This is a genomic window from Tritonibacter mobilis (assembly GCF_001681715.1).
Lineage (GTDB): Bacteria > Pseudomonadota > Alphaproteobacteria > Rhodobacterales > Rhodobacteraceae > Epibacterium > Epibacterium mobile.
This window is the reverse complement of record NZ_LNWY01000036.1, coordinates 1-48,694: the sequence shown is the minus strand read 5'-3', so window position 1 is coordinate 48,694 and position 48,694 is coordinate 1. Positions and strand designations below refer to the sequence as shown.

Here is a 48,694-nt window from a genome sequence, read left to right as displayed (position 1 = left end):
CATTTGTCAACATGACCTAAGTGGGTCAGTATTGCATGCCGCTTCACAGGCAGGTCAGTAAAGAAGGGGCCGGCGCGGATGAAACAAGTCACTCCGCTGAAAACACTGGGACTTGGGTCTGATTTCAACGATAGACAGCTTTGTCCTGGGGCTCTAATTACAGTGGAAATATCTACCTGAAAGCCCGCCCTCAGTGTCTCACATTGGTCTCCGCAGTTGCTGAAACCGTGCACTGACCACATCGCTCAGCCATCAGGCAGTCCGGACAAAGCATGGAGATGGCTGAATGGGATTGCTGCAGAATTTTGAAGGCAGAACCGAGGGAATAGAAAAAACGGTCCCTCCGCGCTGGCGATGTTGTGCTCGGATGCTTGGAATCCACTGGCGTGCGAAGGGGCAACCCGGTGCGAATGGGTCTTACTGGTCCGATGTTCCTAGGTTGATGGTGTTTCTGGACGATATGTCCTTCGTTCGTATCAGCGAAGGTTATGAGATCTCCGCGCGTCACGGTTTTCCGCTGCCGATGGTACTGTTTGTACCTGCGGGGGTACCCATCAGCAGTTACTTTGATGCGGGCAGTGAGTTTATGCATCTTGATTTGCATTTTGACGCCGCGTGGTTGCGGCAGTTTTTAACGTCCTCACTGGGAGAGCATGCGGTTGACGACATCTTTGGCCGGACCATCGGGACTGAAGGCTCTGCTCAGGTTGAAGCACTGGCGCATCTCCTGATGGAGGAAATCTCCGAACCCGCGCATGATGATTTGTATTTTGAGAGTCTTGCTGGTGCGATGGTGATGGCAGCATTGGCCCCTGCGTTTCCGATGCAAAAGCGCCGAAGCGGACGCCTGACGGGTCATCAAATGCGAAAACTTGAGAGAGGCTTTGACCAACGCGGCGGACAACGCATGTCGATTGCAGAAATGGCGCAGCTTGTTGGACTGTCAGAAAGCTGGTTCTCGCATGTTTTCAAAAGCACCACAGGGATGACACCGGTGCGTTGGCAAAAAGATCGCCGTATCGGCAATGCACAGATGTTGCTTCGAGAGTCCGATCTGAGTGTTGCGGAAGTCGCTGCCCGACTTGGTTTTTCAGATCAGTCCCACTTCACAAAGGTATTTCGCGATGTTGTGGGGCACACCCCGGCGAGTTGGCGACGGTTGGTGCTGTACCGCCTTGAAGAGTGATCCGACCCCACATGCAAGGGGTCGGATCCAAGATCATGACCTTACCAGGTGCGCGTCAGCGTGGCGCTGATTGTGCGGGCAGGGGAATACCAGTTCGCACCGATGCCGCCTGAGATGTGCTTTTCATCAAACAGGTTGGTAACATTGACACGCAGATTGGTGTTCTCGCGAATGTCATAAGAGAATGACGCATCCATCACGGTGAATGACTCACCTTGACGAGTATTGGCATTGTCGAACCACATTGCACCTGTGTAGCGCGCGCCCAGACCAAAGATCATGTCACCGCGGCTGCCCTGTCCCGGGACAGTATAGTTCACCCAGAGGGAGCCAATGCTATCAGGTACAAACTGCAGCGCGTTGCCTTCGTTTCCGCCAGTGCCATTCTCAACAATTTCGGAGTCCATGTGCGAGTAGGCCGCAATGACGGAGAAGTTCCGGTAGAGATCGACCTTTGCTTCGAGATCAATGCCGCGGACATTGGATTCACCAATCGTTTCTTCCAGCATGGTGTTTGGATTGGTGACAGTCATGTTGAACTTGGTCAGGTCATAGATCGACGCGCTTAGCAGCGCTCGCCCACCAGCCGGGCGATATTTGATACCGATCTCGTATTGATCGCCACGCTCTGGCTCCACTGTCAGACTGGCCGGGACAACGGATTCCGAATAGCTGCCGTATACCGAAAGGTCCGGAGTGATTTTATACACCAGCCCCGCGCGCACCGTGGTTTCGCTGTATTCGCCACGGCTCACAGCGCCGGTCTGCATATTGGTTTGGGTGGTCTTGCCCTTGTCATAACGGAGACCAAGATTTGCAATCAACCGATCATCAAAGGTGAGTTCTTCCTGCAAATACAGGCTTCTTGTGCTCTGGTCGGTTCGCTGAGCACGATAGGGTGCCAAGCCATCAAGGCTGTAAGTTCCTGCGCCATAGGTAAAGGTGGCTTCGTTATAGGGATTTACCGGACTCCACCAAGACGTGCTGAAGTCGGTGCTATCTGAATACTCAACTCCGACAAGAGTCCGGCTTTTGACGGTGCCAAAGGTTGCATCATATTGCAGGTTTGCGTTCAGAACGAGATCCTCTCCGGAGGAGTCGTTTGCGAATAGAGCGCGATCAATGTCTGGCCCACCGGGATTCGCACGGTCATCCAGATAAATGTAGCCATAGTCCGAGGCGCTGTCTGTATAACGTGCCGAGACGCCGAGTTGCAGGCCATTGTCGAACTCGTGATCAAACATCAACGATGCGGTGGTGCGATCTACGCCGCGATAGTTGAAGCTGGGCTCGCCAAAATACCTACCGCTGTCATAATCGGTACCTTGAGGGTGTCCGCCGCCACCGGGAACGCCATCACGGTTCAGGTTGTCCAAAGCAAAGACCAAGCTTGTCATTGCGGTCGGACGCCACGCAATGCTCGCAGCGAGGTATGTTTCGTCATCGCGCGAGAAGTCCCACTCTGCATCCGCATCGCGGGCCAGGCCAACCAGACGGTAGGCCAACGTGCCCTCTTCGTTCAGGTCGTCACCAAAATCGAACCCGACCTCTTTTTTGTTGTGGCTACCAACAGAAACATAGGCTTCGCCATGCTGGCCTTGCTTGGGTGTCTTGGTGACAAAATTCACGGATCCACCGGGATCTGAAATGCCGAAGGTGGTCGAGTTTCCACCCTTTACAACTTCGACCCGTTCAAAAGCGTAGGGCTCTTCACGTAGCCCGCCGAAGGGCGCGCCTACCCGTAACCCGTCGCGGTAAGTGTATGAGTCGAAACCACGAATTCGGAAGTAGTCAAATCGGCTGTCCGCACCATAGTAGTCCGTCACCACCGCAGCAGTATAGTTCAGGACTTGCTCAATGTTCTGTGCCCCGCGCTGTTGGATTTCCCGGGACGTGACCACGGATACCGTTGCGGCGGTATCCAGTACGTCTGTGGCTAGACCAGAGCCGGATGTGACTTCATTGGCCACTAAGGTCTGGGCATCATCTTCGGCCTGCACCTTGATTTCGTCCAACACGACTGGAGTTTGCTCTGCCTGAGCAAATGCAAGTGAGGGAACAGCAATCAAAGCGGTGCATCCTGCCATCATGGTCCGCATACGCAGGCGGCTGGTATTGCGCATGTGCTTTGTCATCCTTGGGTACTCATTTGTTGTTGTTCTGTTTGTGGTGCTGCCTGGCCGACATTCGGACATTGACGGCACGAACCAGTGCGCAGGGTTGAAATGGCGGCGTGCACCCAAAGGAAGGCGTTGCGTAGCGTGATCTATGCGCGTGTTCGCGCTGCTCCCTAAACACCGCTGAGGATCGCGTATTGTAGAATTCGACTTTTTTGGTCAGTTTCTCTGGTTAGTTGCGTTGCAACGAAGAAAAAGCACGCCTTTTCTCGTCGGTTTGGTTGACCGGTTTCTGACATCGTGAAAGTCGATGCGACCAACGAGAGTTACCATTTGAGAGGAGAGTGATGATGCCGGCACTGCTGCGCAGTTATAGGGAATATGCCCGTTCTATCTGCTCGCTGGTCTGCTTTGCAGTTGCGGCATTGTGGCTAACAGCTGCGCATGCCAAAGGCGATGAGCAGCCATTTCCTGTTATGATCGAACATGCGTTGGGCACCACGGTGGTTAACCAGAAGCCCACGCGCATCGCAGCAATCGGGTGGAGTAACCACGAAGTTCCGCTGGCGCTTGGTGTCGTTCCTGTCGGCTTTGCAAAGGTAGGTTTTGGCGATGATGACGCCAATGGTGTCTTTCCATGGGTCGAGGCGCGGCTTGCAGAACTGGGGGCAGAAATGCCCGCGCTTTTTGACGAGGGAGATGGGATAGATTTTGAGGCGGTCGCAGCCACAGAACCTGATCTGATCCTTGCCGCGTACTCAGGAATGAGCCAGTCGGATTACGACACCTTGAGTAAGATCGCGCCTGTTGTTGCATATACTGTGGGACCATGGGCGACGAGTTGGCGTGAAGTGATACGGTTGAACTCTACTGCGATGGGACAAGCCCAAGAAGGCGAGGCGCTGATTGCAGAGATCGAACAGAAAATCGCGAGTGTGACAGCCAAACACCCGGAGATTGCTGGCCTGCGAGCGATGTTCATTACCCATCTCAGAGCGCGCGACCTGAGCGTAATTCGATTCTATTCTGCCAATGACCTGCGTGTCCAGTTTTTCGAAGATCTCGGTATGACGTCCCCACAAAGTGTGCGGGATGCGACCGAGGCTGGGCGCTATTCGGGTGAAATCAGTGTGGAGCGCATCGACACCTTTACCGATGTCGACATCGCGGTGACCTATGGCGATCAGGAGCTTTTGGACAGCCTGCGCAGCAACCCTCTAACAGCCCGGATGCCGGTAATCGCAAATGACGCATTGGTGCTGATGGCCAATGACCCGATGGGCACCGGCGCCAACCCGACACCTCTGGCTATTGACTGGGTCCTTGAGACTTATGTCGCGCGTCTTGCGCAGGCGGCCCGGAACGTAAAATGACCTCCGCCCAAGGCGCTCTCAATCAACAGCAGCCATCAGCCAAGCAACGTACGCGACTGAACGGCGGGGTCGCCCTACCTCTCCTGATGGTCCTGCTTGTTCTGGCCGTAATGCTGTCACTTCTGTTTGGTGCGCGAGATGTCAGCTGGGCTGATGTCGTTGGCGGGGTGTCTGGATCAAACGAAACTTTGGGGCAGGCCGTCGTGCAGATGCGCCTGCCACGCACTGTGCTTGCTGCATTGGCGGGCGCAGCGCTTGGATTGTCTGGTGCGGTAATGCAGGGGCTGACGCGCAATCCGCTGGCTGACCCAGGTATCCTTGGAGTGAATGCAGGGGCAGCCATGGCTGTGGTTGTCGCCGTGGCATGGTTCAATCTGCAATCTATGACCGGTTTCCTCTGGGCGGCGAGCGCAGGTGCTGCTCTTGCAGCAACGTTTGTTTATGCGGTTGGCAGTCTTGGGCGAGGGGGTGCCACACCATTGAAACTCGCACTGGCTGGGGCGGCAACCTCCGTCGCGCTGGCTTCGCTGACGTTGGCAATCATTTTGCCACGTGGCGACATCGCGGGTGGTATCCAGCTCTGGCAGATCGGGGGTGTCGGTGGTGCAACATTTGAGGCAATCCGGCCGATGCTGCCATTCCTCTGCGCAGGGCTTTTGCTCGCCCTCGTGAGCGCAAAAGGTCTTAATATGTTGGCGCTTGGGGATGAGGTGGCAACGATGCTTGGGGCCCGAGTGGCGCGCTTGCGCGTTATTGCAGCACTGGGGGCGGTTCTTTTGGCGGCGGCAGCGACCGCGATTTGTGGACCCATTGGATTTGTTGGTCTTGTGGTTCCACATGCGTGCCGCCTCATCGTCGGTGTAGATCATAGGCTGCTTCTCCCGCTCAGCGCCCTAAGTGGGGCGGTGTTATTGTTATGTGCTGATGTGCTGGGACGGCTTCTGGCCCGTCCTGCAGAGTTGGAGGCGGGGGTTGTCACGGCTTTTTTAGGGGCACCGGTATTTATCGCGATTGTTCGGCGAAAAAGGATCCGTGAGTTGTGACTGAAAGCGCATCCCCTCCGGCACTTGTTCAGATCATCCGTGACCAACGCAATCGACAGCGCCGTTCGCTCTACCGGTGTTGCATCGTTTTTATAACGCTCTTGATTGTAGGTGTGATCACTACTCTGCTGGTCGGCCAGTCTATGACTGCGCCAACAGAGGCGTTTCGCGCCATTCTAGGAGAAGAAATCGCAGGCGTGAGCTTTACGGTTCGCGAACTGCGCCTTCCCCGCGCAGTTCTGGCCTGCCTCGCCGGAGCCAGTTTTGGTCTTTCCGGTGCTGCATTTCAGGTTTTGTTACGCAACCCATTGGCCAGCCCGGATATCATCGGCATTTCCGCTGGAGCGGGTGCGGCGGCCGTATTTACAATCGTATTCTGGGGCGCGACTGGCCTATCGGTGTCGATTGCGGCAGTGGTTTCGGCGCTTGTGGTCGCTCTTTTGATCTATCTGCTGGCGTGGCGTGACGGGGTCGCAGGTGGCAGGTTGATACTGATCGGTATTGGTACCGCCGCAATGCTGCAAAGTGTGACCGCCTATTCGCTGTCCAAAGCGCCAGCTTGGCGGTTGGAGGAAGCTTTGCGTTGGCTAACCGGGACGTTGAATGGCGCAACACTTGCACAGGCAGCACCTGTTGCGCTCACGCTGGTGTTTTGTGCCGCCATATTACTCTCTCATAGTCGCGCCCTTAGTGCATTGCAGATGGGCGATGATACCGCGTCCGCGATTGGCGTCCCGGTAGCACGCACGCGTCTTCTGGTGGTGCTATCGGCTGTTGGGGCAATCGCAGTCGCCACTGCTGTGTGTGGGCCTATTGCTTTTGTTGCATTTCTTGCCCGCCCCATCGCGTCGCGTGTCGCAAGAATGGGTGGACCACTACTGCTCATTTCGGCCTTGTCTGGGGCTGTGCTGGTCTTGCTGGCAGATTTTGCTGGTCAGCATTTGCTGCCTGCGCGCTATCCCGTCGGTATTATGACGGGCGTTCTTGGAGCGCCGTATCTGCTTTATCTTCTGGTCCGTATGCATCGCAAAGGGGGCATCGCTTGAACAACAGGTTCTGTCAAAAACCTCTGAAAGCGTCCGGCTTGGACGCTCAGTACGGCGAGCGTTCTGTGTTGCGCGGGGTGGATTTCGATGTGCCGTCGGGCAAGATAACGGCGATCGTCGGTGCCAACGCGTGTGGCAAGTCGACGCTCCTGCGTGCATTGTCTCGCTTGCTGCGCCCCACAACGGGCCAAGTGCTATTGGATGGGGCCTCAATTCATCGCATGCCACCCAAGGAACTGGCCCGCGAGCTCGGACTGCTACCTCAGGCTCCAATCGCTCCCGATGGTATCTCAGTACTGGACTTGGTTGGGCGTGGGAGACATCCTCATCAGGGTCTTTGGGCGCGGTGGTCAGCCGATGATGACTTGGCGGTCGCACATGCGTTGGAGGCAACTGGTGTCGCGGATCTGGCAGATCGTGATGTTGATGAACTCTCAGGTGGCCAGAGGCAGAAGGTCTGGATCGCCATGGCGCTGGCACAGGAGACCGGCATATTACTGCTGGATGAACCCACCACCTACCTAGATATCAATCATCAGATTGAGGTGCTGGACCTCCTTGTCGATCTGAACCGCAAACGCGGGACCACCATTGTGATGGTGTTGCACGATCTGAACCTTGCGGCACGATACAGTGATCAGTTGGCCGCATTGGTTGCTGGAAAAATCGACGTGATGGGGCCGCCTAAAGAGGTACTGACCTCCACCATGGTCCAACGCGTCTTTGGTCTATCTTGCACTATTGTCGAAGATCCGGTGTCGCAACGGCCGATGATGTTGCCGATTGGACGTCATTTCGCGAACGCAATTATAGACCGTGATGAGGTCTTATAGGGTGGGGCTGCTCGCGCCCCAGCACATCTTGCGTTACGCGAATTTGATCTCGAAACATGCGCCGTTTGAGCTGGCGACAACGGCGAGTTCTCCGCCGATAGCCTCGACAGTGGCTTTTACAATATTGAGACCCATTCCCGTTCCTCCGCTGTCGCGCCGAGTGGTAAAGAAGGGTTGCAGAATTTTATCCACATTCCCCGCACTGATACCGAGGCCGTCGTCCGCGATGCGCAGCGACTTTCCGTCTCCAGAGTGCTGCGCCGTGAGAACGACGTTCTTCGCGTCATGTTGTTGAGTGTTTTCCAAAAGATGAGTGAGGATGATCGTGAGTGTATTCGCTTCCGCTGGCAATTGCAGATCGTCATTTTCAACATGTATGGTCAGACGCGGAAAGTTCTGCGTGATCTGCGTATAAATGCTCTTCAGGCAGCAGGTCCCAGAGTTGGCCTGCTGGTCAGCAAGACTAAACGCACGCATGTTTGCCAGCAGATCTTCCATGCGTTTGCCACCTTTGTCGACGGTATCGAGGAGTCGATGCCTCTGCGGCGGGGTCAGATCGTCATCTCTCAGCAGCTCAGCTGCACCTTTCAGTGCGGTAAGCGGTGATTTCAGCTCATGAGTCACATGTGCTGTGTAGGTCTTCAGCGCGTCTTGTTTACTCTGAAGGCGCTGCGTGAGCGACTTGAAGCTGTGACTCAGATCTTCGATTTCGCGCGTCCCCAGTTGCTCCGGCGGCTCCCAGGCTTTGTCGCCATGACCTGCCATGTGACTGCGTTGGATCAGAAGGCGGATGGGACGGGTGATGAAACGCCAGAACACATACCCGATGAGTACCGCGGACAGAGCCACAAAAGCGGCGGCTTTCATGAGGTTGACGCGTTCACTGTAGAGAAAGCGGAAAATATGGCTTGGAGTGCGGCTCACATAGACCGCTCCGATCAGCGTCTCATCCACCATGACAGGCATTGCCACAAAAACGCGCACTCTGGCACCGCGACTGAGTGTGTAAAGTGCGGGTGGGCTGTCGGCGCGGACGCGGGTTCGCGCGACCGAAACTGTTTTGCCCGCAAGGGCTGCGCTGACTTCATTCACATGCCCCAGTGCTTGTCCAATTTCGGCGGTGCCGGCAATCACATTGCCGTCGGGATCAAGAAACCGGTAGCCTGCCAGTGTCCGAGCCTGTGCCGCATTGGCAATGCGCGTCAGCTGTGTTGCGACGCTCTGGTAGACAGCGTCAGTCGACGATTTCATTTGTGTGGCATCCGGGCGCGGAGGCAAAACCGTAGCGCTGTTGATCGACAACGATGGAAAAACCGCATTGTCCAGCGATACAGCCCCCCAATTCGGCGGCTCTAAGCCTGCAGCATCCGCGTAAAGCTCCGCATAGGTGGCAGACATGACAGCGGCCTGCGTCAGCAGACTCTCTTCGGTTTGTTGAACCAGTTGATTGTCGTAAAACCGAAACAGAATGAGCCCGGCAATGGGCAGGCACAGGACAATGCCCAAGACCAGCAGTACGACCGTCCACAACCGGGGCCGCCATTTCCGGTTTAGCTTGGCTTGCATGAGCCCATCCGAAGTCCGACACCATGAACGGTTACAATCCCTTCGACGCATCCCGCCTGAGACAGCTTGGCACGTATGTTGCGGATATGGCTGTCTATGGTTCGGTCAGAGACGTGAATGTTATAGCCATAAAGTGCGTCCACCAATTGCGCTCTGGTCAAGACATGGTCAGGGCGGATCATCAGCGTCGCCAGCAGCCGAAACTCCGATCCCGTCAAAGATACCGAAGTGTCATTGAAAGTGCATTGGTGCCGCTCCGCATCCAGATGTAATGCGCCGTGGATCACTGCGGCGTCTGATGGCTTTGGGGCGGACACGCTGCGTTTTAAGATAGCCTTTATCCGGGCCACCAACTCACGGGGGGAGAAGGGTTTGGTGAGGTAATCATCGGCCCCGAGTTCCAACCCGAGGATTCTGTCGATCTCTTCGTCCCGCGCGGTGAGAAAGAGGATGGGTACTTCGGAGATTTTGCGGATTTCCCGACACACCTCCAATCCATCCATTTCAGGGAGGCCGATATCCAGCACGATGAGGTCTGGATCTTCCTGTTGCTGAGCGTTGATTGCGGCCAGACCATCACTGGCAAAGAGGGTTTCAAAACCAGCCTTTTCAACCGCGAACCCGGTCACCTCGAGGATATCGGGGTCATCGTCTACAACAAGAATGCGTGCGGGCATCAAAACGGGTCCTTCAATTCTGCTGCCGATAATAGGCTTGGATTTGCCACTTTCGATAGCCCCATTCACGCCAATTGCGGATCTCAGTTCGGGTGAGATCAAGTTCTATCATCCGATTGCACAGATCTTGGCCCGTCCGAGCTTCGAACTCGAGAATGGCGCGATAGGCGCCGGTGCCGAGGCTGCAGATATAGTAGCTATCCGGTTCCGCAAGAGCGCTGCCGTGAGTGAGGTTGTATTTGGCGATGATCTCCGCAAAATTCACCAACCCGCAAACATAGAGGGTGGCAACCAATGCCAAAAAACAGCGGCGTAGCAGCCATGCAGTGCTCAGGCCACGATGCACCTGCCAAACCGTCAGCAACAGCCCGGTAAGAACCAACGCCATCCAGATGAACGCTGCAACCCGTAGATAAGTCAGTGCGTAAGCATCGACATAGTGCTGCAACCGGACGGCAGCTGTTGCCACCAGAAACATGTTTTGGCCAAGCCACAGATAGACCAGAAATCGTAGCGTTTTGTCAGAACCGATCATACTGCGGGTGATCAGTGTAAAAAGACCGGCAAGAAGTGCAGTGGCGACCAGCGGGTATGATCCGCGGTGGGCATAGGATGCATAATTCATCCCCTCAGGCAGGGACACGCCACCTGTCAAAATACTGATATCCAGAAAAGTTTGCATTAAAAAGAGTATGTTAAACAGCCACAGAGAATTACGAACCGACACTGGATTAATGAAAAATGCGATCCGGGTCGGGCCTGCTTTTTGAACAAAGAACTGGCGCGCCCTCGTGCCCATCCACCGCTCACTCAGATTGAGGTAGGGCCACAATAACGAGGCAACCACGCCCCAAAACAGGAAGCGGAACCAGAACTGAGCCTCAAAAAGACGGGCCAGATCAATTTCTGCCAGAAACTCCTCCAGCACGGGATTGGCGCTTGCCAACAGGCTCAGAAACACTGCGCCCATGACCAGTGGTAGCAACAGTGCGGCCGCTTGGTGCCGCACCTTTGTTTTGTAGCCGGTTGCGGGCATGTTGTGTATGGCGTCGCGCATCAATAGCGTCGCCCCCACTGTCGGGAGGCGCAGCATCAGCCGCAGCACGAGCGCTTCGTTCAATGTGTTCGCCGCAAAGGCCCAGGCGGCAACGGCGATCACGCCCACAAGACTAAACACTACTGATAGAAACTGCAGCTCGATCGCGGCTGGCAAATTGCTGAAAACGGCAAAGGCCGTCACGATGGCCCATTCTTTGACAGTTGGCTTTTGGGGTTTTGCGGCCAGTATTGCGACCGAGAGAACCAGTGCAAAGACCGCAAATGAGATCCCCACGGGCTGGTTCCAAAACAACCAATCAGCCAGCACCACCAGCGCCGCAAGAAGCGGTACAGTATGGCGCATTCGCAAGGATGCAATCAGCGAGGTGCGTTTTGCAGGTCGAGGCTGAGCAGGCGATGTCGGCTCGGTCGTCATGTCCAGCCACCACCCATCCAGCCGAATGCGGTCGGGCACCCCGTGAATAATCAAATCCTGCCTCATGTCCTGTCTCCGATATGCAGCGTTGTTTGACAGACAGATGACCGACGCACTTGCAGCTTTGTGGTGCGGGGCTCGCAAGTTTCAGGGGGCTTTCGTGCAGAATTTGTGCACAAACACAGCTCAGTTGCAGGGAGGATGCTCAGACCGTGATGCAAGACCTGCGCCCTCGTATCGATGCGGCGTTTTTGTTCTGCAAGAAATGCAGAACAGCCGTTTCTGTCTTGGAACGAACTTTGGAATGAGAGACTTCTATGCGCGCCAACCCATTGCAGTTAGGAAATAATCTGACAGATATGCTGCAGTAATTCCTCAGCAACGGAGTCTCAAATGTCTTTCACTTCTACAGCGTTTCTCCGTTCTTCCCGCATTCTGTTTCGTAGCTTTGGAGCCGCAGCCATCGCGTTTGCCGGCCTCACCAGCCCCGCCCATGCTGAAGAACAAGAGATCCTCAATGTCTCATACGACATTGCCCGCGAGCTTTATGCCGCGCTTAATCCGGTCTTTGCCGAACATTGGCAGGCAGAGGCAGGTGACACCCTGACAATCAAGCAAAGCCATGCTGGCTCTTCCAAACAGGCACGGGCGATCTTGCAAGGTTTGCAAGCCGATCTGGTGACCTTCAATCAGGTGCTGGATGTGCAGATCCTCGCGGACAAGGGATTTGTCGCTGAGGACTGGCAACAGAAACTGCCCAACAACGCCTCTCCATATTATTCACTGCCTGCGTTTCTTGTGCGGGGTGGCAACCCCAAGGGGATTGACGATTGGGGTGATCTGACCCGTGATGACGTGGAGATCGTGTTCCCGAACCCTAAAACAAGCGGCAATGCGCGTTACACCTACCTAGCGGCCTATGCCTACGCGCTGGAAAAGTTCGGTGGCGATGACGCGGCTGCGCAGGAGTTCGTCGGCAAGATCCTCTCGAATGTGGTGGTCTTTGATACCGGCGGACGTGGCGCGACCACCAGCTTCGTTGAGCGCGAACTGGGAGACGTGTTGATCACTTTCGAGGCCGAGGTCGAGAACATCCGCGCGAGCGAAGACGAAGGCGCCTTTGATCGTGTGGTTCCAGCGATTTCTCTGCTGGCGGAATTCCCGGTGGCACTTGTCGATAAAGTGGCAGACGCACGCGGGAGCCGAGCTGTAGGTGAGGCTTATCTTGACTTCCTCTATTCCAAAGAAGCACAGGAAATCATTGCAGGTTTCAACAACCGTGTGCATCACCCCGAGGTGGTCGCCGCAACGGCTGATAAATTCCCCGAGGTGCGTCTGATCACTGTCGAAGAGGTCTTTGGCAGCTGGGCCGAGGCACAGGAAACCCATTTTGGCGATGGTGGAACCCTCGATCAGGTTTTCAGCAACTAAGCCAGAAATCTGGAATCTGCGTCCGGCCCAGAGGGGCCGGGCGGACCTAACACCGGAGTTGAGCTGTGGTTTCTCTAACCCGAACCGCCCCGCGCGTCCTGCCGGGGTTTTCCCTGTCTCTGGGCGTCACTGTGCTGTTCGTTACGCTGATCATCCTGCTGCCCCTGAGTGGTTTGATGTGGCAGCTCGCGCAGTTGAGCCCCGGTGACTATCTGAAGGTGATGACGTCGCGCCGTGTTCTTGTGGCGCTGAAGGTCACATTGTCTGCCGCAGCACTGGCGACACTGGTAAATGCTGTATTTGGCCTGCTGCTGGCGTGGGCGCTGGTGCGCTATCGCTTTGCGGGGCGGGGCCTGTTGGATGCGCTGGTGGATATCCCCTTTGCGCTCCCGACCGCAGTGGCAGGCATCGCGCTGGTGGCGCTTTATGATAAGTCCGGCTGGATCGGCGGGATGCTGGCCGACCTCGACATCAAGATCGCCTACACATGGTGGGGGATTGTGATTGCGATGGTCTTTACATCGGTGCCCTTCGCCGTGCGCGCAATCCAGCCCGCGATAGAAGAGCTTGACCCCGACGAAGAAGCGGCTGCACTGACGCTAGGAGCCAATGGGGTGCAGCGTTTCACCCGTGTGATCTTGCGTCCGCTTTTGCCTTCGATCCTGACCGGTGTTGTGCTGTCCTTTGTGCGGTCGCTTGGGGAGTTTGGGGCGGTGATCTTTATCGCAGGAAATCTTCCATTCAAGACTGAGATTGCCTCACTCCTGATCCTGATCCGGCTGGATGAATTCGACTATCCCGCGGCGGCGGCGATTGCCGGTACGCTGTTGGGGCTTTCGCTTTTGTTGTTGATTGTGGTCAATCTGGTGCAGGCACGGCTCTACCGCTACCTCAGGACCGAGGGTTAAATCATGGCGCGTATCGTTCTCATTTCACTCTCATTTCTCTTTGTCACGCTGGTCATCGCAGTGCCTGTCGCCGCTGTGTTTCATCGCGCATTCAGCGAGGGTGTGGCGACTTATGTGGCGAATATTCTCGACGAAGAGACACTGCTTGCAATCCGTCTCACGGTTCTGACCGCGCTGATTGTACTGCCGTTGAACGTGATCTTTGGCGTTGCGGCGGCATGGCTGATTGCGCGCTATCGCTTCTTTGGACGCCGAGCGCTGTTAATCATCATCGAGGCACCGTTCGCGATTTCTCCGATCGTGGCGGGTCTGTGTTTCTTGCTGGTTTATGGCGCTTATGGCCCCGTTGGCGGCGCATTGGCGCCGTATGGCATGCAGTTGATGTTTAACCTCACCGGGATTGTGCTGGTGTCGCTCTTTGTGACGTGCCCCTTTGTGGTGCGAGAGCTTCTGCCAGTGCTGATGGTCACGGGCGAGGACGAGGAAAAGGCGGCAATCACTCTGGGGGCCAATGGTTGGCACCTGTTCCGATTTGTGATTTTGCCCAATATCTCGTGGGCGCTTGTCTATGGCGTGGTGCTCACGGCGGCGCGCGCCATGGGTGAGTTCGGCGCAGTGAGTGTCGTCGCCGGATCGATCCGGGGCGAGACGATGACCCTGCCGCTCCAAATCGAGCTTCTGTATAACGACTATAATGCGACCGGCGCTTTTGCCGCTGCAACCGTGCTCACGGCATTGGCACTGCTGACGCTGGTGTTGCGCGGCATCCTGAACCGCTTTGGCCCGAAGAAAGGACATGTGTGATGACGTTTGAGGCACGCAATATTTACAAGAGCTTTAACGGAACAGAGGTTCTGAAAGGTGTGTCTCTGGCGATGGAGGCGGGCGAGTTTGTAGCATTGCTCGGCGCATCTGGGTCGGGCAAGACCACGCTCTTGAACATCATTGCCGGTCTGCAGCACGCGGATCAGGGGCAGCTGACACTGGATGGTCAAGATATCACCCGGCTGCCCGCTGGTAAGCGACGCTTTGGAATGGTGTTTCAGAATTATGCGCTGTTTCGCCATATGAGCGTGGCAGACAACATCGCTTTTGGCCTGCGGGTTTTGCCACGTCGTGAACGCCCTGGACGTGTAGAGCGGCGCGAAAAAGTGTCTGAACTTCTTGACATGATCGGTCTTGCGGATCTCGGTGATCGTTTCCCGCAGCAGCTCTCTGGTGGGCAACGCCAGCGGGTGGCGATGGCGCGGGCTCTGGCGATCAATCCGCAGCTTTTGCTGATGGATGAACCCTTTAGTGCGCTTGATGCCCAGGTACGCAGGTCCCTGCGCAGTTCGGTCCGTGCGTTGCAGCAGAAGGTTGGCGTGGGCGCGATCATGGTGACCCATGATCAGGCCGAAGCCTGGGATCTCGCGGATCGGGTGGCGGTGATGGATCAGGGGCAGATCGTGCAGTTCGACACACCGGATGCATTGCGGAACACCCCAGCGACTGGCGCTGTGCGTGATCTCCTACAAGGTGCGGCCTGATCCCCGCACCTGTTCTCACATAGAAGAAGCCACCTGCCGTGACAGCTCGGCAAGCGCGGCGGAGAGTGCGCGCGCCGAAGCGGCGGGGCCGGGCTCAGCGACCGGGGTTTCAATTTTAAACCGTTTGACGAACTCCCGCACGCGCCCCTCGGGTGAGGACACGGCATATTGCCCGGAAAACTCAAACACGCCATCGGCGCGGGCGTAGCTCTGATCGACCCTCACATCCAACCGTACGTCTGCCGGGGTGTTCAGCGGCCAAGGCTCCACAGCAACTGCGGCCCCGGTGCGATCGCTCAGACCGCGAGCGAGTGCGACCGACATGCCCCTTGCAGGATCATCTGCCCATTGCGCCCGATCCTCGTTAAAGAGCGCTCCACCTTCACCCTCTGAGACAATCTCGGAGGCAGATGCATAAGTGGGAAGTGACACCAGACGAACCTCGATCGAGCGGGAGCTGAGGTTTTTGACAGGTTCACCCGGCGTGGCAGCAATCAGGTAACGCGCATCATTGGACTCGGAACAAGCCGTCAATGCCGTTGCAAGACACAGAAATGCAAAAAGTTTTTTCATATTACCTACCAAACACCAGTGAATTCGGATCGCGCTCGATCTTGCGAGCCAGCTGTGAAACCGCGCGCGCCGCAGATTTGATTTCTCGGAGCACATCCAGCGTCTCCGTATTGAAGTTGGAGCGATCTCCATAAGCCGCCACCAACGCTTCTGACCGTGCGACAAGCCGTTCAAGCCGCGCCGACAGCGCAGGCAGCCCTTCGGCAGCGTCCGCAACCGACTGTGCCGCATCGCGCGCCGAGGCCATGGTCGCATTGGCGTTATCCACCAGCCCACCTTCGCGCAATGTCGTGAGCGTGGCGCGTATCTCATCCAAAGCCGCAGAAAGGGATGCGGGCAGCGCACGCGCCTGCTCGGTGCCGATCACCTCATCAGCGCTGATCATCAATTTATTGACTGAGCGGATCAGTTCTTCGGCTTCAAGCGAATTGGCCTTGGCAGCGAGCGTGCGAAGATCGTCGACAAGGGCTGGCAACTCTTCTGATGCGGATGAGATCTCGCTTGCCGCAGCGGCCCCATCTTTGAGGGCTGCCGTGAGATGTTCGACGGCGCGGCCCTGTTGGAGGTCTTGTAGGATGGCCCGCAGATCGGTGATCGTGGCCTGCAATTCGCGGGGCAGGGCGCGTGTGCTTGGATCTGTGACCAAGGCGCGGGTGTCTTCAAGCAGTGCGACTGCCGCAGCAGGGGCCTGACGCGTGCTTTCAGAGGTTGCGAGTGCCTCGATACTTGCAAGTGTGCTGATCGCCTGCGCCATCAGCTCTTCGACGGGCAGTTCGCTGATCCGCTCCATGGCTCCTTCTGCGGTTGCCGCAAAATCGGGCAAATCCGATGGGGCGCTTGGCAATTCTGGATAAGGCTCGGCTGTGCGGTCAAACTGTGCGGGTGCTGCATCTTCAAGACGCACCAATTCGACCATCAACTCGGAGCTGAGCAACCCGGCAGAGGCCAAGCGCGCGCGCAAACCGCCCTCAACCGCGTTTTGCAAGAAATCCAGCACGTCCTCTTCTCCTGCACCGGGGGGCAGACCCAGCAATGCAGGTTGTAACAGGAGTTTGGCGACCAGCCGCACTTCGGCATTTGCGGATTCGTTCTGGATGGATGCCGTAAGGGTGCCGACCTCGCCGACTTTGATCCCGCCGAGTTTCACGGCGGCACCATCACTAAGACCAGCAACAGACTCATCAAAAGCCACCGAAATCGCAACACCCCCCGCCATAGAGCGGGCAAAGGCGGTGCGTCGGGCCGTGGCTTCGTCCGGGTAGATATCAAAAACGGCACCGGAGCTTGCTGGTCGGCCGCCCTCAAAGACAGCATCAAATTCAATCCCACCCGAGACGAGGGAGGCGAGACTGTCCACATCCAGCGACAAACCGTCGGCACCAAATGAGACAGTAAAACCCGAGGTGTCCCAAAACCGTGTGGCAGAGTTGATGCGCCGGTCATGCGGGGCGTCAATGAAAGCGTCCACCACGATGCTATTTCCGCTGACGGTCAAGCGCGGATGCTCAAGGCGTCCCACTTCTATGCCGCGAAACAGCACCGGAGCGCCTTCGGTGATCATCCGACCGTCTTCTGTGCGCAAGGTGATGCGGCGCCCGGCGCGTCCCGGCTGGACGAGGGGTGGGCGATCACGGCCCGCGAACACGGTTTGTGCCACTCCAGCCTGCTCGTCCCATGCCCCTTCGATGTAGACCCCCGACAAAACGGTGCTGAGCCCGGAAATCCCGCGCGAGCTGACCTCGGGGCGCACGACCCAGAATGTAGCGTCTTCATCCAGAAATGGGGCGATGTCTTTGTCGACACGTACTGCAACGGAGACTTTACTGAGGCCTTCGGCGAAACCGACCTCTTCGACACGGCCAATGACCACATCGCGATATCGGAGGGTTGTCTCATTTGCGACAACGCCGGATGCATTTTCAAATGCGATGTAAATCAGCTCACCGCGGTCCGCGTAATTCTTCCACGCGATGCCGAGGGAGACCAACAAAGCAGCCAGCGGCACCAGCCACACCAACGAAAGATTGCGCCACATTGAGGGGCGCTTGGGTGATATGTTCAATTGGGCGGGTTCTTGGGTGCTCATGACTCAACTCGGTTTTCCGCAAGCCACATCAGGCGCGGATCAAAACTCTGGGCTGCCAGCATGGTGAAGGCAACCGACAATGCAAAACTCACTGCCGCAATACCCGGACTGATCGCGGCGGCAAAGTCCAGTTGCACCAGCGCTGTCAGAATTGCCACGACAAAGACGTCGATCATCGACCATCTGCCAATGAATTCTACAACTTCGTAGAGAACCAACCTTCCGTGATTGCCAAGATTGGCCGGTTTGCGGACAGAGATGGCCAGAAATGCGATTGCGATGAATTTTGCGATCGGAATCAGAATACTGGCAAAAAACACGATGAAGGCGACGCCATATGAGCCGTGATGGACCAACTCGATAATGCCGCCCATCAATGTGTTTTCGGAAGTCTGCCCCAAAGTTGATGTGCGAAGCATCGGATAGATGTTGGCCGGGACATATGCGATCAGTCCCGCGACAAGCCACGCCCAGACTTTTTGCAGGGATGCGGTTTCAGAAAACTCCAATCGGCTCTGACAGCATGGGCAGACATGCGTGCCCTGTGGCGCCACCGTTCCACACGCGCGACACCCGACCAGACCGGCTTCGGTTGCTGTCAAATAGTGCTGCGTGTTCTCAGTGTTTTCCAAACGGTTAACCTGCAAATTGAACTGTCGGTAAGGATTGTCACGATCAAGAGCGCTGCAAAAGCCCAAAATGCAGGCCCCAGCTCCACCCGGGCGAGACCTGAGACTTTGACCAGTGCAACCGCCACCCCGATGATAAAGATCTCGGCCATCGCCCAGGGTTTAAGCCGTTCAGCCCATGTATAGACCATTGCCGCATAGGGCGCTGGCCGGTAGCCGATGGCCATGGGGGCAAGCGTGTAGATCAACGCGCAGTACCGTGCAGCGGGCAACAGGACGATCAACAGACCTGTGGCCAGCGAAAGCGGGAGCATTGGGCCACTGGCAAACGCAAGGATCGTATCCAGCACCGAGGCTTGGTGCGAAAGCCCCTGAACCTCCAGCGCGAGAAAGGGAAAGGACGCCGCCGCGATCAGTAGGATCAGCGCCGTGAGGGACAGCATGGCAATGCGCGTCATGGCACCGGATTTCGGAGCCGCGAGTACGGTTCCACATCGCGCACATTTGGCGATTGAGTGTTTCTGGACGTCCTGATCGTGATGCAGAGCGTCGCAGACAGGGCAGGCGATTACTTGATCGAGGATCATGGCAGTCCACATCGAATGAGCGCCCGAGATGACCAAAGCTGAAGGCCCGCTTCCCCTCAATGAGAGTTACGCCGACCCCGCCGCCCGATCACACTGGCGAAAGGCAGATCGAAAGTAACCATGAAAAACACGGAGATTTCAATCGCTGCGTGGTGTTTGGCCCAAATGTGGTGCTCTGCCGCCGATCAATACGAGAAAGCGCTGTGCGAATTAAGGACATTCTCCGAGGGGGGACGTAGCTCTGCGTCATCTGCGCTTAGCAGGGCTGCGCAATCTGCGCGCTGTACCCGCCCCACACAAAGACCCCCATTGAGATGATCAGAACGAGCGCGGACAATAATGCGCAGAGCCGCGCAACGGGTGTGTGCCATTGCGCCCTACCAAGGAAAATCGCGATCACCGCGCATGTGATCATCAGCGCACGCGCGCTCCACTCCCATGAACTTGCAGGCTCCAGTCTCATGTCCAGCAACAGGATCACACCGATAGTGCCACTTGCAAGAGTGAGTACAATGACTGCCCCGAGAAAGGCAGAAGGTAGAAATCGTTTCATAAAAAGACCTAGGTAAACATAGTAAACGATACGTCTGGCACCGGCCATTCAGCTAAAATACGCGGAGTGGCGAGGTTCCACGGAGGGGCGCATCAAATGACGCGCCCCCGATAGAGCTTGGTTTATTGTGGTGAGCGGGACGTGCGCTCTTCGCTCTGACCTTTTGTGGCAAAGAACTCCTTGGTCACCGCGAAAACCACAGGGCTGAGCAGGATCAGCGCGATCAGGTTTGGAATTGCCATCATCGCGTTGAGCGTATCGGCCAAGAGCCAGATAAAGCCAAGATCCGCCGTCGCCCCAAAATAGATCGCAACGATCCACAGGATACGATAGCCGATCAAAACCTTGGCACCGAGCAGGTAGCCAACGCATTTCTCGCCATAATAGGACCAGCCCAAAATGGTGGTGAAGGCAAAGATCGAAAGCGCAATCGCGATGAGATAGCCACCAAAACCGGGCAGCGAAGTCTCAAACGCCAGCGACGTCAGTGCCGCGCCGCTTTCTCCCGAGGTCCAGACACCGGATGCAATGATCGCAAGGCCGGTGATGCTGCAGACGATAATCGTGTCGATGAACGTACCCAGCATGGCGATCAGGCCCTGATTGACTGGCCCTTTGGTTTCTGCGGCGGCATGTGCGATGGGCGCGGAGCCAAGGCCTGCCTCATTCGAGAACACGCCGCGTGCCACGCCAAAGCGGATTGCGGCCCAGACAGCAGCCCCAGCAAACCCACCTTCGGCGGCAGAGGGCGTGAAGGCATGCGTAAACACCAGCCCCAGTGCCGAACCCAGTTGATCCGCGTTGATCAAAAGGACGATCAGACCCGCGGCAATGTAGCTCACGGCCATGAAGGGAACGAGCGCACCCGCGACAGCACCGATGCGGGTGATCCCACCAAGCACGACTGCCCCTGTAAGAACCATCAGCACAACGCCGGTAATAGACGGGTTGAAGCCAAAGTTGGTTTCCAGCACCTGCGCGACACCATTGGCCTGTACGCCATTGCCGATCCCAAAGGCCGCGATTGAGCCAAACAGAGCAAAGGCCACGCCCAGCCATTTCCAGTTCTCGCCAAGGCCGTTCTTGATGTAATACATCGGGCCACCGACGAAATTCCCCTGAGAGTCCTGCTCGCGAAACTTCACGGCGCAAACCGCTTCGGAATATTTGGTTGCCATGCCGACCAGCGCGGTGATCCACATCCAAAACAACGCGCCGGGGCCGCCAAGGAATACGGCGGTTGCGACACCTGCGATGTTCCCGGTGCCGATCGTGGCCGACAGGGCGGTCATCAATGCGTTAAATGGCGTGATCTGGCCTTCGCCGTCTTCGGGGCTACGTCCCTTGAACAGCAATGAAAAGCCGGTGCCGATCCGCAAAATAGGCATCAGTTTCAGCCCGACCTGCAAAAACAGCCCAACACCGAGAATGAGCACCAGCATCAACGGGCCCCAGACGACCGCGTTGACGGCGCCAACGATAGAATTAAGGGTTTCCATGTCACTCCTCCCACAGAGCTTTAGGTATTTTAGCCTACGCTTGCGCCACTTTGGGCGACGCGCAGACAAGCTGCCTTATTGCGAGCGCCGCAACGGAAAGTGCGGTGCGTACCATCTGCTCGGTCTGGTCGAACTCCGCCGGAGTCACGAGAGGATCAATGGGATGGCGCTCTAAGGTAGGCTGCCAATACGCCTCAAATTCACAGGAGTCGACACCTGCTGTGTCCCGCTAGCGGGGCGCGTTTATAAAAGCACTCGACCCGGCTGGGAGGCACCGGGTCGAGGAGGGGGGCAGGACTGATTTTATGCGTCGTCGCGCAGATCCGCTGGCAGCAGGGCCTCGGGGATATTCTGGTAGCAAACCGGGCGCAGGAAACGGCGAATGGACATGGTTCCCACGGAGGTTGCGCCAAAATTGGTTGATGCAGGGTAGGGGCCGCCATGCACCATCGTGTCTGCAACCTCGACCCCAGTTGGGAAGCCATTTGCAAGAACGCGACCCGCCTTGCGCTCGAGGATTGGCAGGAAGGGGGCGGCCGTTTCGCTGTCGCCATCGTCCAGGTGCATGGTGCAGGTCAGTTGCCCCTCAAGGGAATGAGCAACAGCGCGCATTTCGTCCATGTCTGCAACGGTGACAACGAGCCCGAGCGGACCAAAGACCTCGCCCGACAAAGTCTCGTTGCTCAGCCAGTTTTGCGCGTCCGTTGTATATAGAAACGGCGTTGCTGTGCGGGCTTGGCTGTCGGTCGCCAACACTTCGCGCACGCCTTCCACACCGGCCATGCGACGCTGACCATCGCGATAGGCCTGTGCAATCCCATCCGTCAGCATGGTTTGCGCGGGGCTTTCAGCAAGGGCTGCAGCAGCAGTATCAATAAAACGGTCGGCTTCTGGACCTGCGCGCAGAACTGCAATGCCGGGGTTTGTGCAGAATTGACCTGCCCCCATGGTCAGTGAGCCAGCCCAGCCTTTGGCCAGGTCATCGCCGCGCGCATTCAGCGCTTCATCGAAGATAAACATAGGGTTGACCGACCCCAACTCACCAAAGAAGGGAATAGGTTCCGGGCGTTGCGCACATAGATCAAACAGCGCACGCCCCCCTCCGAGTGATCCGGTGAAGCCGACGGCTTTGATCAGCGGGTGCTGGACCAGTGCAGCACCGACCTGACGGTTTCCACCTTGGATCAGGCTAAAGACACCAGCGGGCATCTTGCAGCGTTCAACGGCGGCAAGGATGGCCTCTGCGATGATTTCGCCTGTGCCGGGGTGCGCACTGTGGCCTTTGACGACAACCGGGCAGCCTGCCGCAAGCGCGGCTGCGGTGTCACCGCCTGCTGTGGAGAATGCGAGAGGGAAGTTGGATGCACCAAACACCGCAACCGGACCGATGGGGCGTTGCACCATGCGCAGATCCGGGCGCGGAAGCGGAACCCTGTCGGGAAGGGCTTTATCATGGCGCCGGTCGAGATAGTCTCCTTGCAGAATGTGTTCGGCAAAGAGCCTCAACTGACCAGTTGTGCGGCCACATTCGCCTTGTAGGCGGGCCTCGGGGAGGCCTGTTTCTTGCGAACCAATCGCGGTGATGCCATCAGCGCGCGCCTCAATCTCATCCGCGATCGCATGCAAAAACGCGGCACGCTCCGCGCGAGAGGTGGAGGAATAGGCCGCAAAGGCGGCTTCGGCAGCTTCTACCGCTGCGTTGACGTCTGCGACCCGACCCACAGAGAAGTCGTAGCTTTCACCGCTTGCGGGGCTGGAGGGGAAGTGGTCGCTACCGGCGACCCATTGACCGGCGATCAGGTGTTTTCCGTGAGGGTGGAACATGGTCTGGCCTTTGTCTAAATGGAGGTGAATTTGTGCGGGATAATGTATACAAAAATTAGGCGATGCAACCAGTTTTCCCGCAAGCGGGTGATTGTAACAGGTGTGTTCTTGCAGCTTAGGCGGCGGGATCACCTGCAGCGGACCGGTTCTCTGCGACCAGCCGAAGCAATTCGTCCTTGGTTCGGGTAATGTGCTCGCGCAGCGTTGTGCAGGCCCCTTCGATATCGCGCGCCTCGGCGAAGCGCAGCAAATCCCGGTGCTCTTTCTTGGCAGGCTCTCGCTGCTCCATCACACTGAGGTGCATCCGGACGAACCGATCCGAATGCAGGCTGATCCCTTGCAGCACGTCATTCGTCAGCCTGCGATCCGCTGCTGCATAGAGCGCGGAATGGTACTGATGGTTCAGTGTGCCCCATTTTCCGACGTCATTGGCATCGTAAGAGGCTTCCATCTCTTCAAGGATCTGATTGCACAGCGAGAAATCAGTCGACGTCATGGCAGGGATCGCACGGCAAAACAAATCGACCTCAATCAAAATCCGCAGGTCAAAAATCTCGGCGATCTCGGGCAGGGAATGTTTCGTAACCGAAGCACCGCGATTGTTCGTGAATTGCACCAGCCCTTCCGCATCGAGACGTTTTAGCGCCTCGCGGATCGGCATGCGCGAGACGTCATATTCGTCCGCGAGTGTCTCTTGGCGAATAACCTCGCCTTCTGCCAATTCGCCGCTGAGGATACGCTCGCGCAAATCGTTCGCAATCACATCCGGGAGGGTATTGCGGGAAACCGCACGTTTACCTGCCATGAGAGTTCAATTCGCCTTATTGTCGGTATTTTGGATACGTTACGTAAATTTCCTATTCTTTCAAGACGAAAACCGTGGCCGTGCTTGGTGAAGGGGCTGGTCGTGACCACTCGCATGTTGTATCCGGTATCCATGAATTCAGGGCGAGGGGCAGAGATGAGCCAGACCGAAGAAGCAAAGACTGTGTTGCCATTGGATGAGGTGCGTGCGCTCGCAGAGCGGGTGTTGGAGCATTGCGGTTACGCATCTGCCCATGCGGATGCGATTTCTGACATGCTCTATCGGTGTCAGCTGGATGATTGTCAGTCCCATGGGTTGTTCCGACTGTTCATGTGCGCAACCACGATGAAGGATGGCAAAATCGATGGCGCTGCCACGCCTGTCATTGACTCTTCCGACACCGCAATCATCCGCGCCGACGCTCGCGATGCGATGTCGTTGCTGGCCGTGCGGGACGCGATGCCTGAACTGATTTCCAAAGCCCGGCGCTTTGGTATGGCCGCACTTGCGGTCAATAACTGCTTTCATTTCTCAGCGCTTTGGCCAGAGGTCGAAGAACTTTCTGCCGCGGGGCTCGCCGGGCTATCAATGGTCCCGAGCCACTCATGGGTTGCGCCCGCAGGGGGAACAAAAGGAACGCTGGGAACCAATCCGATTGCGTTCAGTTGGCCACGTCGCGGCAAAGATCCCTTTACCTTTGATTTTGCCACCAGCGGTTTTGCGCGAGGAGAAATCGAGCTTCATAAACGCGCTGGAAAACCGCTCCCTGAAGGCGTAGCGATTGATCGCAATGGTCAGCCAACTTGCGATCCTGAGGCTGCTTTGGACGGGGCGATGCTCACCTTCGGAGGCCATAAAGGATCGGCGCTGTCAATTATGATTGAGCTGATGGCAGGCCCGCTGATCGATGATCTCATCAGTTTGGAAAGTGAAGCCGCCGCAGGGCGTCCGGGCTGCGCGCCCTACCATGGACAAATCATCCTTGCCTTTGACCCTGAAAAATTCTCTGGCGGACGTGTGGCGGTCAATGACGAAAGGGCGGAGCGCCTGTTTGCCGATATTATCGGTCAGGGGGCACGCTTGCCCTCGCAACGTCGCTTTGCAGCGCGCGCCCGCAATCTTGCGCGCGGCTACGTCGAGATTCCGACTGCGTTGCACAGAGATCTATTGGCGCTCATGGATTGAGTGAGAGTATCGCGGTTTGGTCGTGTACTACGACGCGCGCGTCAACAAGCTGTCTGCAAGGGAGGCCACCAGCTCTGCCGCGCAGGCCTCTGCTTCGGGGCGGGATTTTTTGGCGCGCAACAGTTTGGCAAACCGCGATCCTTTCTCCATCGCGCGATCATTCAGTATCAAGAGCGCCATTTCATGCAGACGGTGCAACACGGCAGCTGTTTCATCCGCAGTGAATTGTGCGGCATACGCTGCGGGCAGATCAGCGTGCTTCAGCAAGGTCTTGAGCGTGATCCCGTGTTTGGAGGTTTCGGCCTGATCAAGCACCGCCTCCACAACGCCAGCCATTTCCGTCAGGAAGGTCTTACATGCGATACGCGCAGCTTTTTCACTATAGCCGATCTGGCGCAGTAGATGGATTTCATCGCCTGATGGGGCATAGGTCACTGTCAGGCCATCCAACTCCACCTCAGCCATCTGCGGCTCACCATATATACGCCGCAGGTCGCAGCCTTCGCAAAAGAGCACAAGCTGCAGCAAGTCGGCCGGTGACACGTCACAGGAAATGCGGCTGATACCGCTTGCGCCTTCGGCTTTGTGGGTCAGGGAAATCCGACCGCTGCCATCTTCGCGGGGGCTGATAATGAGGATCTTTGAAGCCATGCCGGGGAGTTACGTCTTAGCAGAGTGTGACGCAAGCGTCGCGCGAATACAGGATCGTTACACTTCGGCACAGTTTTGCTTGTGGCGATTTAATGGCGCCTTTTGCGTTCTGATTTTCAGATGGGTGTTCACAAATTGGCAACGCGGGCGACTGGCTTTCTCGACAAGGCTGGGTGTAGATGAAGCAATGAATTTTATGCGCACTCACCGGGTTATGGGCAGGTTCCGACCGTTCGGCTGAGGCCTGATAAAATGAAGGAAAGAACATGAAAGATTGGCAAGCGGCGGCCTCTGCGCTTTATGATGGCGGATTTCGCCCAATGTTTATCAATGGGCAATGGTGCGAGTCGCAATCTGGCGAGGTGATGGACGCACGTAACCCCGCCACTGGCGCACTGCTTGCCACCGTGCCCAAAGGTGGTGCGGGTGATGTCGATGCGGCTGTTGCAGCTGCCCGTAAGGCCTTTGACGGGCCGTGGTCGAAATGGACCCCTTTTGAGCGTCAGGCGCTGCTCCTTCGGATTGCAGAACGCTTTGAGGCCGAGTGGGAAAACCTCTGCCTCTCCGATACACTCGATATGGGCATGCCGATCCAGCGCACGTTGGCCAATAGCCGCCGGGTTCTGGGTATGCTGCGTTTTTATGCGGGGCAGGCTGTCACCATTCATGGGCACACCATCCCCAATTCGTTCCCGGGTGAAATCCACTCCTCGACCGTGCGTGAGCCGGTCGGTGTCGTTGGGGCCATTATCCCCTGGAACGCACCGATCGCGGGATCTGTGTGGAAAATCGCACCTGCTATCGCCACCGGTTGTACCGTTGTTCTGAAACCCTCCGAGGAAGCGTCTTTGACGGTTCTGATGATCGCGCGGATCATGCAAGAAGCGGGCCTGCCCGATGGGGTTTTGAATATTGTGACAGGTCTCGGTTCCGAGGCCGGCGCTGCCTTGGCGGAGCATCCCGGTGTCGACAAGATCGTCTTTACAGGCTCAACCGCGACGGGCCAGTCCATTGCGCGTGCCGCGACCGGCAACCTCAAGCGCGTCTCGCTCGAACTGGGCGGCAAATCTCCGGTGATTGTGTGCCGTGACGCCGATATCGAGAAGGCCGTGCCGGTGGCAGCCATGGCGGTTTTTGCAAACTCCGGTCAGATCTGCATCGCGGGGTCGCGCCTGTTTGTTGCGCGTGAAATTCATGATGAGTTTGTGCGCCGGGTTGCCGAATTTGCCGCCAATCTGCGCATTGGTCACGGTATTGATGAGAGCACGGATATCGGTCCGATCATCTCCGCGCGTCAGGCCGAGCGCATTGCAGGGTATCTCGCCATCGGCCCAAATGAAGGCGCCGAGGTTATGACAGGCGGCACACGTGTTGAGGGCGCGGATTTTGAAGGAGGACACTTCTTCCATCCGACGGTCTTCGGCGGTGTCACCGACGAGATGACAGTCGCACGCGAAGAGATCTTTGGTCCGGTGATTTCCGCATTGCCCTTCGACAGCCTTGATGAAGTGGTCGAACGGGCCAACGCCACCCCCTATGGTTTGGCTGCGGGCGTCTTCTCCACGCATCTAGGAACCGCGCACAAGCTGGCGCACCGCCTCAAAGCAGGCTCTGTCTGGGTGAATATGTACCATGCGATTGACCCGGCTGTGCCCTTTGGGGGCGTCAAAATGTCAGGCTATGGGCGTGAGGGCGGCACGGAACACATGGAAGAATATCTCGATACCAAGGCGATCTGGATCAACACAGACTAATCGCCAAAGGCATCTGGGAGGATCGCTCCGGGCCGCTGGTCCGGAGCTGGGCCGTGCCTGTGCGGTCATGAGAATGAGGAGAGACAACATGCATGTTGGTATCATTGGCGTCGGGCTCATGGGCCACGGCATCGCCCGTAATGTTCTGTCGCGCGGTGGTTTTGCGCTGAGTTTTCTGGATCATCCCGGCAACCAGCCAGTGGATGAGATCACCGGCATGGGGGCGACGGCCTGCGCCACGCCAGCAGAAATTGCCGCTGTCTCTGATGTGGTGATCCTCTGCGTGACGGGATCGCCTCAGGTGGAGGCAATCGTTGCGGGGGATCAGGGGCTGGCGGCAGCATTGCGGCCCGGCACGGTGATCGTCGACTGTTCAACCGCATTGCCCGAGTCGACCCTGCGTATGGGCGAGGTCGTGCGTGCTGCAGGCGGTGATTATATCGACGCACCCATGACGCGGACCGCAAAACACGCGCATGAGGGCAAGCTGAACCTGCTCGTAGGTGGCACGGTGGAAACGCTGGAACGCGTGCGCCCGGTGCTGGCATCCTTTACCGAAGAAGTGGCGCATGTCGGCCCGCTTAGCCATGGCCACCGTCTGAAACTGCTCCATAACTATGTGTCGGTTGGCTTTATGACGCTCTTGGCCGAAGCCGCCGCGCAGTCCGCAGATGCGGGTGTCGATCCGGCTGTTTTTGTGGACGTTCTGGCCTCCGGCGGTGGAGCAAGTGTCGCCTTGGACCGACTGGCCCCCTTTATCACCGATGGCAACCGCGAAGGGCTGCCGTTCTTCGTATCCAACGCCCAAAAGGACATCGATTACTATCGCGCAATGTCCGAACAAGCAGGCGCGCAACAAACCGTGGCCGACGGGGTCTCCGCTGCATTGGCCGATGCAGTGGCAGATGGTCATGGTCAGGCCTATGTGCCGGAACTCGTTCGCCTGTTTGGACGGGCAAAGACGTAATGCTGCTGAGGAACCCGTCTCAGGGGCATAATCTGTGCTTTCTGGTCGGGTTGCTTCTCGAAAGTTGCATGTATAACAAGACCATGGTTCTAAGGGAGGGATTTTCCATGACCATTTTCACTCGCGGCCTGATGGCTGCAGGCGCTGCCGTTGCCTTTACATTCCCCGCCACAGCGCAAACCGATATCAAAATCGGCTACGCTTTGGCAGAGGACAGCCACTATGGCGTCGCAGCAAAGAAATTCGAAGAAGCCGTCAAAGCCGAAACCGGTGACGACTTCAGCTTCACCCATTTCCCGTCGTCGGGTCTGGGTGGTGAACGCGAGGTGATCGAAGGCCTGCAGCTAGGCACGGTTGAGGTCACGATAGTGTCTTCGGGAACGCTGGCGAACTTTGTGCCTGAGACTGGCGTTTTCGATATCCCGTTCCTGTTTCGCGACCTGAGCCATGCGCGTTCGGTGCTGGATGGCCCCATCGGTGAGGACATCCTCGCGAAGTTTGACAATGTTGGCCTGCATGCGCTGGCATGGGGCGAGCAGGGCTTTCGCCACATCACCAATAACCGCAATGCCATCAACACGCCTGCGGATGTGCAAGGGCTGAAGCTGCGCACCATGGAAAACCCGGTGCATCTGGCAGCGTTTAACGCGATGGGTGCTGCGCCGACTCCGATGGCGTGGCCCGAGGTAATCTCTTCCATGCAGCAGGGTGTGATCGACGGGCAGGAAAACCCGCTCTCGGTGATCGTCTCTGTGAAACTGGATGAAGTGCAGAAATACCTGACCCTTTCGGGCCACGTCTATTCGCCTGCCATGCTGCTGGTCTCCAAACCTTTCTGGGAAGGTTTGAACGATGAGCAGAAAGCGGCCTTTGAAAAAGCGGCCACCGAGGCTGTCGTTGCAATGCGCGGCTATGTGGATAATGTCGAGACCAGCGGTGTCGAGATCCTCAAAGAGCGCGGCATGCAGGTGAACGCATTGACCGCAGAGGAGAAGGCCGAATTTCAGGCTTCGATCCAGTCCGCTTACGAAGGTTACTACAAGACCTACGGCGAAGAGCTGGTCAAATCCATCGTCGCTTCTGAGTGATGATCAAACGTCCGGCGGCGCCCCTAAGCCGCCGGACACCTTGCGGGGGCGCGTTTCTTGAAAAAGCTGGAACACTATTTCGTCACGCTGAATGGCTGGCTTCTGATCGCCATGATGGCGGGCATGACACTGGTGGTCGGGGCCAATATCGCCCTGCGCTATAGCACCGGGCATTCTCTGCCATGGGCGGATGAGACCGCGCGCTACCTGATGATTTGGATGGCTTTTTCCGGCGCGGGCTTGATCCTTCGTTCGGGCGGGCATGTGGCGATCACCAATCTACAAGACGCCTTGCCCTCGGCTGGGCAAAAGCTCTTGCGTGGCGCGATAGTGCTCGGGCTGCTGATGTTCTTTGGCTTTATGGTCTATGTCGGCCTGCAATATGCCCAACGGATGCAATATCAGGTGACACCGGCCCTGCGCCTCCCGTTCCTTTATGTCTATGCTGCGATGCCTATCGGTTTTTTGCTGTTGATGATTCATCTCCTGTTGATTGCACATCCTTTCATTACCGCAGGCCGCTACAAACGCGCCGATGATCCCGATGATGCGGCCGCCACATTGCCCGGAGGCGCAAATGGCTGAGATCCTTTTTCCGGCGCTTTTTATCTTGCTGGCGCTTGGCCTGCCTGTGGCCTTTGCAATGATGATCGCGGTGTTTGTGGCGCTGACGTTCGGCTCTTCCTATCCACATCTGGTGGTGGTCAAGGAGATGTTCTCCGGCCTCGACAGCTTCCCGCTGCTGGCAGTTCCGTTCTTCATCCTTGCTGCAGAGATCATGACCGGAGGGGCTGTTACCATGGCGCTCTTGCGGCTTGCGCAGTCTCTGGTTGGTCACCTTCGCGGCGGTCTGGGCCATGCAAATGTGGTCAGCTCGGCGATGTTTGCAGGTATTTCCGGTAGCGCCCTTGCCGATGCAGCCGGGCCCGGATCAATGATGATCCGGATGATGGAAAAAGGCGGCTATGATCGCCCTTATGCCGGGGCGCTTACCATCGCGAGCGCTGTGGTTGGGCCGATTATTCCGCCCTCAATCACCATGATCATCTACGCCATGCAGGATCAGCAGGTCTCAGTTGGCTCTTTGTTTATGGCCGGTGTTCTACCGGGCGTTTTGATCACCTTTATGGTGCTCTTAGCCAACGCCTATGTCAGCCGCAAGCGTGGCTATGTCAGTGGCGATTCCATGCCGACCCTGCTTGAGATCGGGCGGATCTTTGTGTTTGCACTCCCGGCATTGTCCTTGATCCTGCTGATCGTGGGCGGCATTCGGTTTGGTGTTTTTACCCCCACCGAAGCCTCCGTCATCGCGGTGTTTTACGCCCTGATCGTGGGCATGTTCGTCTACCGCTCGCTCAAACTTCGCGATTTGCCGGGCATTTTGCTGAAGGCAGCGATGACCTCTGGTGCAGTTCTGCTGATCCTTGGTGCCGCGCGGGCCTTTGCTTGGGTGCTGATCATCGAGGGCATTCCGCAGCAACTGGCCGGAACCATCATCAGCTGGGAGTTGTCGCCGATTGTCTTCCTGCTGGCGGTGAACCTGTTGCTATTGGCCTTTGGGTTGTTCATGGACCCACTTCCCGGCGTCATGATCCTCGTGCCGATCCTTGCGCCCATCAGCTTTGCGCTGGGGATCGATCCGAACCACTTTGCCATTATCGTGATCGTGAACCTGACGCTGGGTCTGACCACGCCACCGGTCGGGAGCCTGATCTTTGTGGTCTCTTCGACGGTCCATCTGAAGCCATCAACATTGATCCGCGAATTGCCGCCCTTCTTTTTGGCTCTGGCGGCTGCGCTCTTGCTGATCACCTTTGTGCCGAGCCTGTCGACATGGCTCCCTGCGGTGAGCGGTTTCTAAGAGGCTTCTTTGAAAAGCGCGCCCCGAGAGGCGCGCTTTTTGTTTTAGATAAAGACCAGCCCGGCCGCGATAATGAGGCCGGACAGGAGCAGATGCACCACGCAGAACCCCATGATGTCCTTGGCACGCAGGCCTGCGATCCCAAGGATCGGCAGCGCCCAGAAAGGCTGCACCATATTGGTCCACGCATCACCCCATGCAACCGCCATGGCCGTGCGCGCGATATCCGCACCCAACGCTTCGGCTGCGGGTAGGATCACCGGGGCCTGCACAGCCCATTGTCCGCCGCCTGAAGGGACGAAGAAATTGACGATCCCGGCGGAAATGAACGACCAGAACGGCAGCGATGTTGCGCTTGCAAGACCGACGAGAGCTTCAGAAATGCTTGCCGCCAGTCCCGATTGCACCATGATTGCCATGATCCCGGCATAGAATGGGAACTGGATCACAATGCCCGCTCCGCCTTTTACCGCGTCAGTCAGGGCGTTCAGAAGGTTCCGGGGGCTACCGTGCAGGATGGTGGCCACCGTCAGGAACAAGAAGTTGATTACATTGAGTGACAGGCCATTGCCTGCTGCAAAATACTGGATCAGCCACGCTGCACCCGCCGCACCGATCAACAAAGACAGAACAAAGCTGTTTTCAATGCGGTCTGCCGGTGTCGAGACGCCGCTTTTTTCCGGAGTGCTGTCTTCTAGGAGCGCAGGGTCAATATAGACCGCTTCATCCTCGCGCGGCAGCATGGCCCGGTTGACCAGCGGGATTGCGATAAACAATGCCGCTACGATCACGAGGTTATAGACGGAAAAGATCGTCTGAGAAGTCGGGATGACCCCAGTGATATCGGCAAACGGGTGGCCGTCGGTTGCGATGGACAATGGGATCGAGCCCGCAAGCCCGCCGTGCCATACGATAAACCCGGAATAGGCCGAGGCGACCAGTAGGCGATAATCCACGCGGATCGTACGGGCCAACTCGCGTGCAAACAACGCACCCACAACAAGCCCAAAGCCCCAGTTGATCCATGATGCGGCAAGCGACACAAAGCTCACCAACAGAATGGCACCCCCGGCACTATTGGCAAGGCTCGCGAGTGCGGTCAGGCCACGTCGTACCAGCGGGGTGGAGGCCATCATGTAGCCCGTGACCAGCACCAGCAACATTTGCATGGAAAAGGTCAGCAATGACCAAAACCCATCGCCCCATATCGTCACAACTTCGAGCGGGCCAGTGCCTTGCGTCAAGACGGCGGCAAGGCCCGCGATCAGGGTAAGCACCAGAACAAAAACAAACGGATCAGGCAGATACCGGTCAATGAGACGCACCATTGGCCGGGATAGGAAGTTCAACATGGAGTTCTCCTCTCCCCAGTTTCAATTGGCCGCTTTGTAGCGGTTCCAACTGGAGGGAAAAGAGGAAAGCTACACTATTGTTGTAAAAGAAATATTCCTGCGCCTGCGGGTGGTTGAGTGTGTGTTTTTATCTGGCCCATGGGCGGGTTACCTAACCATAAAACGGCCATGGTCCGGGGTGGCTTCCGATGGGGAGTGTGTCGCTCACAAGTCCGCCATCCGCGCCGCGCCAATTGTATATCGTGACGTTGCCCGGCTCTAATACGAGGCTGTTGGTGGTGTCTTCACGCTGGTCCAGATGCACCGCATGGCAAGGCGCAGGCGCAACCTGATGCAGGATGCCGCCGACCAGTGCCGACATGGCACGATGTAGGTGGCCCGATATTATTTGCGCAGGACCAGAGTGGTTTTGCAGCAGTTCCAGCACCGCCTGCCCATTGCGTAGATTATTGCGATCCATCTCAACCATGCCTGAGCGTATCCATGGGTGATGGGTGGCGACGACAATCGGTTTATCCTCGAGCTCAGACAGGGTGCGCTCTAGAAACAAAAGCCCGTCTTCGCAAACCAGACCGTAGGGCGCGCCTTCGACCAGCGTATCAAGCCCGATCATCGAGAAGGGGCCAAAGTCGTGGTGCCATTGGATCGGACCAGAGCCGGGCATCCAGTCTTCATCGGCAAAGGCTGCACGCATCGCCTCGCGCAGGTCGTGATTGCCGGGGATCGCCCGCAACGGCACCTTAAGCGGCGAGAGCAACTGGCGCAGACGGGTGTATTCATCGGCGCTGCCGTGATCCGTCAGATCTCCGGTCAGAACCACACAGTCAACCGGATCCAGCAGTGGCAGCCGTGCATTTATGGTCTCGACCGCACTGACAAGCGCGGCGGCGGTATTCGAACGGCCATATGCGAGGCTGCCCTCAGAGACGATATGCGTGTCGGTGAGTTGAATGAATGAAGTCATGTTTAAGCTTTACGAATGAGGAAGGCAGATCAGCGCATCGGGCGCGATGGACAGGCGTAAATTATCGCCAATAGCAGGCGAAGAGGCGCCATGATGCAGTGCAAACATGCGCTGCCCCGTGAGGCCGGTGAGGCCCAGTCGGTAGTGTGTGCCAAGGAAGGTGACGGTCTCTACCTTCGCTTGTAACGGTCCTGTCGGGTCGGCACGCAAGTCTTCTGCGCGCACATAAACCGAGCCACCGCCTGCATGATCCGGGAGCGGCAGCTCACCACCTTCCAGACACAGGGTTTGCTGTCTGATTTCACCAGAAAGTGGCATCGCGTGCCCTACGAATTCCGCGACAAAGGCGGATTGAGGGTTGCGATAAAGCTCCTCTGGTGTGCCGATCTGGCGGATTTTTCCGCCTTCCATCACTGCGACGCGATCAGCGATAGCGAGGGCCTCGTCCTGATCGTGCGTGACAAAAATCACCGTGGTGCCAAACTGGCGCAGCAAGGCCGCCAACTCGTCGCGCAACTCCAGCCGCAAGGCCGCATCAAGCGCGGACAGGGGTTCGTCCAGCAGCATCAGACGTGGGCGCGGTGCAAAGGCGCGGGCGAGGGCGACGCGCTGTCGCTGCCCGCCGGACAGGGCGGTGATCGCGCGGTTTGCGTAGGGCTCCAGACGACACAGGGCGATCACCTCGTCCACACGGCTCTGGATCTCGGCGCGCGGCAGACGCTGCATCTTTAGCCCGTAGCCAATATTGTCGCGCACGGACATATTGGGAAACAGCGCATAGGATTGGAACACCATGCCGACGTTGCGCTTTTCCACGGGGAGGCGGGTGACATCCTCGTCGCCAAACCGGATGTTCGCGCCATTATCCGGCACTTCAAGTCCGGCAATCAGCCGCAACAGGGTGGTCTTGCCGCAGCCTGAGGGGCCAAGGAGCGAAATGATCTCGCCGGGATTGATCTCCAGATCGGTTGGGTTCAGGGCGCGGGTGCCATCACCATAGGTTTTGGCAACAGACGAAAGAGACAGGGTCATGACAGTATCCTTTGGGCACGGGCGGAGGCCCATTGCATGGCCATTAGAAGCGGGACGATCATCACAAAGAAAACCAGCGTATAGGCAGAAGCGATCTCCAGCCGCATGGAGGCGTAAGAATCCGCTAGCCCGACCGGCAGGGTTTTCAGCAGTGGCGTGTGCAGCATCCATGTAAGATTGAATTCACCAATGGAGAGCGTCACCACCGTAAGGCTCCCGGCGAGGATGCCGGGCAAGGCATTGGGGACGACGATATCGACAAACCGACGCGCAGGCCCTGCACCAAGTGAGGCTGCACCTTCTTCGAGCGTTTTCAGGTCGATGGCCGCAAGCACCGCCTGCACCGCCCGCACCATGAAGGGTAGGGTGTAGAGCACATGCCCCACGAGGATGAAACTCCAGTGAGCGCGAAACCCCTGCTGGGAGCCATAAAGCTGCAACAACGCCAGCGCCAGCGCGAGGCCCGGAATTGCCAGCGGCAGGGAGATGAATTCCTCAAGAACCCGCGACAGACGGCCGGGGTTGCGGGCCAGCGCATAGGCTGCAGGCACGCCCAGAATGAGCGTCACCGCAAGACAGGTAATCGCCAGCCAGATGGAGAGGAAAATACTATCTGCATAAAGCGTCCAGACCTCAATCACCCATTTGAGGGTCAGCCCGGAGGAGATGCCGCGGAAATAGTTGGCGGTGATACCTGCCAACACGGATTGCAAGGTTGGCACCAGCAAAAAGGCGCAGGCCAGCAATGTGACCAGCATTGATAACAGTTTTGGAAGTCTCATCATCTTTTATCCTCCCGCCGCGACTGTGCCGCCAGAGAGGCTGCGTGCGATCAGCAGGACGCCCCAGGTGACGACGCCCAATGCGATAGAGAGCGCCGAGGCCATGGCGAAATTGGCCGAGAGCGTGAACTCCGTGTAGATCACCATCGGTAGCACATCGATGTCGGTGGCCAAGGTGAATGCCGTGCCAAACGCGCCCATGGCGGTGGCAAATGCGATTGCCCCTGCCGCAACCATTGCCGGACGCAGGGCCGGGAGCAGCACGTCCCACAGCACCCTATATGCAGGTGCGCCAAGACTGCGCGCCGCTTCTTCCAGCGCCGGGTCGATCTTTTCCGCTGCGGCCATCACCGTAAGCAGCACTCGTGGGATGGAGAAATAGAGATAGCCCAGAAACAACCCAAAGGTGGAATAGGCAATAACAACATGGCCGGGGGTGATCTGGTTCACCAACCCCTGACGCCCGCCCAGGAGAATGATCATAAAACCAACCACCACACCGGGAAACGCGAGGGGCAGTGTCAGGATCGACAACAGGGCACTGCGTCCCCAGAACCGATTGCGGGTCAGAAAAAGCCCCGCAGTGGTGGAGACTGCCAAGGCGGCGACAGTCACAGCGCCCGAGACCAGAAGGGTCTGCAGAAGGGCAGCCAGATAACGCGGGGTTTGCAACATACGGATATAGACGCTCCAGCCGTCCGCGCCCTCAGAGGACGACAGCACGAGGCGCACCAAAGGCAACGCCAGAAACGCGAGCGAGAATATCAGCAGTGGGAGAAGGCATAAGACGCCAAAGGAACGGGCCGTCACGGGGGTCTCTTTCATTAGATCCGAGAGCGCGCAAGGTCGCGCGCTCCCGGAAATGGAGTTATTTCACTTCGTTCAGGTAGCGTTCGCCAAAACCGGCCTGCGCTTTTTCCATTTCGGCATAGTCCACAGCCTGCGCGCGCTCATAGTCGCTTGCGGGCAAGAACTTCTCGGCCACCTCGGCAGGCAGTTCCACCGGACGGGAGGGCTGCAGATAGGCATTGGTCCAGATCGCCTGACCCTTGTCGGACAGGATGAAGTCCAGAACTTTCTTGCCGGTTTCGCTGTGCGGAGCATTCCCTACAAGGCTCATGACGTAAGGGACGCGCACGGACCCTTCGCAGGGCAGGACGAATTCAAAATTGCCGTCCTCTTCATATTTTGCGCGATACGCGTTGAAGTCATAGTCAAAGAGGATCGGGATTTCGCCCGAAACCACGCGCGCAAAGGAGGTCTGCTTCGGCACAATCGGTGAGTTCTCCGCCAATTCAGAGAAGAATTGGATCGCCGGGTCAAAGTTCTGAAGATCGCCGCCAAAGGCAAGGTTGGCAGCCACCGCACCCGCATAGCCGACAAACGCCGAGGACGGATCGAGATAGCCCACCATACCCTGATATTCGGGCTTTTTCAGGTCGGCAAAACACTGCGGCACTGGCGCTCCGCCAAGGGCATCGACATTCACAAAGAACCCGATGGTGCCGTAATGAACCGCAAACCACTTGCCCTCTGGATCTTTCAGCCCTTCGGGGATGTCGTCAAAACCCGCAGGCTTATAGGCCTCGACCAGCCCTTCTTTGCCCGCCTTGATGCCGGTGGTGACGCCATAATAGGCAACATCCGCGACCGGGTTTTCCTTTTCAGCCACCAGTTGCGCAAAGGTCTGACCGGAGTTTTTATTGTCATGCGGGAGGCTGACGCCGATTTCAGTCTCGATGGCTTCCAGCATAGAGGCCCAGTCCGCCCACTGCGGCGGGCAGTTGTAGCAGATGGCATCTTCGGCCTGCGCAGAAGTTGCAAATGTGGTTGTAAGCGGCGCTGCAAGAGCGGTTGCAGCCAGACCCGCAAGAGCGATATGTTTCATGGGTTCATCCTTGTTTGACGTTGGACGTGAGCGGGGGAACAGACGGCGACTGGGCAGCACCCCGGTCGTCGTCAGGGCTTTTCGTGCGGGGCGTGGACAAGGTTGCCCCAACACGGAAAGTAAAGGGCAGGGGCGTGAGCTCAGCCATTTCGCCTCCCTGCAATCCAACCAAAAGCGTTTGCGCAGCCTGACGGCCCATCGCCTCTGGTGTGGTTTCAATGGTCGCAAGCGGGCGATCTAAAAGCCGCCCCACCTCAATACCGTCAAACCCCACCACCGACAGATCCTGCGGCACGTGCCAGCCCATGAGGTTCGCGGCCTTTTGCACCGCGATTGCGAGAAAATCATTCGACGCAAAGATCGCGGTCAGTTCGGGGTGCTCGCACAGACGTTGCGCAAGGATGCTTGGGGTATTGGCCTCGGTTTCAGTAATTTCAATGAGTTCTGGTGCAGGCAGGTTCTGCGCCGCGCATTCTGCGCGAAACCCGTCAAAACGATTGCGCGAGCGATCTGATGTTGCAAAGCGAAGCGCCAAAAACCCCGTGCGCCGGTGGCCATACCGTGCAAATCGGCGTGCAACCTCCGCGGCGGCCTCGGCGTTGGACACATGCGCGCTTGGCCAGCCGGGCAGGGGGTCGTGAAACATCAGACATGTGGGGACATTTCGGCCCTGCGCCATGTTCAGCGCTGAGCTGTCCTGCGGGTCCACCATGGTCACCAGCAACCCGTCGACATCTTTGGCCAATAGCGTTGTGAGGATTTCGTTGTCGGTTTCACCGTCATAGTTGGAGCTGGCCACCAGCAGCTGATAGCCCTCTTTGCGTAGTTCTTCCTGTGCGCCTTGTACCGCTTCGGCAAAAACCGGATTGGCAAGCGACGGGATCAGGCACCCCACCGTCATACTCTTACGGCTTTGCAAAGCGCGACCGGTAGCTGAAAACGCAAATCCAAGATCGCGCGCGGCTTGCTCAACCCGTTCGCGAGTCTCTGAGCTGGCCGAGCCAGATTTATTCAGAACACGGCTTGCTGTAGCGACACCGCACCCTGCCGCACGGGCGACATCCTTGATGGTGATGCGGGTTTTGTTAGCCATGCAAAAAGTCTCGATTCGTGGTTTGGAAACGTTTCCATTTGCTGTTTAGGGTGTTTTTAGCACAGTTTTGTGACGTTCTGCGCAAAAAAGTGACAAAGCAAAGCGGCGCTTCGTACAAGTCGCCGCTTAAGCATGGCTCCATTGACAAATGCACGACCAGCCCCTAGCTCAATTTCATTCTCAGGGCGGGGTGAAATTCCCCACCGGCGGTTACAGCCCGCGAGCGCCATCCCGTTGGGATGGGTCAGCAGATCCGGTGGAATTCCGGGGCCGACGGTCATAGTCCGGATGGGAGAGAATGTACTGCGCGTACCGATGGGTGCGGGTGGTCTTTTGCGCTCTGGGATTCTGTCATGTTGAAAGGATCAAGAGCTATGACAAAATCCCCAAAATTCGCCTTCATCAAGGCTCAATGGCATGCCGACATCGTGGATCAGGCGCTGATTGGTTTTCAGCAACGGCTGGACGAACTTGGTCTTGACGCGAGTGTGGATGTCTTCGACGTCCCCGGTGCGTTTGAGATGCCATTGCTGGCTCAAAATCTCGCGGCCACCGGCGATTACGACGCTGTTGCAGCGGCAGCTTTGGTGGTCGACGGCGGTCTTTACCGTCATGATTTTGTGGCCCAGGCCGTTGTTTCCGGTTTGATGGATGCAGGGCTCAAAACGGGTGTTCCGGTCCTATCCGTATCGCTCACGCCACATCACTTCCAACCCAGCGAAGAGCATCACGCCTTCTTCGTCGATCACTTCGTGAAAAAAGGGCGCGAGGCAGCAGACGCTGCTGCGCGTGTCACCGAGCTGTATCGCGAGCTCGTTCCTGCGGCGACCGCTGCGGCGTAATTTGGCAGCGCCGCGCGTTCTGCGCGGCGCGCACATTTGATGAAACTGTCAGTTGGCCAGTGCGCGCATGAGCGCCTCATACGAGGACTTTGGTGTGCGCGTCAGCGTGTCGAAATCCACATGCACCAAGCCAAAGCGTTTCTCATACCCCAACGCCCATTCGTAGTTGTCGAGGAGTGACCACAGGAAATACCCCTCAACCGGTACGCCCTCTGAAATGGCCCGGCGGACACGTGCCAAATGCGCCTCCACATAGGCAATACGCGCTTCGTCATGGACGGCACCATCCTGTAATACATCCGGGTTCGCCATGCCATTTTCGGTCACAATCAGGGGAAGGTCGCCGGTGTACTCCTGCGCGGTGCGCGTCAAAAAGTGATAGAGCCCGTCCGGGTAAATTTCCCAACCCATCTGGGTTTTCGGGAACGGCCCATCCAATTCGGCGTAATGCGGCCACGGGCCTGCATCCGGTCCGATCACCTTGCGTGTGTAGTAATTCAGCCCGCACCAATCGACCGGTTGGGTAATGGTTTCAAAGTCATCCTGCCAGCCTGTGGGGAGGTGGGGTTCCAGCCCTTTCAGCGCGGCCTGTGGATATGCGCCCTTGAACGCACCGCCGAGGAAAAAACGATTGTAGATCGCATCATAGGTCTCAGCTGCCGCGAGGGCTTCTGGGTTCTGATCCACAGGTTCTGCCCATTCAAAATTGAACACCGCGCCAAGATTGGACATACCGAGACCGCGCATCACCTCGATGGCGCGGCCGTGGGCAAGCAGCACATGATGCATGGCACGCGCAGTTGCGCGAATGTCGCGAAGACCGGGCGCATGGTGGCCGAGGAAATGCGACAACCACCCCACACACCACGGTTCATTGATCGGCGCGACAGAATACATCCGGTCGCCGATCCGTGACATGATCACATCTGTGAACTCGGCGAACCAATTGCCAATTTCCCGATTGCGCCAGCCCCCAAGATCGGCGAGCGGCTGGGGGAGCTCCCAGTGGTAAAGAGTTGCGCAGGGTTTAAGGCCCCGCTCCAGCATCGCGTCCGTCAACCGGTCATAAAAATCGAGCCCTTCGGCGTTGGGGCTGCCGATACCGTCGGGCAGAACGCGTGCCCAACTGGTCGAGAACCGATAGCAGTCAAACCCGGCGGCTGCCGCGAGGTCCAGGTCCTCCTCAAAACGGTGGTAGTGATCGCAGGCCAGCGCGCCGTTTTCGGCCCGCACCACATTGCCGGGCGTCGCTGCGAAACTGTCCCAATGGGTAAGCCCGGCACCGCCAAATTGATGTCCTTCGATCTGATAGGACGACGTCGCACAGCCAAACAAAAAGCCGTCGGGGAAATCACTGCGGGTGAAGTTAAAGTCGTACATGTCTTTATGTCCTGTGGGGGGCAGGCCCGGTGGAGCGGCCAACGGTCAGTTCGGCCTCTAGGAGTTCGGTCAAAGGGGAAGCGCAGGGCTCTTCGATCTGAGAAATCAGCAGCTTGGCCAGTCTGCGCCCGGCAACCCGTACAGAAGATCGCGTGGAGGTGAAAACTGGCACCTCAGCCCCGTTTCGCAGATAGGACAGATCGTCGTCATGGGTGATCACAGAGACATCACGTCCCATTACCAACCCTAGTTCTTCGATTGCGCGGCGCACACCAAAGGCTGCGATGATTGACGACACAAGATATGCCGTCGGCGGTGTTTCCAGGCTTTGCGTGCGTCGAACCGTGTCGTAGCCGTAAACTTCTGTCATCTCGCCCGCAAACATCAGGGCCGGGTCCGGGGCAATGTCGCGCGCTTGCAGTGCGGCGGCGTATCCCTCGCGACGGCGGAAGGCAAAATCCATGCTCTCCTGACCGTTGACAAGACAGATGTGGCGGTGGCCAAGATCTAACAGAAAATCCGTTGCGCGCCGAAAGGCGCTGGTGTTGTTGACATCCAACCAGCTGTAAGGCGTCGTGATATCGGTCGCGCGCCCATGCACCGCGAAAGGCAGGCCGATCTCCTGCAGCATGGTGATCCGGCTGTCTTGCATTTTGGGGGCGTGCAAGACGATGCCGTCGACGTTTCGTTTGGCGAACATCTCGTGATAGGCGCGCGACTGGTCCTCATCCGCGACCAGTGACAGCACCATGTCGTAACCTGCCTGGCTGTAGCTCTCGCCCGCGCCGGCAATAAAATCCCCGAAAATCGGGTTCATCATCTCGTGCTGGGTCGAAAGGGGAATCACATGCCCGATGGCCATAGCGCGCCCCGTCGCCAGTGCTTTGGCGCGCGTATTGGGGCGATAATTGTGTTCATCGGCGACCTGCATCACCCGTCTGCGGGTGGCCTCACTTACCTCCGGATAGCCGTTTAAGGCTCGGCTTACCGTGGTCTGCGACAAGCCAAGAAGAGCTGAAAGTTCTTTGAGGTTCATGAGGTTTTGCCTCCAAAGCGCTTTAAATGTGTTGCCAAATGCAGAGTTTGTAGCCTGAGACCTGTCCTACTTTATGACTATGAGTATGGCGCTAGTTCAAGTGTTAATGTTGTTCTTTTCTGAGAGAAATGTTGACAGGAGGGTTCGAATCCGAAAGTTTGAAATCAATCAAAGCGCTTTGAGTCACTTGGATTGAGCACAGCTAGAGCTGGAATGGTCAGCGAGCAATCAACCCAGGCGGTCGCGCGGTGAGGATAGGGAGGAGAACCAATGAAACGAGTATTGATGTCGGCTGCAGCCGTCACGGCGCTGGTGGCGGGAGCGGCCACTGCCCAGGATCTGATTTTTCCGGTCGGCGAGGGCGCCTTTAACTGGGACAGCTATGCTGAGTTGGAAAAGATCGACCTCAACGGAGAGCAGGTCACGGTCTTTGGCCCATGGCTCGGGCCGGATCAGGAATTGGTCGAGAACGTACTGGCTTACTTCGCCGCTGCGACCGGCGCGGATGTGCGCTATGCAGGTTCTGACAGCTTCGAGCAGCAAATCGTGGTGGACGCCGAGGCCGGATCTGCCCCCAATGTTGCCGTCTTCCCGCAGCCGGGCCTTGTGTCGGATATGGCCAAACGTGGCTTTGTCACGCCGCTCGGGGATGAGACCGCAAATTGGGTGCGCGACAATTACGCCGCTGGGCAGTCGTGGGTTGATCTGGGGACCTTCTCCGGCCCGGACGGCAATGACGGTCTCTTTGGTCTGTTCTACAAGGTCGATGTAAAATCACTAGTCTGGTACAACCCAGAAAATTTTGAAGATTTCGGCTATGATGTGCCCCAATCCATGGAGGATTTGAAGGCCCTGACCGAGCAAATGGTTGCCGATGGCAATACCCCATGGTGCATCGGCTTGGGGTCCGGTGGGGCGACGGGATGGCCGGCGACCGACTGGGTCGAGGACATGATGCTGCGCACGCAGGAACCCGCTGTCTACGACAAATGGGTATCCAACGAGATCAAGTTCGACGACCCGGCAGTGGTTGGTGCGATTGAGGAATTTGGCTGGTTTGCCCGCAACGACGATTTCGTCTCTGGCGGGGCAGGGGCCGTGGCCTCGACCGATTTTCGTGACAGCCCCAAAGGCCTGTTTTCAAGCCCGCCGCAATGCATGATGCACCGTCAGGCCTCCTTCATTCCCGCCTTCTTCCCGGAAGGCACCGAAATGGGGTTGGACGCGGATTTCTTCTACTTCCCCGCCTATGAGGGCAAGGAACTTGGCAACCCGGTTCTGGGCGCTGGCACCATCTGGTCGATTACGAATGACAGCACCGGTGCTCAGGCGCTGATGGAGTTCTTGAAATCCCCGATCGCGCATGAGGTCTGGATGGCACAGCAGGGTTTCTTGACCCCGCTCAAGAGCGTCAACACGGACCTCTATGCCACCGACACGCTCAAGAAAATGGGCGACATCCTTCTTTCTGCTGACACCTTCCGTTTTGATGCATCCGACCTGATGCCGGGGGGTGTGGGTGCAGGCTCCTTCTGGACCGGTATGGTCGATTATGCAGGTGGCAAACCCGCAGCAGAAGTCGCGGCTGAGATCCAGTCTTCCTGGGACGCGCTCAAGTAAATTCGCGCCTCTCCCGCAGGGCCGCCCGGATCGGTGGCCCTGCCCCTTGCCGGTGGTGTGCCTTGCCTAAATCAAGCGTCCTCGGCATCCATGCTTTCTTCAGGAGCCAGTCATGCATCCAGCCATTCAGGGGCTGCTGACCATCGCTTTCGGCGTCGGGGGCTGTGTCGGCTATTTCTACCTCTCGAATATCATCCTCGACACGTTCATTTTTCCAGCTCGTGGCAAGGACATCGCCAAGAATATTCGCCGGGCCAACATGGTGCGCCCGTGGCTCTTCCTGTTGCCCGCTCTGCTCGCGCTCGGGCTCTATCTTGCCTATCCGGTGGTCGAGACCATGCGTCTGTCGCTGACAGAGCGCGTGCCGGGTGGTGGCTCAGAATTTGTGGGGCTTGAGAACTATAAGCAGATGCTGGCAGAGGCGAAATTCTGGGAAGCACTGCAAAACAACTTCCTCTGGCTATTGGTGGTGCCTGCGGCCTCTACCGCCTTTGGTTTGTTGGCGGCGCAGCTCACGGACCGCCTCGCGTGGGGCAATATCGCCAAATCTTTGATCTTCATGCCGATGGCAATTTCCTTTGTCGGAGCGGCGGTGATCTGGAAGCTGGTTTATGATGCTCGTCCCCCGGGCACGGAACAGATTGGTATTCTGAACGCGGTCTATATCTGGCTGGGCGGGGTGGAGCCGCAGCAATGGCTGACCATTCCCTTCTGGAACAACTTTTTTTTGATGATGGTTCTGGTGTGGATTCAGACCGGCTTTGCCATGGTGATCCTATCGGCGGCCCTGCGTGGCATTCCCGAAGAAACCGTTGAGGCTGCAATTGTCGATGGGGCCGGGCCGTTTCAGATCTTTTTCAAGATCAAGGTACCGCAAATCATGGGCACCATCGTGGTGGTCTGGACGACGATCACCATCGTGGTGCTGAAGGTCTTTGACATCGTGTTCGCGCTGACCAACGGCCAGTGGGAAACGCAGGTTCTGGCCAATTACATGTATGACAAGTTGTTTCGCGCCAATGACTGGGGCGTGGGCTCGGCCTCGGCGATGGTGATTATGCTCTTGGTGATGCCGATCCTTGTCTGGAACGTCTACAACGCGCGCCGCGAAATGCGCTGAGGAGAATGGGGTCATGAGTGCAATTGCTGGACAAAAACCGGGCCTGATCTGGGCGCTGCGTCTCTCTGTTGTCGTTCTGGTGGGGCTATGGCTGTTCCCGACGCTTGGCCTCTTGGTGTCGTCTTTCCGGACAGGCGATCAGATCGCCACATCCGGCTGGTGGAAAGCGCTGTTTCCGACGGAGCAGAACCAGACTTTACGCACGGCGGCACCGGACACGCAGGCTCAGGTGGGCGACCTTTGGGTGATCGAGGGCAACCTATTTGAGGAAGCCACCTCTGCCGAGATTTCAGTCTGGGGCACCAACGCCCGCGAGATCGATGCCTATGTCGCGGGCGACACTGCGACCTTGCGCGGCGGCGAGGAGCTGACGGTTGCGGCGGATGGCAGCTACCGGTTGACCTCAGCGAGCCAAATGGAGGGGCGTCGGGGCGCACGCGTGTTCGTGACCGCTGTTGTTCCACCAGAGTTCACAGTTGAGAACTATGAGACGATCCTCATCTCCGGCGGCTCGACTGACAATATGGCGCGGGCCTTCTTCAATACGCTCACCGTGACGATCCCGGCGACGATCATTCCGATCCTGGTGGCGGCTTTTGCGGCCTATGCACTTGCGTGGATGGAGTTTCCGGGTCGCGCGCTACTGATCGCAGCCATCGTGGGTCTTCTGGTGGTGCCGCTGCAACTGGCGCTGATCCCGCTCTTGAAGTTTCACAACGAGATCGGCATTGGCAAAGGCTATGTTGGCGTCTGGATGGCACACACCGGGTTTGGCTTACCGCTCGCGATCTACTTGTTGCGTAACTACATGGTTGGCATTCCGCGTGACATTATTGAGAACGCGCGGGTGGACGGGGCGACGGATTTCCAGATTTTCACCCGGATTATTCTGCCACTCTCCTTTCCTGCGCTGGCCTCCTTCGCCATCTTTCAGTTCCTCTGGACATGGAATGACCTGTTGGTTGCCATGGTGTTCCTGATCGACGCCACCGGGGAAACCACAGTGATGACGAAACAAATCGTGGAGCTTCTGGGCACCCGCGGCGGCAATTGGGAGATCCTCGCGACCTCCGCTTTTGTCTCGATCGCGGTGCCGCTTGGCGTGTTCTTTGCCATGCAAAAGTACCTCGTGCGGGGGCTTCTGGCCGGGTCGGTCAAATGATCGCCTGCACTCTTACTCTTACCCTCTGATGACGGATCTCAAGACATGAACGCTCAGACCTCTATCAATCCAGCTTCTGTGCTGGCCCATGACCCTGACTGGTGGCGTGGGGCGGTGATCTATCAGATCTATCCACGCAGCTATCAAGACAGCAATGGCGATGGCATCGGCGATCTGCCGGGTATCACCTCGCGGCTCGAGCATATTGCCTCGCTTGGGGTGGACGCGATCTGGATTTCGCCTTTCTTCACCTCGCCAATGAAGGATTACGGTTATGACGTGAGCGACTATTGCGACGTCGATCCGATGTTCGGCAATCTCGCGGACTTTGATGCATTGGTGGCCAAGGCGCATGATCTGGGTCTGCGGGTGATGATCGATTTGGTGCTCTCGCATAGCTCTGACCAGCACCCGTGGTTTGCAGAAAGCCGCCAGAGCCGTGACAATCCCAAGGCGGATTGGTACGTCTGGGCCGATCCACAGCCTGATGGCACGCCCCCCAATAACTGGTTGTCGATCTTTGGCGGTCCCGCATGGCACTGGGACGCACGGCGTGAACAGTATTACCTACATAATTTCCTCGTTTCGCAGCCGGATTTGAACTTCCACTGCGCTGCGGTACAGGACGCGTTGCTGGACGCCACCCGCTTTTGGTTGGAGCGCGGAGTGGATGGATTCCGACTGGATACGATTAATTTCTATATGCATGACAAAGAGTTACGATCCAATCCAGCTCTACCTAAGGATCAGCGCAATTCCAATATCGCTCCCTCGGTGAACCCCTATAACCACCAAGAGCACCTCTATTCCAAGAACCAGCCAGAGAACCTCGAATTTCTGGCCCGGTTCCGGGCACTGCTGGATGAATACCCGGCGAAAACCGCCGTGGGCGAGGTGGGAGACGCGCAGCGCGGTCTGGAGATCCTTGGTCAGTACACCGCTGGAAACACGGGCGTTCACATGTGCTATGCCTTTGAATTTCTGGCCAAAGACCCGCTCATTGCTGCGCGCGTGGCCGAGGTTTTTGCAAAAGTTGATGACGTTGCTGCAGACGGTTGGGCCTGTTGGGCGTTCTCAAATCATGATGTTCAACGTCATGTCAGCCGTTGGAACCTCTCTGATGCCGCCTTGCGCCTGCACGCGACGCTGATCATGTGCCTGCGTGGTTCGGTCTGTATTTATCAGGGTGAGGAGTTGGGGCTGCCGGAGGCCGAGGTTGCTTTCGAAGATCTGCAAGACCCCTATGGCATTGAGTTCTGGCCGGAATTCAAAGGTCGAGATGGCTGCCGGACGCCAATGGTCTGGACCAATGACAATACCTATGGCGGCTTTTCCGAGACGCGCCCGTGGCTGCCTGTCAGCCTCGAGCATGGTGTATTGGCTGTGGCGGAGCAGGAAGCAAACCCGGATGCCTTGCTGCATCACTATCGCCGGGTGATCGCCCTACGCCGGGCGCATGCTGCGCTCTCACGAGGATCTCACGACGCGGTTACCGCATCGGGAACGGTGGTGAGTTTTACGCGCAGCGCGGAAGGTGAGGACATATTCTGTGCCTTTAATCTCAGCGACCAAGACGCAGAGGTCACGCTTCCCGCAGGTGCGTGGGACCAGCTTGGCGCAGAAATCGGCACGGCAACCATAAGTGGGGCGCGGGTTAAACTGGCCCCTTGGCAAGCCTGCCTCGCGCGGCGCGCATAATTGTCTCTGGGAGGAAACCATGGCGAATTTGAAACTGACCGGAGTAGAGAAAACCTACGCCGGCGCGGTGAATGTCCTGAAGGATATCAACCTCGATATCAAACAGGGCGAGCTGATCGTGTTTGTGGGGCCATCTGGCTGTGGCAAGTCCACACTGCTGCGCATGATCGCGGGGCTTGAGCGGATCACCGGTGGCACCCTTGAGATTGACGGGGGCGTGATGAATGATATCCCGCCCGCGCAGCGTGGCATCGCCATGGTGTTCCAGAGTTACGCGCTTTATCCGCATATGACAGTGCGCGACAATATGGGCTTTGCCCTTAAAATTGCGGGACAATCTGCGGCGGAGATCGATGCGGCGATTACGCGTGCGGCAAAAATCCTGCAACTCGAAGACTATCTCGACCGCTTGCCCAAGGCGCTCTCGGGTGGCCAGCGTCAGCGCGTCGCGATTGGCCGCGCCATTGTGCGCGATCCCAAAGTTTATTTGTTTGACGAACCTCTCTCAAACCTCGACGCAGCCCTGAGGGTCGCCACACGGATCGAAATCGCGCAGTTGAAAGAGGCAATGCCAGACAGCACGATGATCTATGTGACCCACGATCAGGTGGAAGCAATGACCCTTGCGTCCCGTATCGTGGTGCTGGCCAACAAAGGCATCGCCCAAGTGGGTACGCCGCTTGAACTCTATGAACGGCCGGAGAATGAATTTGTGGCGCAATTCATTGGGTCGCCTGCAATGAACCTGATCCCGGGCGAAGTGATTGGCACAGGTGAGTTGACCCGCATCCGATTGGAAAACGGTGAAGTGATCTCCTCTGCAATTGCGACCCGAGACAGCGACATGGGCCTAAAAGTGAATGTCGGCGTGCGACCCGAGGATTTGTTCGAAGGTGGAGAGGGGGGCGCCATGATTGACGCCAAGGTCAACATTGTGGAGGCGCTAGGTGAAGTGACTGTGCTCTACTTTGAAGCTGCACCGGGCCGTGATCCATCCGTGGCCAAACTGCCCGGCATTCATAATGGCCTACGCGGAACCCATGTGCGCCTCTACGCTACCCCTGACAAAGTGCATTTGTTCAGCAATGGGCAGTCCTTGCTTTATCGAGAAGGCTAAGCGCGCTCCGGGGTGAGGGGTTTCTTTGCGGTGTGATCCGGTGTTTCTTCTGCGATCACTGGCCATCTCAGGCGTGGCGGATCAGTTGCAATTAATGCAGGCGGTCGCATCATTTTTGGGGTTGCGCCCGTCGAGGGCCAGCTATAAACCCCGCCCTCAGTGGACCGATAGCTCAGCTGGATAGAGTACTTGACTACGAATCAAGGGGTCGGGGGTTCGAATCCTCCTCGGTCCGCCACTTCCCATTTGTTGAACGTCAGACGAAATTGACCTAGGCGTCATAAACTGACCCAATCCGCTGTTTTTGCCGTGTGGCTTGTTGCGTTGATCTGACCTTCCTTTTGGAAAATCAGGGCTGATTTG

43 protein-coding genes, 1 tRNA gene and 1 riboswitch are annotated in these 48,694 nt (G+C 57.4%); of the genes, 22 read left to right on the top strand and 22 right to left on the bottom strand.

Going from position 1 to position 48,694, the window contains the following annotated elements; translation table 11 throughout:
* The first annotated feature begins 286 nt into the window (after window positions 1–286).
* Window positions 287–1,186 carry a helix-turn-helix domain-containing protein gene (locus UB90_RS22000; RefSeq protein ID WP_065326781.1) on the top strand — a complete coding sequence of 300 codons (900 nt, stop codon included), beginning with the start codon at window positions 287–289 and terminating at the stop codon, window positions 1,184–1,186.
* Between the two features lie 41 nt (window positions 1,187–1,227).
* Here UB90_RS22000 and UB90_RS21995 read toward each other — a convergent pair whose 3' ends face one another.
* Window positions 1,228–3,321 carry a TonB-dependent siderophore receptor gene (locus tag UB90_RS21995; protein WP_065326780.1) on the bottom strand — a complete coding sequence of 698 codons (2,094 nt, stop codon included), beginning with the start codon at window positions 3,319–3,321 and terminating at the stop codon, window positions 1,228–1,230.
* Window positions 3,322–3,650: 329 nt separating this feature from the next.
* Here UB90_RS21995 and UB90_RS21990 point away from each other — a divergent pair, with 329 nt between their 5' ends.
* From UB90_RS21990 to UB90_RS21975, 4 genes are read left to right on the top strand one after another with little or no spacing between them, the layout of a single operon-like run.
* Window positions 3,651–4,676, top strand: coding sequence for an iron-siderophore ABC transporter substrate-binding protein (locus UB90_RS21990; protein WP_110613703.1), 1,026 nt, complete (start codon window positions 3,651–3,653; stop codon window positions 4,674–4,676).
* The gene (locus UB90_RS21985) at window positions 4,673–5,719 is read left to right on the top strand and encodes a FecCD family ABC transporter permease (protein ID WP_065326778.1); all 1,047 of its coding nucleotides are present in this window, start codon (window positions 4,673–4,675) and stop codon (window positions 5,717–5,719) included. Before UB90_RS21990 ends, UB90_RS21985 begins: the two co-directional genes overlap by 4 nt.
* Window positions 5,716–6,765: a FecCD family ABC transporter permease gene (locus UB90_RS21980; protein ID WP_065326777.1), complete on the top strand. Its 1,050-nt coding sequence runs from the start codon at window positions 5,716–5,718 to the stop codon at window positions 6,763–6,765. Before UB90_RS21985 ends, UB90_RS21980 begins: the two co-directional genes overlap by 4 nt.
* On the top strand, window positions 6,762–7,598 hold the full coding sequence (locus UB90_RS21975) for an ABC transporter ATP-binding protein (RefSeq protein ID WP_065326776.1): 837 nt from the start codon (window positions 6,762–6,764) through the stop codon (window positions 7,596–7,598). The genes UB90_RS21980 and UB90_RS21975 overlap by 4 nt, the downstream gene beginning before the upstream one ends.
* Window positions 7,599–7,631: 33 nt before the next feature.
* Here UB90_RS21975 and UB90_RS21970 read toward each other — a convergent pair whose 3' ends face one another.
* From UB90_RS21970 to UB90_RS21960, 3 genes are read right to left on the bottom strand one after another with little or no spacing between them, the layout of a single operon-like run.
* On the bottom strand, window positions 7,632–9,164 hold the full coding sequence (locus UB90_RS21970; protein ID WP_065326775.1) for a sensor histidine kinase: 1,533 nt from the start codon (window positions 9,162–9,164) through the stop codon (window positions 7,632–7,634).
* Window positions 9,149–9,841, bottom strand: coding sequence for a response regulator transcription factor (locus UB90_RS21965; protein WP_065326774.1), 693 nt, complete (start codon window positions 9,839–9,841; stop codon window positions 9,149–9,151). Before UB90_RS21965 ends, UB90_RS21970 begins: the two co-directional genes overlap by 16 nt.
* 13 nt (window positions 9,842–9,854) lie before the next feature.
* Window positions 9,855–11,381, bottom strand: coding sequence for a DUF4153 domain-containing protein (locus UB90_RS21960; RefSeq protein ID WP_065326773.1), 1,527 nt, complete (start codon window positions 11,379–11,381; stop codon window positions 9,855–9,857).
* A gap of 327 nt (window positions 11,382–11,708) precedes the next feature.
* Between UB90_RS21960 and cysP the strand changes: the two genes are divergently transcribed.
* The 4 genes from cysP (at window position 11,709) to UB90_RS21940 (ending at window position 15,183) form a co-directional block, all read left to right on the top strand.
* Complete coding sequence (gene cysP, locus UB90_RS21955) at window positions 11,709–12,746, top strand: thiosulfate ABC transporter substrate-binding protein CysP (protein WP_009178338.1); 1,038 nt, start codon at window positions 11,709–11,711, stop codon at window positions 12,744–12,746.
* Window positions 12,747–12,811: 65 nt separating this feature from the next.
* Entirely contained in the window at window positions 12,812–13,654 is an 843-nt protein-coding gene (gene cysT / locus UB90_RS21950) for a sulfate ABC transporter permease subunit CysT (protein ID WP_065326772.1), read from the top strand.
* Window positions 13,655–13,657: 3 nt separating this feature from the next.
* On the top strand, window positions 13,658–14,458 hold the full coding sequence (gene cysW, locus UB90_RS21945; protein ID WP_065326771.1) for a sulfate ABC transporter permease subunit CysW: 801 nt from the start codon (window positions 13,658–13,660) through the stop codon (window positions 14,456–14,458).
* Window positions 14,458–15,183, top strand: a complete 726-nt coding sequence (locus tag UB90_RS21940) for an ABC transporter ATP-binding protein (protein ID WP_065326770.1) — start codon at window positions 14,458–14,460, stop codon at window positions 15,181–15,183. The genes cysW and UB90_RS21940 overlap by 1 nt, the downstream gene beginning before the upstream one ends.
* Before the next feature lie 15 nt (window positions 15,184–15,198).
* On the opposite strand, the gene UB90_RS21935 is transcribed toward UB90_RS21940, so the two are convergent.
* The 8 genes from UB90_RS21935 to UB90_RS21900 form a co-directional block, all read right to left on the bottom strand.
* Entirely contained in the window at window positions 15,199–15,756 is a 558-nt protein-coding gene (locus UB90_RS21935; RefSeq protein WP_065326769.1) for a PqiC family protein, read from the bottom strand.
* Window position 15,757: 1 nt separating this feature from the next.
* Window positions 15,758–17,842, bottom strand: coding sequence for an MlaD family protein (locus tag UB90_RS21930; protein ID WP_227512066.1), 2,085 nt, complete (start codon window positions 17,840–17,842; stop codon window positions 15,758–15,760).
* Complete coding sequence (locus tag UB90_RS21925) at window positions 17,839–18,351, bottom strand: paraquat-inducible protein A (RefSeq protein ID WP_005614682.1); 513 nt, start codon at window positions 18,349–18,351, stop codon at window positions 17,839–17,841. Before UB90_RS21925 ends, UB90_RS21930 begins: the two co-directional genes overlap by 4 nt.
* Window positions 18,352–18,440: 89 nt before the next feature.
* Window positions 18,441–19,058 carry a paraquat-inducible protein A gene (locus tag UB90_RS21920; RefSeq protein WP_040641722.1) on the bottom strand — a complete coding sequence of 206 codons (618 nt, stop codon included), beginning with the start codon at window positions 19,056–19,058 and terminating at the stop codon, window positions 18,441–18,443.
* Window positions 19,059–19,314: 256 nt separating this feature from the next.
* Entirely contained in the window at window positions 19,315–19,611 is a 297-nt protein-coding gene (locus tag UB90_RS21915) for a polysaccharide transporter (protein ID WP_227512065.1), read from the bottom strand.
* Between the two features lie 122 nt (window positions 19,612–19,733).
* Window positions 19,734–21,110 carry an alanine/glycine:cation symporter family protein gene (locus tag UB90_RS21910; RefSeq protein ID WP_009178534.1) on the bottom strand — a complete coding sequence of 459 codons (1,377 nt, stop codon included), beginning with the start codon at window positions 21,108–21,110 and terminating at the stop codon, window positions 19,734–19,736.
* A gap of 303 nt (window positions 21,111–21,413) precedes the next feature.
* On the bottom strand, window positions 21,414–22,934 hold the full coding sequence (locus UB90_RS21905; protein WP_065326767.1) for an aldehyde dehydrogenase (NADP(+)): 1,521 nt from the start codon (window positions 22,932–22,934) through the stop codon (window positions 21,414–21,416).
* A 115-nt stretch (window positions 22,935–23,049) separates the two neighbouring features.
* A complete protein-coding gene (locus tag UB90_RS21900; protein ID WP_065326766.1) occupies window positions 23,050–23,739 on the bottom strand; it encodes a GntR family transcriptional regulator in 690 nt (229 codons plus the stop codon).
* A 156-nt stretch (window positions 23,740–23,895) separates the two neighbouring features.
* Between UB90_RS21900 and UB90_RS21895 the strand changes: the two genes are divergently transcribed.
* Complete coding sequence (locus UB90_RS21895) at window positions 23,896–24,924, top strand: Ldh family oxidoreductase (protein WP_065326765.1); 1,029 nt, start codon at window positions 23,896–23,898, stop codon at window positions 24,922–24,924.
* A gap of 27 nt (window positions 24,925–24,951) precedes the next feature.
* Here the strand turns inward: UB90_RS21895 and UB90_RS21890 are convergent, their stop codons facing one another.
* Complete coding sequence (locus UB90_RS21890) at window positions 24,952–25,575, bottom strand: hypothetical protein (protein ID WP_009178477.1); 624 nt, start codon at window positions 25,573–25,575, stop codon at window positions 24,952–24,954.
* Between the two features lie 266 nt (window positions 25,576–25,841).
* Here UB90_RS21890 and UB90_RS21885 point away from each other — a divergent pair, with 266 nt between their 5' ends.
* From UB90_RS21885 to UB90_RS21865, 5 genes are all read left to right on the top strand, one after another.
* Window positions 25,842–27,329: an aldehyde dehydrogenase family protein gene (locus UB90_RS21885; RefSeq protein WP_065326764.1), complete on the top strand. Its 1,488-nt coding sequence runs from the start codon at window positions 25,842–25,844 to the stop codon at window positions 27,327–27,329.
* 88 nt (window positions 27,330–27,417) lie between these two features.
* Window positions 27,418–28,296, top strand: a complete 879-nt coding sequence (locus UB90_RS21880) for an NAD(P)-dependent oxidoreductase (protein WP_065326763.1) — start codon at window positions 27,418–27,420, stop codon at window positions 28,294–28,296.
* A gap of 107 nt (window positions 28,297–28,403) precedes the next feature.
* Window positions 28,404–29,384: a TRAP transporter substrate-binding protein gene (locus UB90_RS21875; protein WP_065326762.1), complete on the top strand. Its 981-nt coding sequence runs from the start codon at window positions 28,404–28,406 to the stop codon at window positions 29,382–29,384.
* A 57-nt stretch (window positions 29,385–29,441) separates the two neighbouring features.
* Window positions 29,442–29,969 carry a TRAP transporter small permease gene (locus tag UB90_RS21870; protein WP_065326761.1) on the top strand — a complete coding sequence of 176 codons (528 nt, stop codon included), beginning with the start codon at window positions 29,442–29,444 and terminating at the stop codon, window positions 29,967–29,969.
* Entirely contained in the window at window positions 29,962–31,245 is a 1,284-nt protein-coding gene (locus UB90_RS21865) for a TRAP transporter large permease (RefSeq protein ID WP_065326760.1), read from the top strand. Before UB90_RS21870 ends, UB90_RS21865 begins: the two co-directional genes overlap by 8 nt.
* Window positions 31,246–31,289: 44 nt before the next feature.
* Here the strand turns inward: UB90_RS21865 and UB90_RS21860 are convergent, their stop codons facing one another.
* From UB90_RS21860 to UB90_RS21830, 7 genes are all read right to left on the bottom strand, one after another.
* The gene (locus UB90_RS21860) at window positions 31,290–32,597 is read right to left on the bottom strand and encodes a short-chain fatty acid transporter (protein WP_005614661.1); all 1,308 of its coding nucleotides are present in this window, start codon (window positions 32,595–32,597) and stop codon (window positions 31,290–31,292) included.
* Between the two features lie 151 nt (window positions 32,598–32,748).
* Window positions 32,749–33,561: a phosphodiesterase gene (locus tag UB90_RS21855; protein ID WP_065326759.1), complete on the bottom strand. Its 813-nt coding sequence runs from the start codon at window positions 33,559–33,561 to the stop codon at window positions 32,749–32,751.
* A 9-nt stretch (window positions 33,562–33,570) separates the two neighbouring features.
* Window positions 33,571–34,593 carry an ABC transporter ATP-binding protein gene (locus UB90_RS21850; protein WP_065326758.1) on the bottom strand — a complete coding sequence of 341 codons (1,023 nt, stop codon included), beginning with the start codon at window positions 34,591–34,593 and terminating at the stop codon, window positions 33,571–33,573.
* Window positions 34,590–35,378: an ABC transporter permease gene (locus UB90_RS21845; RefSeq protein WP_009178395.1), complete on the bottom strand. Its 789-nt coding sequence runs from the start codon at window positions 35,376–35,378 to the stop codon at window positions 34,590–34,592. The genes UB90_RS21850 and UB90_RS21845 overlap by 4 nt, the downstream gene beginning before the upstream one ends.
* Window positions 35,379–35,381: 3 nt before the next feature.
* The gene (locus UB90_RS21840) at window positions 35,382–36,185 is read right to left on the bottom strand and encodes an ABC transporter permease (protein ID WP_065326786.1); all 804 of its coding nucleotides are present in this window, start codon (window positions 36,183–36,185) and stop codon (window positions 35,382–35,384) included.
* A 58-nt stretch (window positions 36,186–36,243) separates the two neighbouring features.
* Window positions 36,244–37,263 carry an ABC transporter substrate-binding protein gene (locus tag UB90_RS21835; RefSeq protein ID WP_065326757.1) on the bottom strand — a complete coding sequence of 340 codons (1,020 nt, stop codon included), beginning with the start codon at window positions 37,261–37,263 and terminating at the stop codon, window positions 36,244–36,246.
* A 4-nt stretch (window positions 37,264–37,267) separates the two neighbouring features.
* A complete protein-coding gene (locus UB90_RS21830) occupies window positions 37,268–38,356 on the bottom strand; it encodes a LacI family DNA-binding transcriptional regulator (RefSeq protein ID WP_065326756.1) in 1,089 nt (362 codons plus the stop codon).
* A gap of 172 nt (window positions 38,357–38,528) precedes the next feature.
* A riboswitch (FMN riboswitch) is annotated at window positions 38,529–38,660 on the top strand.
* A 70-nt stretch (window positions 38,661–38,730) separates the two neighbouring features.
* Between UB90_RS21830 and UB90_RS21825 the strand changes: the two genes are divergently transcribed.
* Window positions 38,731–39,198: a 6,7-dimethyl-8-ribityllumazine synthase gene (locus UB90_RS21825; RefSeq protein WP_065326755.1), complete on the top strand. Its 468-nt coding sequence runs from the start codon at window positions 38,731–38,733 to the stop codon at window positions 39,196–39,198.
* A 48-nt stretch (window positions 39,199–39,246) separates the two neighbouring features.
* Here the strand turns inward: UB90_RS21825 and UB90_RS21820 are convergent, their stop codons facing one another.
* Both UB90_RS21820 and UB90_RS21815 read right to left on the bottom strand, forming a co-directional pair.
* Window positions 39,247–40,578 (bottom strand): GH1 family beta-glucosidase, encoded by a 1,332-nt coding sequence (locus tag UB90_RS21820; protein WP_065332077.1) that lies wholly within the window; start codon window positions 40,576–40,578, stop codon window positions 39,247–39,249.
* A gap of 4 nt (window positions 40,579–40,582) precedes the next feature.
* On the bottom strand, window positions 40,583–41,614 hold the full coding sequence (locus UB90_RS21815; protein WP_065326753.1) for a substrate-binding domain-containing protein: 1,032 nt from the start codon (window positions 41,612–41,614) through the stop codon (window positions 40,583–40,585).
* A 270-nt stretch (window positions 41,615–41,884) separates the two neighbouring features.
* On the opposite strand from UB90_RS21815, the gene UB90_RS21810 reads away from it, so the two are divergent.
* The 6 genes from UB90_RS21810 to UB90_RS21785 all read left to right on the top strand — a co-directional run bounded on the left by UB90_RS21810 (window position 41,885) and on the right by UB90_RS21785 (window position 48,569).
* Window positions 41,885–43,234, top strand: a complete 1,350-nt coding sequence (locus UB90_RS21810) for an ABC transporter substrate-binding protein (protein ID WP_065326752.1) — start codon at window positions 41,885–41,887, stop codon at window positions 43,232–43,234.
* A 112-nt stretch (window positions 43,235–43,346) separates the two neighbouring features.
* Window positions 43,347–44,354: a carbohydrate ABC transporter permease gene (locus UB90_RS21805; protein ID WP_005614641.1), complete on the top strand. Its 1,008-nt coding sequence runs from the start codon at window positions 43,347–43,349 to the stop codon at window positions 44,352–44,354.
* Window positions 44,355–44,367: 13 nt separating this feature from the next.
* The gene (locus tag UB90_RS21800; protein ID WP_005614640.1) at window positions 44,368–45,516 is read left to right on the top strand and encodes a carbohydrate ABC transporter permease; all 1,149 of its coding nucleotides are present in this window, start codon (window positions 44,368–44,370) and stop codon (window positions 45,514–45,516) included.
* A 45-nt stretch (window positions 45,517–45,561) separates the two neighbouring features.
* Entirely contained in the window at window positions 45,562–47,214 is a 1,653-nt protein-coding gene (bglA, locus tag UB90_RS21795) for a beta-galactosidase BglA (protein WP_065326751.1), read from the top strand.
* A 19-nt stretch (window positions 47,215–47,233) separates the two neighbouring features.
* Window positions 47,234–48,331: an ABC transporter ATP-binding protein gene (locus UB90_RS21790; RefSeq protein ID WP_065326750.1), complete on the top strand. Its 1,098-nt coding sequence runs from the start codon at window positions 47,234–47,236 to the stop codon at window positions 48,329–48,331.
* 161 nt (window positions 48,332–48,492) lie between these two features.
* Window positions 48,493–48,569: transfer RNA gene (locus UB90_RS21785), tRNA-Arg, on the top strand.
* Window positions 48,570–48,694 lie beyond the last annotated feature (125 nt).

Bases quoted from the DNA above. Each gene is read 5' to 3' on its own strand.
- UB90_RS22000 (WP_065326781.1), top strand. From the start codon at position 287: ATGGGATTGCTGCAGAATTTTGAAGGCAGAACCGAGGGAATAGAAAAA.
- UB90_RS21995 (WP_065326780.1), bottom strand. From the start codon at position 3,321: ATGACAAAGCACATGCGCAATACCAGCCGCCTGCGTATGCGGACCATG.
- UB90_RS21990 (WP_110613703.1), top strand. From the start codon at position 3,651: ATGATGCCGGCACTGCTGCGCAGTTATAGGGAATATGCCCGTTCTATC.
- UB90_RS21985 (WP_065326778.1), top strand. From the start codon at position 4,673: ATGACCTCCGCCCAAGGCGCTCTCAATCAACAGCAGCCATCAGCCAAG.
- UB90_RS21970 (WP_065326775.1), bottom strand. From the start codon at position 9,164: ATGCAAGCCAAGCTAAACCGGAAATGGCGGCCCCGGTTGTGGACGGTC.
- UB90_RS21965 (WP_065326774.1), bottom strand. From the start codon at position 9,841: ATGCCCGCACGCATTCTTGTTGTAGACGATGACCCCGATATCCTCGAG.
- UB90_RS21960 (WP_065326773.1), bottom strand. From the start codon at position 11,381: ATGAGGCAGGATTTGATTATTCACGGGGTGCCCGACCGCATTCGGCTG.
- cysP (WP_009178338.1), top strand. From the start codon at position 11,709: ATGTCTTTCACTTCTACAGCGTTTCTCCGTTCTTCCCGCATTCTGTTT.
- cysW (WP_065326771.1), top strand. From the start codon at position 13,658: ATGGCGCGTATCGTTCTCATTTCACTCTCATTTCTCTTTGTCACGCTG.
- UB90_RS21940 (WP_065326770.1), top strand. From the start codon at position 14,458: ATGACGTTTGAGGCACGCAATATTTACAAGAGCTTTAACGGAACAGAG.
- UB90_RS21935 (WP_065326769.1), bottom strand. From the start codon at position 15,756: ATGAAAAAACTTTTTGCATTTCTGTGTCTTGCAACGGCATTGACGGCT.
- UB90_RS21930 (WP_227512066.1), bottom strand. From the start codon at position 17,842: ATGAGCACCCAAGAACCCGCCCAATTGAACATATCACCCAAGCGCCCC.
- UB90_RS21920 (WP_040641722.1), bottom strand. From the start codon at position 19,058: ATGATCCTCGATCAAGTAATCGCCTGCCCTGTCTGCGACGCTCTGCAT.
- UB90_RS21915 (WP_227512065.1), bottom strand. From the start codon at position 19,611: ATGAAACGATTTCTACCTTCTGCCTTTCTCGGGGCAGTCATTGTACTC.
- UB90_RS21910 (WP_009178534.1), bottom strand. From the start codon at position 21,110: ATGGAAACCCTTAATTCTATCGTTGGCGCCGTCAACGCGGTCGTCTGG.
- UB90_RS21905 (WP_065326767.1), bottom strand. From the start codon at position 22,934: ATGTTCCACCCTCACGGAAAACACCTGATCGCCGGTCAATGGGTCGCC.
- UB90_RS21900 (WP_065326766.1), bottom strand. From the start codon at position 23,739: ATGGCAGGTAAACGTGCGGTTTCCCGCAATACCCTCCCGGATGTGATT.
- UB90_RS21895 (WP_065326765.1), top strand. From the start codon at position 23,896: ATGAGCCAGACCGAAGAAGCAAAGACTGTGTTGCCATTGGATGAGGTG.
- UB90_RS21890 (WP_009178477.1), bottom strand. From the start codon at position 25,575: ATGGCTTCAAAGATCCTCATTATCAGCCCCCGCGAAGATGGCAGCGGT.
- UB90_RS21885 (WP_065326764.1), top strand. From the start codon at position 25,842: ATGAAAGATTGGCAAGCGGCGGCCTCTGCGCTTTATGATGGCGGATTT.
- UB90_RS21880 (WP_065326763.1), top strand. From the start codon at position 27,418: ATGCATGTTGGTATCATTGGCGTCGGGCTCATGGGCCACGGCATCGCC.
- UB90_RS21875 (WP_065326762.1), top strand. From the start codon at position 28,404: ATGACCATTTTCACTCGCGGCCTGATGGCTGCAGGCGCTGCCGTTGCC.
- UB90_RS21865 (WP_065326760.1), top strand. From the start codon at position 29,962: ATGGCTGAGATCCTTTTTCCGGCGCTTTTTATCTTGCTGGCGCTTGGC.
- UB90_RS21860 (WP_005614661.1), bottom strand. From the start codon at position 32,597: ATGTTGAACTTCCTATCCCGGCCAATGGTGCGTCTCATTGACCGGTAT.
- UB90_RS21855 (WP_065326759.1), bottom strand. From the start codon at position 33,561: ATGACTTCATTCATTCAACTCACCGACACGCATATCGTCTCTGAGGGC.
- UB90_RS21850 (WP_065326758.1), bottom strand. From the start codon at position 34,593: ATGACCCTGTCTCTTTCGTCTGTTGCCAAAACCTATGGTGATGGCACC.
- UB90_RS21845 (WP_009178395.1), bottom strand. From the start codon at position 35,378: ATGATGAGACTTCCAAAACTGTTATCAATGCTGGTCACATTGCTGGCC.
- UB90_RS21835 (WP_065326757.1), bottom strand. From the start codon at position 37,263: ATGAAACATATCGCTCTTGCGGGTCTGGCTGCAACCGCTCTTGCAGCG.
- UB90_RS21830 (WP_065326756.1), bottom strand. From the start codon at position 38,356: ATGGCTAACAAAACCCGCATCACCATCAAGGATGTCGCCCGTGCGGCA.
- UB90_RS21825 (WP_065326755.1), top strand. From the start codon at position 38,731: ATGACAAAATCCCCAAAATTCGCCTTCATCAAGGCTCAATGGCATGCC.
- UB90_RS21820 (WP_065332077.1), bottom strand. From the start codon at position 40,578: ATGTACGACTTTAACTTCACCCGCAGTGATTTCCCCGACGGCTTTTTG.
- UB90_RS21815 (WP_065326753.1), bottom strand. From the start codon at position 41,614: ATGAACCTCAAAGAACTTTCAGCTCTTCTTGGCTTGTCGCAGACCACG.
- UB90_RS21810 (WP_065326752.1), top strand. From the start codon at position 41,885: ATGAAACGAGTATTGATGTCGGCTGCAGCCGTCACGGCGCTGGTGGCG.
- UB90_RS21805 (WP_005614641.1), top strand. From the start codon at position 43,347: ATGCATCCAGCCATTCAGGGGCTGCTGACCATCGCTTTCGGCGTCGGG.
- UB90_RS21800 (WP_005614640.1), top strand. From the start codon at position 44,368: ATGAGTGCAATTGCTGGACAAAAACCGGGCCTGATCTGGGCGCTGCGT.
- bglA (WP_065326751.1), top strand. From the start codon at position 45,562: ATGAACGCTCAGACCTCTATCAATCCAGCTTCTGTGCTGGCCCATGAC.
- UB90_RS21790 (WP_065326750.1), top strand. From the start codon at position 47,234: ATGGCGAATTTGAAACTGACCGGAGTAGAGAAAACCTACGCCGGCGCG.